Below are 54922 nucleotides of genomic sequence, written 5' to 3'. Positions count from 1 at the left end.
TCGCGAGATGATCGACAGCGCGCTGGCGGATATCGATTCCAGCAGCCGCCTCAACGTGCTGATTATCGAGGATGAGCCGCTCATCGCCTTCCAGATCGAGGAGATCGTGACCTCCATCGGCCATGTTGCGGTGGGCACCGCTGCGACGCACGCGCAGGCGGTAGCTTTGTTCGATCAGCACCGACCGGATCTCGTGCTGGCCGATATTCAGCTGGCGGACGGCAGTTCGGGGATCGATGCGGTCAACGAGATCCTAGGCAAGTTCTCGGTCCCGGTGATCTTCATCACCGCCTTCCCGGAACGCCTGCTCACCGGCGAACGCCCCGAGCCGACCTATCTGATCACCAAGCCGTTCAGCGACGACTTCGTTCGCGCCACCATCGGGCAGGTCGCGTTCTTCGGGTCCACAGCGCCGCTGCGTTAAGCTGCGCCATCCTTCCTGCGCAACTGGAACGATTTCGGTTTGCGCAGGGGGATGTCGAACGTGCACATGAGGCCGCTCGACAAAAAGTCGATGCGGATGGGCGTTCCCAGCTCATGGGCCAACGCGCGTTCGATCAGGTTCAGGCCAAAGCCGCGCTTGACCGGCTCCACGACCGGCGGGCCGCCGCGCTCTTCCCATGATACCGAGATCTTCTCGTCTCCCACCGACCAGTGCAGATGCACTTCGCCCTGATCGGCGGACAAGGCGCCATATCGTGTCGCGTTGGTGAGCAGCTCGTGCAGTGCCAAGCCGATGGACAGCGCATCGTTGGGCGAGATCAGCACATTGGGGCCATCGGACACAATGCGACCGCGGGCGTGGCCATGTGATCCCAACTGAGTCTCGATCAGCGCCTTGAGGTCCGTTGGCCCCCATTGCGCGCCATCCAGCAATGAGTGGCTGGCGGCCAACGCGCGCACTCGCTCCATCAGATTGTCGGCAAAGCTGTTAATGTCGGTCGCGTTTCGACGGGTCAGGGCGATGATTGACGTGACGTTGGAGAGTGAGTTCTTCACCCGGTGATTGAGTTCGCGCACGAAGGCGGCGCGTTCCGCCTCGCGCTCGGCCTGCGCATTGACGAGCGCGACGAGATCCTCGTTGCGGCGCTGCACGAGCAGAATGTAGGCGAGCAGCAACATCGAAAAGGAGACGCCGCCGACCAGTACGACCAGTGTGAGGGGGTAGAGCCAGTGCTCACCGGCCGGATAGAAGCGCACGGACCATTGCTGATCGAACAGGGAAAAGCGCTGCTCCAGCGGCCTTTCCACTCTCTCGCTATCGCCGGCGGCAAAGATGCGCTCCTGCCCATCCGGTGTCGTATCGAAAATCTCGATCCGGCCGGTTTCCAGCAGGGACGGTTTCACGGCAGCGCGAATGAATTCCTCGACCCGGATGGCGCCATAGATGAAGCCATTGACTGGCCCCTCATCATTCTGCGCGACCGGCAGCAGCACGACGATGCCGGTGTTGTGGTCGGCATTCTCGTCGACCTTCAGCTTGACCGGGTCTGTTGCGGCCATCGAGCGGGTGCGCAGAGCCCGGTCGATGGCAGCAGCGCGCCGTGCGTCGCTGTGAATATCGAAGCCGAGAACGCGACGATTTGCCAGGGAGTTAGGCTCGACGATGGTGATGATATACATCGGCTGCCTTGATTGCGCGGGGGCCGGGTTGACGGCAAAGTTCTCATATCCCGCTTCCCGCATTCTTGAGGTTAGTTCCGGCAGTTCCGCGGCGGTGGCGTGGCGCGCCCAGCCAATGGCCACGACACCCGTAAAATCGTAATCCTGGCGGAGGCGGGTGATGAAGTCGCGGAAGAACTCGGGGCTGACCCCGTCTGCGCTGAGAAAGAGCGCGCTGGTGGCCTGGAAATAGGCGGAACTTGCGGCTGCCTGCCGCTGCAGAGCGGCCACGATCTCCCCGGCCTGCATGACAGCGGCCGCTCGCCGCGTCCGCTCGGACGCGACTTCGACGGACCAGGCGCTGGCCCCGACAAGCGTAAGCGAAAACAGGAAGACCCCGATCGGCGTTGCCCGGGGATACTCTCTTAACCAGCTATCGAAGCGTCGCTTGGCACGTTTGCCAATATCCCAATTCACCATGAACCCAAATTACCAAAGAGGTGCCAAAGCGCCGTGATCCGTTAGATCGGAACTCTTTCCCCTTGGGATCGTTCCCCCACTCGTACGCCCCCAGCGGAGATCAGTGATGGCGAATAGCGCCCTGAATGCAAAGCCGAAAGATGCGGCCTTCAACACCGGGATCGATCGGCAGAATGTCGATGCGATTGCCGACAAGCTTGCCGATGCTCTGGCTGACAGTTTCTCGCTGTATCTCAAGACGCTGGGTGTACACTGGAACATCGTCGGGCCGAGCTTCTTTGGCCTGCACAAGCTGACCGAAGCCCAATATGAGGATCTGGCGTTGGCCATCGACGCGCTGGCGGAGCGCATTCGGGCACTCGGCCACATCGCCCCTGCAGCCTTTGGCGACTATGCCGAGCGCAGCGTGGTGGAGAGCAGCAAGACGGTCCAGTCCTCTGCCGAAATGATCGATGCGCTGATCAACGATAATGAAGCGGTCGCCCGGCGTCTTCGTGAGGCCGTCGCGGTCGCCGAAGAAGGCGACGATGTCTTTAGTGCAGACATGTTGACAGCTCGCATCGGAAAGCATGAGGAAAATGTCTGGATGTTGCGCGCTGTCGCGGCGTGAGCTGCGCGCCGGAACGCACATCAGTCACTTTACGAGGGGGCGGGAATTGGATTTCAGAGGTTTTGGGAACGGTTGTGCAGTCACATCTCAACAATTCTATATTCTGCGAGGCAAGTAGGGGCATGTCCAGCACGCCTGAAAAGCCCGGAAAGAACTCCGTGCAGCGCAGTGGTCGCGCAAAACCTGTTTGGGCCGAAGGCTTGAGGCGGATGTACGATGAAGTCGTCGACGAGCAATTGCCGGACGACTTCGTGGCGCTCCTCAAGAAGCTGGATAAAAGCGGTGACAGCCAGTAACATCCCGAAAAATTATGATTTTCGTACGGAGATGACCGGCGTACTTCCGCACCTTCGCGCTTTCGCGAGAGGCCTGTGCGGTCGCCCGGACTATGCCGACGACCTCGTTCAGGAAACGATGCTCAAGGCTTGGGCCGCGCGGGATTCCTTCCAGCCCGGCACGAGCATGCGCAGCTGGACGTTCGTCATTCTGCGCAACGTCTATCTGAGCGAAGCGCGACGCAACCGGTTCCGCGGCGATTATGATCCCGACCTTGCCGAAAAGCTGCTGAGCCAGCCCGCCGGGCAGGAAGACGGCCTTCACATGGGCGATCTGCGGGCCGCGATGATGCGCCTGTCGCCCGAACGTCGCGAGGCTTTGCTGCTCGTCGGGGCCGGTGGCTTCAGCTATGAGGAAGCCGCGGACATCGCCCAATGTGCGGTCGGCACGATGAAAAGCCGCGTCGCGCGCGCGCGCCGGAGCCTGGAAGATATGCTCGGCGACGAGGGTGAGAAGAGCGGGCGCTCGAAGAGCCGTGCAGTCTCTCATACTGAGATGCTGGCGGATCTCGACAAGGTCGCCAGCCTTTAATCTCGAAACAAGCGTAAAGACCCGCACTTGGTTCGGTCCATCGCAACGCTATGGATCGCCTCGGGCGGGTGCGCATAATTAACCTGTCAATCCTTGCTAACAGGCTCGCCCTTGTCGCCACGCCCCCACGCCGTTCTTCTGGTCGAAGATAATCCGATCATCGCGATGAATACCGAAGCCCTGCTCGAAGACCTGGGCATCACGGATGTGCGGGTGGCCGCCAACCTCGCCGAGGCGCTGGCATTCGTGAACGAGGTCGCGTTCGATTTCGGGCTGCTCGATCTCAAACTTGGGGATGAGGAAGACAGCCTTCCCGTCGCGGCCCGTCTCGCGGACAAGGGTGTCCCGTTCGCCTTCGCCACCGGCGCGGGAGACGCGATGGACGGGGCGGAGCATCGGAACGCGGTCGCCATTCTCAAGAAGCCCTATCGCCTCGAAGACTTGCGGCGCGTGATCGAGGCGCAATTGGGCCTGTAACTTGTGTAAAGTTACGGCCGCAGGATGGGCCCATGTCGCACTCTGTGCTCGATTCAAGATGACGGCCTTTGTCAACTATCCGTTCAGCAAGAACGGAACGAATTCCTCAGACAATTGTTTTGCCTTCAACATCACTGAGGGAGACGGAATATGGGCCTTATCATTCTTCTTATTGTCGGTGGCATTGTTGGTTGGCTTGCCAGTCTGATCATGCGCACCGATGCCCAGCAAGGCATTTTGCTGAATATCGTGGTGGGTATTGTCGGTGCGGTTCTCGCCGGCTTCCTGCTTTCCCCGATCCTCGGCGCCGCCCCGATCACGTCGGGCGCGATCAATCTGACCTCGATCATCGTTTCGCTGCTTGGCGCCATTGTGCTGCTCGCGATCGTCAATCTGGTCCGTCGCGGTTCGGTACGGTAAGTAGACCGACATAAACGCCAAAAGGCGCCGGGTCTTTGATGATCCGGCGCCTTTTTCGTTGCCTGTTATGCTGCGGAAAGGGCGCTCTTGCGGGCTCGGCTCGCAGCCTTGCGGTTCGCCGCCTGCAGATTGGCGAGAAAGTCGGGAAGCGCCACCGGGCGACCGATATGATAGCCCTGGATGATGTCGCATTCCATGGCGGCCAGTGCCTGCAGGACATTCTCGTCCTCCACGCCCTCGGCAACCACCTGCATGTCGAGCTCATGGGCCAGCTTGATGGTGGAATTGATCAACACAGCATCGCTGCGGCTGGTGAGGATTTGCCGCACGAAGCTCTGGTCGATCTTGAGTTCGGACGCCGGCAAGCGCTTGAGATAGGATAGCGTTGATTGGCCGGTGCCATAATCATCGATGGAGATATGCACGCCCATCGCCCGGAGCGACTCCAGTTCGGCGATGCCCTGTTCGTCCGCCATGCTGGCCGATTCTGTAATCTCCAGCGTAAGATTTTCGGCAGGCATTCCGTAGGTATCCAGCAGCAGGCGAAGCGGCGCCTCCAGCTTGTTCTTGCCGACCATGCGCATCGAGAGATTGACCGCGACCGAGAGATTGAGCGGCGCGAAGTCGGCAATGGCGCGTTCGAGCACATAGAGCGTCAGCCGCTCGATCCGCCCCGCATCCTCGATGGCGCGGACGAACCGGTCCGGCCGGATGAAGCCGCGCTCGGGGTGAATCCAGCGGATCAGCGCTTCGGCGCTGGTGATGCGATTGCCGTGCAGGTCCAGCTTGGGCTGATAGGCCACCCACACATCGCCGCGGCGCAATGCCTGCTCGAACTCGTTGAGGATGGAGAGCTTCCAGAACAGCTCATCCTCCTCGGTCTCGTAGCGCTCCCACAGGATGCCGCGATTGGTAGCATTCGTCGCCGCGAGGACTGCCTTGGGAATGGCTTCCGACACGCTCATGTCCGGCTTGTCGCAAAAGCCTGCGTGCAAAGTGATGTCGACGGTGAGCTGTTCGACCTGAACCCCCGGCGCGAACAGCGCTTCCAGACCCTCGAGACTGTCGACCACCTGAGGCACATCCTCCCGGCTCCGCCAGGCAAAGCTGTGATTGTCGATCTGGTAAATTCGCTCGTGGCCTGCGGCGAGGATGAGGCGGTCGCGGATTTTGGCGAGCAGCGTGCCCTGCGCCGCGAGGCCAAGCAGCGCCGTCGTTTCCACGTAATTGCGCAGGCTGACAACGATCGTCACGCCTTCTTCGCCCTCGTTGAGCACCATCGCGGCCAGATTGGGGAGGCCCGCTTCGGCCGATTTGGTGCTGCGATCGAGCAGGGCCTGCGCGACGCTGAGGAGCGACTGGGCGACCAGCGCCGCGACCAGCGTGAGGATCGCCGGGCCGACATCCGGCCGCCAGAGCGTCAGATGTTCCGTGTAAATCTGCGCGGGCACCAGCCCGATGGTTCCAGCCAGATAGAGCGGGTAGCGAAAGCGCGGCTTGAGCAGAAAGGAGAGGCCGATCAGCGCCAGCGCGAGCACCATCGCCGGCCACGGCCCCACCTCGACCGGCAGTCCGGCGATCAGCGTTTCCGCTGCGGCGGCAAAGACATAAAGGCTGGAGAGCTTCTCATGATAGGGGACGTTAAACTGGTCGCCGAAGCCGAAGGCATCGATACCGACCAGGACCTTCTTGCCCCTAAAAAAGTCCTTGGGGAATTTGCCGGCCAGCACGTCCGAATAGGAGATATGGTCGATCTGGTTCCACCAATAGGACCAGTCGATGGGGAAGGAGCCTTCACCCGGATAGTTGGTGCCGGCAAGCGCCTGGGAAATATCGCGCAATTCCGTACCCAGGACCGGGGCATTGAGCACCAATCGCCGATAATATTGGTCGGGATCGCTATGCAGCCATACGTTGACGGGCGTGACGTAGGGCAGCAACGCCTCCGTCGGCAGCGCCTCGTAGGTTGCCCGCCCATTGGAGCGATTTTCCAGTAGCGCGGCCAGATAGACATCGGCCTTCGAGGCTGCGAGCGCCTTGATGAGCCGGTCGTCCTGCGCCGGGTCCGCCGCCGGTTGATCGAAAATGATGTTGGAGACGATGCGCTCGGCGCCGGCTCGGTTCAGGGCATCGATCAGCTCGCCATGGCGCCCGCGCGGCCAGGGCCACGTACCCAGCGCCTTGATGCTGGGCGTGTCGATCTTAACGATAACCAGCTCGCCGCTGGGCTTCTTGGGGAAGTGCTGGTAGCGCTCGGTGCGGGTCAAATTGTCCAGCGACGTGCCGGCGCCACTCATCATCACGATCATGCCGATGAGGCATGCCGCGGCGAGGATGAGGCTGCGAGCCGACCGGGTCAGTCTCGCAAGGAGGCGCAATCGCAACATTGGTCCACACTCGGGCGGTTCAGTCGCCAGTGGACGTCAATGTCAGGAAACTATGAACAAGTTGTTCACAAGAGATGGAAAGGCTTGTGCGAGGGGCAGGCAGGGAGGTGCGGCGGCGGTCTTCGATAGCTTGGGCCGACTGTTCGTCGCGACGCGCTAGCGCACCGTCTGCGGTATGAAACTGGCGTTATGCTTGCTCTAGCTTGTCGTCGACCGCGAATGACTATCGCTCGTGACCACCCCGTTCTCCACCCTGATGACCCTGTCGGCGGCGGCAATCGTCTCCGGCCGATGCGCGATAATGAGCCGGGTGATGCCCAACGCAGCCACGGCGCGATTAACCATGGCCTCATGCTCCAGGTCGAGATGGGCGGTGCCTTCATCCAGTAGCAGCACCGCCGGCTGACGATAGAGCGCGCGGGCGAGCAGGATGCGCTGCTTCTGACCGCCGGACAGGGTTGAGCCCATATCCCCGACCAGCGTCTCGGTCCGCATCGGCATCGCCTCGATGTCCTCCAGAATGGCGGCGGCTTTGAGGCAATCCCGCAGGCGATCCGGGTCGATCTCCCCAAATGCCGCCACATTATCGGCAATGGACCCGGCATAGAGCACGTCGTCCTGCAGCACTGCGGCGACATGCTGGCGAAAGGCGCGGCGGCCGAACTGCGGCAGTGGCTGGCCGTCGATCAGCACCTGCCCCTTGGTCGGATCGATCAGGCCAAGGATGGTCTTGGCGAGCGTGGTCTTGCCGCTGCCGGAAGCGCCGGTGATCGCGACATGATCGCCCGGCTCGATGACGAGATCGACGCCCCGCAGCACCGGCGGATCGTGCGGGCCATAGGAGAAATGCACATCGCGCAGTTCTATCCGGCCGGAGAAGCCGGCATGGTTGAGCGGTTCGGCAAAGCCTGCGTCCTCATCGCTCTGCACAATGTCCGCGAGCTGATCGAGGTGGAGTTCGAGCAGGCGAAGCTTGACGCCTTCATCCAGCAGGGACTGGCCAGCCTGCACAAATTGCGTGCGAAAGGCGAGATAGGCGAACAGGGTGCCAAGCGTGAGGGCGCCATTCATATTGGCGCGTGCGGCGACGAAAATGACGATCACCAGCTCCAGCGCGGGGATCATCGTCTTGGCAGTCTCGTGCCAGGCCTTGACGCGCTCGTGCTGGTAGCGCGCGCCGAGCGCTTCGGTCAGTCGGTTCTGCCAGTAGCTGTGGCGCATCGCTTCGCGGCCGGCGAGGCGCAGCGTCACCATGCCGCGCAATGTCTCGATGAGCGTGCCCTGTTCACGGGCGAGGGCCTTCACATATTCCGCCTCACGCTGCTTCTCGCGTGCGAGCAAGGCCAGCCGAACGCCGGAATAAAGGACGAGCCCGACCAGCGTGATCGGCGCAAGGTTGGGCGCGATCAGGAACATCATCACCATGGTGAGGACCGAGAGCGTGCCATCGATCAGCGCGAGCGGTGCGCTCTCAATGAGGAAGCGCTGGATCGGCAGCACCGATTGCACGCGGGTGAGGATGTCTCCCACCTTGCGTTTCTCGAACCAGGCGATGGGCAGGCGGAAGAGGTGGCGGACGATGTTGGAGGTGATGCCGAAGGACAGCAGGGCGCCTGACGACAGCAGCACATATTTCCGCAGCAGCGCCGCGCCGGCACCGATGAGCGCGAGCGCGCCAAATCCCAGCGCCAGCGTGAGCAGCAGGCCGCCGTCCTGCGCCGGCAGAACCTCGTCGACGGCGGTGCGCAGATAGAAAGGGCTGGCGAGAATGAAGACCTGCATGACGATGGAGAGGATGACTGTCTGCGCAAAGGTGCGGCGCGCGCCCGTCATGCCGCTCCACAGATCGCGAAAGCGCAAGCGCCGCCTGGCCCGGACGGACTGGAAGTCCTGCGAGGGGCGCAGTTCCAGCGCGACACCGCTGAAATGGCGTCCCAGCTCGTCGAACTTGTACCAACGCGCGATGCCCATCGGGTCGACGACATAGGCACGGCCCGGCTCGACGCGTTCGAGCACGACAAAGTGGTTCAGATCCCAATGGAGGATGGCGGGCAGATGCAGAAGATGCAGTCCGGCCAGATCGAGTTTTAGCGGGCGCGGCAGCAGCTGCATGTCATCCGCAGTCTGCATCAATTGGCGCAGGGTCATGCCCCGCGCGCTCACGCCAAAGCGCTGGCGCAGGGCATTGAGATCAAGCTCATGCCCGTGCCAGTTGGCGACCATTGCCAGCGAGGCGAGGCCGCATTCCGCCGCTTCGGTCTGCAGGATCGGGCGAATGCGCCGCCGGCCCGTGAGTTTGGCAATCAGCGCGTTCATCTAGGGCTCGCTGCGCGGAAGGACCGGCGCGAACAGCCAGCGCCACAGGCGGACCCGTTCGATGAGGATGGTCGCGGTGACAGGCTGCCCGTCAATCGCCCTGACCCTGACGTTGCCCGGCTCTGCGCCTGGCGCTGTCAGATGGATCTCGACCGGCACCGTTGTTTCGCCGGGGTCCATGCGCGTCGCGATTGCCATGATCGTGCCGGTCAGCGTCGTCGCGTCGGCAGCGCTGCCGCCAGCGAGCGAGACCCGGGCTTGTTGGCCTTGATGAACATCCTTGATCTGGGCGATCGGCACGGTGACGCGGGCCGTCCACTCCGGCGAGGGGCGCGCTGCGGGTTGGGAAGGGGAGGGCGACTGCATGTCTGACATGTGCAGGCTTCCCTCGGCCTTGATGGTCCGGCTGAAGCTGCCGAACGCGAGACAGGCTACACCGGCACAGACCAGACCAAGCAACAGCCAGCCGATGGCCTGCCAGCGCAGTGGAGGGACGAGGAAAATGTCCCCATGAAGCCGGTTGTGATGATCGAGTGCTTGTCGCCTGAAGAGTGGCATCCGGTCCCCCTGAGCGGCTTTCTAGGATGCTCTGCTGTCCCGAGGCGATGAAAAAATGCCGTGTCAGGTCATGGCAAATAAAAACCGGGCGGACGATCGCTTATTCGCGCGCGCCCCCCCGGCCATAGGATCAATCTGATCGTGGTGACCAGAAGCGACTGACAAATCAGCCGCGAATGCCACCGCTCGATTCGTGGCTCGGACCACCGCCCGCAACCAGATCGACTTCCTGCTCGCTGAGTTCTTCAACGATCACTTCGTTTACCATCGACGACTCCTGTATTTGGTCGGATCACCCGACCTCGACGACAATAAACTATGGTTAACAAGACGTAAACCAAGTTTACCTTTTTGCACTTAAGGAGCCGCGTGCGTGGAAATTCCACTAAAAATCACAGAAATTTAGATACTTAACGGAATTTTGACTGGCCTCGCTAATCGTTGGGCGTCTCAGGGTGAAACAGAGACGGCCCTGGCGGCCGATTTCATGATTCGTTCTATCGCCTTGGCCTATGCAGGGCGCCGCCGGGCGCTATGTTGTGGCTGCAAGAGGAGAGAGGCCGGATGACCCAAGCAACGCTGGACGAGCGCTTACAAAGCTTCGCAGACGAAGCTCAGCGTGGTGCCCAGGTCATCGCGCGCCTCCGCCAAGCCTTGGGCGCTGATATCGTAAAGGATGGGACGGACGGCGATTTCGCGCGCCATGTCTCTGATTTCACGAATGTCATGCCGGCGGACATTCCGCTCCCCGGCATCGCCTATCCGCGCACGACCGAGCAGGTCTCGCAGATCATGGCGATCTGCAATGAGGAGCACTGGCCGGTCGTGCCACAGGGCGGCTTGACCAGCCTGTGCGCCGGCGGCCTCGCGGATCGCCCCTGCCTGTTGCTGTCGCTGGAACGAATGCGCGGCATCGAGGAATTGGACGAGGCTGGCCGCACGATGACCGTGCTCGCGGGAACGGTGCTGGAGACCGTTCAACGCGCCGCCGATGAGGCCGGCTTTCTGTTTCCGCTCGATCTTGGCGGACGCGGAACGGCGCAGGTCGGCGGCAATGCCGCGACCAATGCCGGCGGCAACCGCGTGCTGCGCTATGGCATGATGCGCGATCTCATTCTGGGTGTGGAAGCGGTGCTGCCGGATGGCACGATCGTCTCGTCGCTCAATGTAATGATCAAAAACAATGCCGGTTACGATCTCAAGCATCTCTTCATCGGCAGCGAGGGTACGCTCGGTGTCATCACCCGGCTGGTGCTGCGGATGTTCCCCAAGCCGCGCAGCGCCTGCACCGCCGTGGTGGCGGTCGAGGATTATGCGGCCACGCTGGAGTTGCTCAAACAATGCAATTCGGCATTCGCGAGCACCTTGTCCGCCTTTGAGGTGATGTGGCCGGATTTCTACCAGATCGGCACGACGGCGCTCGGTCGCCAGCCGCCCTTGCCGCACGGTTACAGCGTCTATGCGCTAGTCGAAGTGCTTGGGACCGACCCGGAACGCGACGCCGAGCGCTTCGAGGAAGTGCTGGGCGGCATGATCGAATCCGGCCTCGTCAAGGATGCGGTGATTGCCCAGTCGGACAAGCAGCGGCAGGACATCTGGGCAGTGCGCGATTGCCCGGGCGAGTGGCACAAGGGCGTGCACTGGCCGCAAGTGGCCTTCGATGTGAGTCTGCCGACGCGCAAGATCGGCGATTTCATCCCTTATGTACGCGACTTGCTGCTGGAGCGGTGGCCGGATTGCGTGACGGTCTTCTTCGGCCACCTCGCTGATTCCAACCTCCACCTCTCTGCGCGCGTCCCGCGCGACCCGATGCCCGAGCATGAGATGGAGGCGCTGGTTTACAAGGCGGTCGCCGAATGGGGCGGCTCGATCACCGCCGAGCATGGCATCGGCAGCATCAAGCGCGAATTTCTCCACCACTGCCGTACACCAGAGGAACTGGCGCTGATGCGCACGCTCAAGCGCGCGATGGACCCGAACAATATTCTCAACCCGGGCAAGGTGATCTGAAGCGCTGGCTCGGCTTTGCAATTCCTTAAAGGGAGAAGCCCAGTCTATAGGCCCGTTGAGGGCCGGCGCGAGTCGCGGCTGATCATCCATTATCCAGTCGAGAAGGACCGCAGCCGATGGTAAGCCCAACCCCCGCCGGTCGTGCTCTGCTCGATGCGTTCGATGCCATCCGGATCATCAATCTTCCTCACCGGGCCGACCGGCGCCGCGAGATGGCCGCGCAGTTCAAGCGTCTGGGGCTAGACCTCGATCATCCGAAAATCGCGTTCTTCACGGCGAAGCGCTTTTCGGATGCCGCAGGGTTTCCGACGCCGGGAACGCGAGGGTGCTTCGATAGCCATATGAGCGTGCTGCGGGAGGCGGCGGAGGCGGGGCATCGATCCGTCCTGGTGCTGGAGGATGACTTCGATTTCCATGACCGGATAGATACGGTTCTGCCGGCCGCTCTGGCCAAGCTGGGCGAGGTGGAATGGGACATCTTTTTCGGCAGCCTTCTGCCGGGGCAATATGAAGCGACCGAGCGCCCGCTTGAGCTGATCCCACCCGGCAAAGGGCTTGCCGGCTGCCATTTCTACGCCGTGCGCGGCGATACGATCGGCTTTGCCGCGCACTATTTAGCCGCGATGCTGAAGCGCCCCGCAGGCGGGCGGCATCCGGATGGCGAGCCAATGCATTATGATGGGGCGCTGTCTGTCCTGCGCAACCGCCATCCGGAACTGCGCAGCTATGTCGCCAATCCTGACCTTGGGCACCAGCGCCTCTCGCGCACGGACATCCACGATGTTCGCTTTTATGACCGCTTGCCGGTCTTGCGCACCTTTGCATCCTTGCTGCGCCGGGCGATCCGCCTGAGCGGGCGGACCCGGCAAATGGGGCGCAAGTCCGTTTAAACCGCAGGGGTAGGGCGATCCTCCCTGCAACACGCCTGATAGATGGCCTTGGCGAGCTGGTGCTCGCCAAACGGTTTGCTCAGGCGATGGATCTGTCCTTCGGGCAAAACCAGCCCCTCGCCATACCCGCTTGCGATGATGATCGGCATGTCGCTCTGCACGGCGGTGATGGCCGCGGCGAGGTCCGTCCCGGTCATGCCGGGCATGGCCTGATCGGTGATGACCAAGTCGAAGCCGCCATCCTTGAATTTTGAAAGGGCATGAGCGCCGTTGACTGCGCTGACGACCTCGTGCCCCAGATCCTCCAGCAGCGCGACCGTGTTCATCAACACCAGTGCATCGTCATCCACCGCTAGGACACGACATTTGGCTTGCGGCGGCAGCGGCGGTTCCTTCGCAGCGGGCGTGGTTGCCTGTGACTGCTCGGCGGCCTGCGGCAGCCAAAATTGCGCAGATGTTCCCTTGCCCGGCGCGCTGGTGAGCGTGAACGCGCCGCCGATCTGGCGCGCAAAGCCATGGATCATGGGGAGGCCAAGGCCCGTGCCCTTGCCAACGCCCTTCGTCGTGAAAAAGGGTTCGGTCGCGCGCCTGAGCGTCTCGGCATCCATGCCGATGCCGCTGTCCACCACAGTCAGAACCACATAATGCCCCGCTTCCAGATCGGCGATCTCATTGCTCCGCACGGTCTGGCGGTTTGCCTTGATGATGATCGCGCCGCCATCCGGCATGGCATCGCGCGCATTCACGGCCAGGTTGAGGATCGCCATTTCGAGTTGATTGGCGTCGGCTTTCACCGCCTGCAGTCCGAGTGGAATGATCATGCTGACGGGCCATTCCGGCCCGATGGTGCGCTGGACGAGTTCGGTCATGCCGCGCAGCAATTCGGGAATATGCACGCGACCGATGGACAGCTCCTGCCGCCGCGCGAAGGCGAGCATGCGCTGGGTCAGCGTCGCGCCCCGATCGACGGCCTGCATGGCATTGTCGAGCAGGCGTTGCGTCTCGGCCTGTTCCGGGATCCGTCGGCGCAGCAGGATGAGGCTGCTGTTGATCGCCATCAGCAAATTGTTGAAGTCATGCGCCACGCCGCCGGTGAGCTGGCCGAGCGCTTCCATCTTCTGAGCCTGGCCTAGCGCCTCGCGCGCTTCGTCCAGCGCGCGCTGGGCTGCCTCCCGCTCCGTAACGTCGCGGGTGATCTTGGCGAAGCCTACCAGCGCGCCGGTCTCATCGCGCAGCGCCTCGATGACGACGCTCGCGCGGAAGCGCTCGCCGCCCTTGCGGACGCGCCAGCCCTCCGCCGTGAACCGACCTTCCGAACGCGCGGTCTCCAGGGCACGTTGCGGCTCGCCGGCTGTGCGATCTTCTTCTTGATAGAATTGCGAGAAATGCTGCCCGAGCACCTCGTCCTTGCGATACCCCTTGATCCGCTCCGCACCGGCATTCCAGCTGGAAACCATGCCCTCAGGGTCCAGCATGTAGATGGCGTAATCGGTGACGGACTGGACGAGCAGGGCGAACTGTTCTTCGCTTTTACGCAGCGCCTGCTCTGCGAGTTTGCGTTCGGTGAGGTCACGAGTGATCCCGGCATAACCGATCAGCGCGCCGTGTGCGTCCCGAACCGGATCGATGACGACATGCGCCCAGAAGCGCGAGCCATCCTTGCGCAGTCGCCAGCCCTCGGATTCGTGCTTGCCCTGTGTCGCGGCGATCTCCAGCGCGCGCTCGGGCATGCCCTTTTCCACATCTTCGGCTGTGTAGAAGCGCGAAAAATGCACGCCGATAATGTCTTCCGGCCGGAAGCCCTTGAGCTTTTGCGCGCCTGCGTTCCAGTTCGTGATATGGCCCGTGCGATCCAGCATGCACATGGCATAATCGGTGATGCTTTCGACCAACTGCCGATAGCTCTCCAACGATGCTGCCCTGAGGTCTTCGGATGCCTGCACGTCTCGAACCCGCCGTCTGTTCCCAGTTATGCGCCACAACGCGCGAGGATCGACCCCTGTTCCTTCATTTCTTGGCGCAAGTCGAGCGTGGGGCGCGCAAGACAATTGCATCCGGCGGTTCCGCAAGGCAGAGGGGAGCCGCGCCGCCGCACGCATTTGGTCTGATCATTGCCATCCGGCCTCATGCGAGTGCGCGACACTGGTCTTGAGAGAGAGAACTGGAGGAACGCCATGGAGTTTAGCCGCAACAATCCGATGACGGGCGAGGTCGCATCCTCGGCGACCGCGATGAAGGCCGCCGATATCGCGCCGATCGCCGCCAAGGCTGCGGAAGGGTTCCAGAACTGGTCGGTCATGGGGCCGAATGCGCGCCGCGCTGTGCTGATGAAAGCCGCCACCGCGCTGGAATCCAAGAAGGACGCGTTCGTCGAAGCGATGATGGGCGAGATCGGTGCGACGGCGGGCTGGGCGATGTTCAACCTCGGCCTGGCTGCCAGCATGATCCGTGAGGCTGCCGCGCTCACCACCCAGATCAATGGCGAGGTCATTCCCTCGGACAAGCCCGGCTGCCTCTCCATGGCGCTGCGCGAGCCCGTTGGCGTCATCCTCGGTATCGCGCCCTGGAACGCGCCGATCATCCTCGGCGTGCGCGCCATCGCCGTGCCGCTCGCCTGTGGTAACAGCGTCATTCTCAAGGCGTCCGAATCCTGCCCGCGCACCCATGCACTGATCATCGAGGCGTTTGCCGAGGCCGGCTTCCCCGAGGGCGTGGTGAACGTCGTCACCAACGCACCGGAAGACGCGGCCGATGTCGTGGGCGCTCTGATCGACGCGCCGCAGGTTCGCCGCATCAATTTCACCGGCTCCACCGCCGTCGGCAAGATCATCGCCAAGCGCGCTGCCGAGCATTTGAAGCCCGTTCTGCTCGAGCTGGGCGGCAAGGCACCGCTGGTCATTCTGGAGGATGCCGATCTCGATGAAGCGGTGAAGGCCGCGGCCTTCGGCGCGTTCATGAATCAGGGGCAGATCTGCATGTCGACCGAGCGGATCATCGTGGTCGATGCTGTTGCCGACGCCTTCGCCGCCAAGTTCAAGGAGAAGGTCGCCTCCATGCCCGTGGGCGATCCGCGTCAGGGCAACACCCCGCTCGGCGCGGTGGTGGACGCCAAGACCGTGGCGCACTGCCAGAGCCTGATCGAGGATGCGCTGGCCAAGGGCGCGACCCAGCTCACCGGCGGCGAGACGACGCACAATGTGCTGATGCCTGCCCATGTCATCGACAAGGTGACGCAGGACATGAAGCTGTTCCGCGATGAGAGCTTCGGGCCGGTCGTCGGCATCATTCGCGCCCGCGACACCGAGCATGCGGTCGAATTGGCCAATGACACCGAATATGGCCTCTCGGCGTCGGTGTTCACAAAGGATATCGCCAAGGGCCTCGGCATCGCGCGGCGCATTCAGTCCGGCATCTGCCACGTCAACGGTCCGACCGTGCATGACGAAGCGCAAATGCCCTTCGGCGGCGTCAAGGGTTCGGGCTATGGCCGCTTCGGCGGCAAGGCTGGCATCGACAGCTTCACCGAGCTGCGCTGGGTGACGGTGGAAACCCAGCCGGGCCATTTCCCGATCTGATCGGGGTGCGACCGTAGAGCTACGGAGCCCGCGCCTTCCGAAGGGGAGAGCGCGGGCTTCCTTCGTTTGGGGCGCGCTGTTCGTCCATTCTTCACTCCCGTTCGTGTCGAGCGAAGTCGAGACACGGCAGGCTCAGGTCCTGAGTGCCTCGACTTCGCTCGACACGAAAGGCGCGCTTGGTGCTGCGGAACGTCGCGCCGGTCCTGCTTCCTTCAGTGCTGCTGCGCAGGCAGGAGCCTAGGGCCCAGCCGCAGTGCCCTTGCGCCTTGGGTTCCTGCCTCCGCAGGAACACGGCAGGGGTGCGCGACAAGGCAAAGCCAGTGCTCGTGAGAAGGCAGGAGCCCAGGGCCCAGCCGCCCGACCAGCGTCCTACTTCCGACCGCCCCGACCCCGCAGCAGCCGGCGCACGATTGCTCCTCCACATTGCCACTGCGCCCCCACGACGGTACAGCGCTCCCTCGGGCAGATGAAGCGCCGGCGCGGGTCGGCTGGGTTAGGCCCGCACGGAAAGGGCAATATTCTCGATGACGCACGACCATGTTTTGATCGCCGGTGGCGGCATTGGCGGCCTCGTCCTGGCGCTCACGCTTCATCAGATCGGTGTGCCTTGCACAGTGTTCGAGAGCGTGCGCGAGTTGAAGCCGCTCGGCGTGGGCATCAACATCCAGCCCAATGCCATTCGCGAACTAGAAGACCTCGGCATAAGCGAGGCGGATCTGGACCAGGTCGGCATTCCGGCGCGGGAATGGGCGCTGGTCGGGCTGAATGGCCGCGAGATTTATTCCGAGCCGCGCGGCAAGGTGGCCGGCTATGACTGGCATCAATATGCCGTTCACCGGGGCGCCTTCCACCTGATGCTCTGCCGCAAGGTGGTCGAGCGGCTCGGCCCGGAGGCTTTGAAGCTCGGCCATAAGGTGACCGGCTATCGCAAGCGCGCGGAGGGTGGCGTCACCGCGCTGGTCGATCTCGCCGGCGGCGGCAAGGTCGAGGTCGATGGCACCCTGCTGTTCGGAGCCGATGGCATCCATTCCAGCGTCCGCGCGCAGATGCACCCGGATCAGCCGCCGATCCACTGGGGCGGCACGATCATGTGGCGCGGCACCGCGCGCGGCGTGCCGATCCGCACTGGTTCCTCCTTTGTGGGCCTGGGCACCAGCCGCCACCGCGTGGTGATCTACCCGATCTCCCATCCCGACGAGGAGGGGCTGGCCGATATCAACTGGATCGCCGAGAAGACCTACGATACCGATCATGACTGGCGCAAATCCGGCTGGTTCCGCCCGGTCGAACTCGCCGAGTTCGCGCATGAGTTCGACGGGTTCGTCTATGACTGGCTGAACCTGCCGGAGCTGCTGGCCAAGTCGGATGTCGCCTATGAAAATCCGATGATCGACCGCGATCCGCTGCCGACCTGGGTCGATGGTCCGGTCGCGCTGATGGGCGATGCCGCGCATCCCATGTATCCGACCGGCTCAAACGGCGCATCGCAGGCCATCGTCGACGCGCGGGTGATCGGCCGCGAACTGCTGGCGCATGGCGTGACGCCGGCCGCGCTGCGCGCCTTTGACGAGAAGCTCTGCGGTCCCATCGGGCAGGTCGCCATGCGCAATCGCGGCTCCGGTCCCTTCGGGCTGCTGGAACTGGTCGAGGAGCGTTGCGGCGGTGCGTTTGAGGACATCGAGGATGTGCTGCCCGCCGCCGAGCGCTCTGCCTTCATGCTGGCCTATCAGCAGGCGGCCGGCTTTGCGCGCGATACGCTCAACGCCGCGCCGCCCACCATCGAGCCGGGCGCGCTGGTCGCAAAGGTCGCAGCATGACGCTGCCCGCGCCGGGCCTCTCGCACATCTGCGATTTCGAGATCCGGCTCGATCCTCCGCATGAGATGGGCATTACACCGGCTGGTACGCGGCGGATCATCCCGGTGGTCGGCGGCACGGTGACAGGGCCGTTGCTCAATGGCACGCTGCTGAACGTCGGCGCAGACTGGCAAACCGTGCAAGCCGGCGGCGTGGCGCAGCTCGATGCCCGCTATGCGATGGAAACGCACGACGGCGCGGTCATCGAGATCGTGGGCCTCGGCATCCGCCATGCCTCGCCCGATGTCGCGGCCCGCATCGCGTCCGGCGAACAGGTGCCGCCGTCCGACTATTACATGCGCTCTTTCATTCGACTGGAAACCGGCCATGCGGGGTACGACTGGGTAAACCGCGCCCTGTTTGTCGCCACGGGCGGCAAGGTCGGCCCGACGGTTCGGCTTTCGGTTTATCGGATCGATTGAGCGCCGTCGGGATCGACGCCGTTCATAAGAGCGATCAGGTGACTGGCATGGGCCGTTCCGGCCGCCTGCACTGCGGTTTCGAGCTGCCGATAGGCTTCCAGGACCGCCCGGCCGTGATCGGTGAGGCGCGATCCGCCCCCGCTGGCGCCGCCCTTGGCGGTTTCGATTAGCGGGGCGCCCCATCCCGTGTTGAGAATATCGACCATGTCGCGGGTGCGGCGATAGCTGGTTCCGATCGCCCGGCCTGCCGCCGCGATTGACCCTGTTCGCGCAATCTCCGCGAGGAGCTGCGCCTTGCCCGGCCCGATGGCGATCACACCATCAGCGATCACCTGCGCCTTGATCTTCAGCGTCGTTCCGCCGTCCTCACTCACGCCTTGCCGACCTCCTCCGCGCGCCTCTTGCGCATGCAGGACACTTGACACAGCGCCCCACAGACGTCGATGTGTGCAATGTCATACATCGATCGAAGGGCGGACCTCTCATGACTCATCTGCTGCGCCGTTGCGCCGTGCTGCTCGGCCTGCTGGCGCTGGTCGCGTGCGGCAAGTCCGAGCCGGCGCCGCAGATCGCTGCCGCCGCCGACCTCCGTCTGGCCCTCACCGATGCGGCGGCCGCGTTCGAGAAAGAGACCGGTGAGAAGGTGGTGCTCAACTTCGGCGCCTCGGGAAATCTCACGCGGCAATTACAGCAGGGCGCACCGTTCGAGCTCTTCCTCTCCGCCGATGAAAGCTATGTGACGCAGCTCGCCAAGGCCGGCAAAACCCGCGGCGAAGGTCGGCTCTATGCCATTGGGCGCCTGGCGCTGATCGCGCCCAAGGGCTCGCCGCTCAGGCTCGATTCCCAGCTTGCGGGTCTGCGTGAGGGGCTGGCGCGCGGGGACATCAGCCGCTTTGCCATCGCCAATCCCGAACATGCGCCTTATGGTCGCCGTGCGCAGGAGGCGCTGGATCATGCCGGCCTGTGGAAGCCGCTTCAGGATAAGCTCGTGCTGGGGGAAAATGTGTCGCAGGCGCTGCAGTTCGCCACGGAAGGCGGGGCGCAGGGCGGCATCGTCGCGCATTCGCTGGTGCTCGATCCTGCTGTGAAGGGCAGGGCGGCCTATGTGCTGATCCCCGCCAACTGGCACACACCGCTGCGCCAGCGCATGGTGCTGATGAAGACGGCGGGGCCAGTGGCCGAGCGCTTCTATGCTTATCTGGCCCAGCCTGCTGCCAAGGCGATCTTCGCCAAATACGGCTTCACCCTGCCGGCCGGAGCACTTTGACCGGCGATGGACTGGCAAGCGCTCAATCTCTCGCTCCTGCTCGGCGCGCTCACCGTCGCGATCCTGCTGCCGCTGGCGCTGGTGCTCGGGCGCTGGCTGGCGCTGGCGCGCTTTCGCGGGCGAGCCGTGATCGAGGCGCTGGTGACGCTGCCGCTGGTCCTGCCACCCACGGTGATTGGCTTTTACCTGCTCTCCGCCCTGGGGCCGCAAAGCTGGATCGGGCGGGTATGGAGTGCGCTATTCGGTAGCGGGCTGGCCTTCAGCTTCGAGGCGATCCTGCTTGCATCGGTGCTGGTCAATCTCCCCTTTGCCGTTCAGCCGGTGCAGCGGGCCTTCGAGAGCATCGACGCCGATCTGCGCGATGCCGCGGCGACCTGCGGCCATTCGCTCTGGCGCAGCATTTGGCGGATCGAACTGCCTCTGGCCTGGCCGGGCATTCTCACCGGGGCCGTGCTGACCTTCGCTCATACGCTGGGCGAATTCGGCGTGGTGCTGATGGTCGGCGGATCAATCCCCGGCAAGACGCGCACGCTGGCGCTCTCGCTCTATGATCGCGTGCAGGCGTTCGACATGGGCTCGGCCAATGAGATGGCGCTGCTGCTGATGGCGGTCTCGCTGGTGGCGGTCAGCCTTGTCTTCCTGCTGGGCCAGAGGGGGCGCCGACATGGCTGAGGCGAGCGGCGAGGGCGTGACCCTGCATCTGCGCCATCATGCGCCCATCGCGCTGGACGTGGCACTCACTCTGGCGCGTGGACGGACCTTGGCGCTCGTCGGTCCTTCGGGCGCGGGGAAAACCTCTATCCTGCGCGCGATTGCGGGGTTGCTGACGCCTGCTACCGGGCGGATCAGCGTCAACGGCCAATGCTGGCTGGATACGCACGCCGGCGTGCAGGTGCGCGCGCGGGACCGGCATGTCGGCTTCGTGTTCCAATCCTACGCTCTGTTCCCGCACATGAGCGCGCGGCAGAATGTGATGGAAGCGTTGCTGGATATCCCCGCGACGCAGCGGCAGGGGCGGGCGGATGCGCTGCTGGCGCAGGTCCATCTCGAAGGGCTTGAGGACCGGCGCCCCCGTGAACTCTCCGGCGGACAGCAACAGCGCGTCGCGCTGGCGCGGGCGCTCGCGCGCGATCCGCAGGTGCTGCTGCTCGATGAGCCATTCTCTGCCGTGGACCACCCGACCCGCCGGGCGCTGCATCGCCTGCTGGTCGAATTGCGCGCCCGCTCGGACATCCCCATCATTCTCGTCTCCCATGATGTGCGCGATGCCGCCGATGCGGCTGACGAGATTGCGCTGGTGCTGGATGGCCGGATCGTGGAGCAGGGCGATCCGCGCGCCCTCATGAACGATGCCGGGAGCCGCTTGTCGCGCTGGCTGGCGGGCTAAGCCTCGCTCGCAACCTCCGAGAAGCCCGCCACCAGAGCGTCCAGCCCCGGCTCGAAGCTCCCCTCGAAATCGAGCATATTGTCGAGGAAGCTATGCATCGGCCCGTTCGCCTCGAAGGCGGACCAACCCAGCACGAAGGAGATGACCGAGGCCTGACGGGCCAAGGCGTCCTGCTGATGCAGCCCCAGCGCCACCAGCGGAGCGGCGATGCGCTGGGCATGGACAAGGGGATCGGCCTCCGCCGGCGGGCGAGACACTGCACAGAGCAGCGCGCCATCGCGATGGGCAAGGAAGCTGCGCCGCAGTGCCCGCCCGAACCGCCGCAGCCAGTCGCGCCAATCCTCGGCGTGAGTAACGTCCGCATAAGCCCGGCCATGAATGCGGCGGGCCATCAGACCCAGCAACTCGGCCTTGTCCTTGACGTGCCAATAGATCGCCGGGGCTTGCACATTGAGGCGCGCGGCCAGCTTGCGCATGCTCAGCGCGTCCAGCCCGTCCGCCTCCAGTTGCGCAAATGCCGCCTGCAGCAAGCGCTCGATATCCAGCGGGACAGAGATGGGGGAAGCCATAGAGGATCATTGACTCCTTAACACCGTTAAGTCAATTTGCGTGCAGTGGTTTAAACTGGAGAGGCGCCTGTCATGGCCTATGTTCGCAATGCCTGGTATGTCGCGGGATGGTCGCATGAACTGGAGGCGGAGAAGCCTTTCGCTATCTCGATCCTCGGCGAGCGGATCGTCATCTGGCGCACCGCGTCCGGCGCGCTCCACGCATTGGAAGATCGCTGCGTCCACCGCCTCGCGCCGCTTTCGCTGGGCCGCTGCGAAGGCGAGCGGCTGCGCTGCATGTATCATGGCCTGCTGTTCGATGCAGGCGGGCAGGTCGTCGAGATTCCCGGCCAGGCGCAGATCCCGCCGCAGGCCCGCGTGCGCCGCTATGCCGTGGTGGATCGCCATAGCTGGCTCTGGGTCTGGATGGGCGATGTTGACGCGGCCGATGAGCGCCTGATCCCGCCGGCCGTGGGGCTGGACCATCCCGATTACCTCCTCGGCCACGGCCATCTCGATTATGCGGCGGAAGCGCGGCTCATCAACGACAATCTGCTCGATTTCAGCCATTTGACCTTCGTCCATGCCGAGAGCTTCGGTTCCGGGCCGCAATTTGCCGAGACGCCGGCCCGGATCACGCCGCTGGAGCGGGGAATCCGCTATGAGCGCTGGACGGAGAACGCCATCGGATCGGCCTCGCGCCGCAGCCCAGAACCGATGGACAGCTTCATGAGCTATGATTTCCTCATTCCTGGCATCCTGCTGATGACCGGCGGTGTCTTCCCGCTCGGTACCGCCAAGGCTTGCGACTATGGCCAGCCGGATCTCTCTCAGGCGGTGAGCGGCGTCACCTTCACCAGCCAGGCGGTGACGCCGATGCGCGACAAGAGCGCGCGCTACTTCTTCTCCTGGGGGCCGCATCGCAGCCATGGGGATGAGGCGCTGCGCGATGTTCTGATGCGCATGGCCGATCAGGCCTTCGCCGAGGACAAGGTGATGATCGAGGCCCAGCAGCGCGTGATCGATGATACGGAAGAGGTGCAGGTGATGCCCACCGTGCACGATCGCGGCGTGACCCTGTTCAATCGTCTGGTCGAGAAGCTGGCGCGACAGGAGAGCGGGGCGGAGCGGGCGGCCGCCTGACCGGGACGTCTCACACGTTCTCACGCCGTTTCTCCAGGCCTGGTGCCCGTCCGGTCATCCGTTTGTAGAAGCGCGAAAAATAAGATGGGTCGTCAAAACCAAGCTCCGCTGCCACCTCGTAGCAGCCGGCATTGGTGAAGCGCAGCAACCGCCGCGCCTCGAACAGCAGCCGGCGGTTGATGATCTGCAGCGGCGTCATGCCGAAGCTGGCCTGCGTCTGGCGCGAGAGCGTGCGGACCGTGCAATGCAGCCGCTGCGCATAATGCTCGATCGGTCGATGCTCGCGATAAGTCGCCTCGACCATAACGCGAAACCGCTCGGCCAGGGTGGACCGCGCGGCATCTAGCGGCGCACCGGCAGCAAGGGTCGTGCGTAGCCAGGCTTCGGCAAGCGCATGATGCAGCCGCTGGCCATTGGATGCGAACCGGTCCTGCTCGGCCTCGACCAGCGCGGTGCCCAGCGCCTCCAGACGCGCGGTCAGCGCTGCGTCCGGTCGCAGGATCGCCGGCGTCCGGAGATGTTGCCCCAGCGCATCCTGCCGCGTGAGACTGTCCACAAAATCCTGTGAGGCCGTCACGACAAATCCCTCGACATCGGGCGAGAAGCCGAAGCCATGCACAATTCCGTTGGGCGCGCAGACCAGCAAAGGACCGGCCTCCCGCCGATCCTCCCCCGCAAGATGCAGTCGTACTTCGCCCCGCGCCACAAACAGCATCTGGGTGAGCGCTGCATGGGTGTGGGGTGCGATTTCCCAGTCATAGCGCCGGCTGCGCACAGCAATCGTCTCGGCGTGGAAAAAGTCCTCGCGCCGTGGCGCCTTGTCCTCGCCATAGAGATCGTAAGCTGGGACGATCGCTTCGCGGGAATGGCGTGCGGGATGGGGGAGGGCAGTCATGTCCGGAAAATACCAGAGCTTGTCGCAACTGTCCCTTCCCAAATGCGCGCGGTCATGCGGATATGCGGCCAAGAGTCTGCGAGGAGGATGGAATGACACAGGTGTGCATCATTGGTGCTGGGCCGGCGGGTCTGCTGCTAGGGCATCTGCTGCGGGCTGAGGGCATCGATTGTATCGTGCTGGAGCGCCAGACGCCCGATTATGTGCTCGGCCGCATCCGTGCCGGCGTGCTGGAGCGCGTCACCGTCGAGCTGATGGAACGCCTTGGCCTTGATGCGCGGCTCAAGGCCGAGGGTCTTGTGCACGATGGCTTCAACCTAGCCGATGGCGAGCGGCTGATTCGCATCGATATCGCCAAGCTCACCGGCGGCCATGTCGTCGTCTATGGCCAGACCGAACTGACCAAGGACCTCATGGATGCCTGTGATGAGCGGGGGCTTGAGGTCGTCTATGGCGCTGCCGATGTCGCCCTGCACGAGATCGAGAGCGACACGCCTTATGTCACCTACAGCAAGGATGGGCGCGAACACCGCGTGGATGCGCGCATCATCGTCGGTTGCGATGGCTATCATGGCCCCAGCCGTCAGGCGATCCCGGCCAGCGCGGGCCAGTCCTATGAGCGGGAATATCCCTTCGGGTGGCTCGGTATCCTCGCCGATGTGCCGCCCTGCAATCACGAGTTGATCTACGCCAATCACGAGCGTGGCTTCGCGCTGGCCTCCATGCGCAGCGAGACGCGCAGCCGCTATTATGTCGACGTGCCGCTGACCGAGAAGATCGAGGACTGGCCGGATGAGCGCGTGTGGGACGAGCTGGCGATCCGCCTCGGGCCGGATGCCGCGGCGCACATCACCCGGGGCCCGGCGTTGGAGAAGTCCATCGCGCCACTGCGCTCCTTCGTCTTCGCGCCGATGCGCCATGGCAGCCTGCTGCTCTGCGGCGACAGCGCCCATATTGTGCCGCCCACCGGCGCCAAGGGCCTCAACCTTGCCGCCAGCGACGTGCATTATGCCGCCTCAGCGCTCAGCGCCTTATTCAAGCGCAACGATGCCGATGCCGTCGCCGGCTATTCGGACAAGGCCCTGGCCCGCGTCTGGAAGGCCGAGCGGTTCAGCTGGTCGCTGACGCGCCTCATGCACCGCTTCCCCGAAGATGGCCCGTTCGAGCGCGCCATGCAGGTCGCCGAACTGGATTATATCGCCGGCAGCGTCGCCGCGCAGACCAGCATCGCGGAGAATTATGTGGGGTTGCCGGTGTAATCGGTAACGGCGTCATCCGTGGGGGAACCACGTGGCCGCATCCGCGCACGCTCCGCCGCAATCATATTGTCGACTTAAACGTTAGACATTATACCGTGAGACGATCGGGACGTAGACCGAGCCGACTGATCTGCCCTGAGAACAGGAGTTTTGATCATGGATCATGTCACATCCCCATCGTCGACCCCGCTGGTCCTCACCGTGCCGGGATTGGACGGCAGCGGCCCCGCCCATTGGCAGAGCATTTGGGAGCGTGAGAGCGAGGATTGCGTCCGCGCCGATCTCGGCAATTGGGCGCGCCCCAACCGCACCCATTGGGTGAGCAAGCTCAATCTGGCGATCCGCAGCGCGGGTCGGCCGGTCATTCTGGCGGCGCACAGTCTTGGATGCCATGCGGTGGCCGCCTGGGCTGCGATGGAACGACCGGACTTTGGCTATCCGGTTGTTGGCGCGCTGCTCGTTGCGCCGCCCGAGTTGGACCTGGCACCGCTGGATGAGCGGCTGGAGCCGTTCGCTCCGGCCTCGCGCGCGCCATTGCCTTTCCCCTCGATTTTGGTGGCGAGCCGTGATGATCCCTACATCCAATACCATCGGGCAAGGCGTCTCGCCCAGTTCTGGGGAAGCCGCTTTGCCGATGCCGGCGCGGTGGGTCATATCAACGCGGCGTCTGGCCTCGGCAGCTGGGGGTTCGGGCGTTTTCTTCTCGCCCGGCTCCACGGGGCAGGGCGCAAGGATACGCACGGTACGGCCGCTTCGGTCTGGCCGATGGAAGGCGCAAGCGTCGATCTCTCGGCCTGATCCTGCTCGAAGACCTCGCTCGGGGCTAAAGCTCCACGCAGCCGCCATCCACATAGAGGTCGATGCCGGTGATGAAGCTGGCTTCATCAGAGGCGAGGAACAGCACCGGGCGCGCAATCTCCTCTGGCGTGCCCATACGCTTCATCGGGATGGCGTCGGTCATCATCGCGCGCATGCCCGCCACGGCCTCGGGTGGCAGGCCGGACCGGTTGATGATCGGCGTTTCGGTGGGGCCCGGGCTGACCATGTTGACGCGAATGCCCCGTCCGATCAGCTCAGCAGCGAGCGTACGCGCCACCGCGCGCAGCCCTGCCTTCGCAGCCGCATACATGGTATTGCCAGGCACTGCTGCGACCGACCCGATCGAGCCGGTGATGACGATGGCGCCGCCCGGTGTCTGCCCCATCAGCGGTAGGGCTTTCTGAACGGCAAAGAAGCAACCGCGCAGATTGACGTTGTGCACCTCGTCCCACTGCGCCGGCGTCACCTCTTCCACGGGAGCGAAGGCACCGATTCCGGCATTCACGAACAATATGTCGATCCGCCCATGCGCCGCGCGGATGGCATCCAGCACGGCATCGTTGCTGCCGATCTGCGCGATATCCGCCTGGAAGCCCTGTGCGCCGGGAATCGCCGCAACGGTCTCATCGATGGTCGCCTGCGACCGCCCGGTGAGGAACACATGTGCACCCTCGGCAGCAAATCCTTGCGCAGCAGCACGCCCGATCCCGCTGTTGCCGCCAATGACGAGCACCACCTTGTCCTGAAACCGCATCGCTCTCTCCCGTTGATTTTGTCCGGAGCCTAAACGGATGAGGGCGAAAGGCAAATGAGGGATTTGAGGCTATTCCTCAGCGAGCACTGACCGCCCTCATTCGACGACTTTCAGCACCCGCATGCCTTTGGTCCGGCTGGTGAGGTGATATTGGCGGCAGAGGGCGCAGCGATAGGGGCGGAGCGTAATCGCTGCGCGGAGCGCCACCGCGCGGGCGTCCGCTTCGGTCGCATAGCGCTGCTTTTTCGCGCAAATCCCGGCTCTTGTTCGCATTCGTCCCTCGTTCCGGGTGGCTTGCAGGCTGATGGCTACCCGACGCAATTGCCAGCGCCCAACTTCCCATGCAGTTTGGCGCGGATGAGCGAGAATCACCAGCCTGCCGCCGCCAGCCTTCCCGTCAGCCAGCGCGCGCCCGAGACGCTGCCCTGGTGGCAGGGCGCGACGATCTACCAGATCTATCCCCGCAGCTTCGCCGATTCCAATGATGACGGCGTCGGTGATTTACCGGGGATCACCGCGCATCTGGATCATGTCGCCAGCCTGGGCGTGGACGCGATCTGGCTCTCGCCCTTCTTCACCTCGCCGATGCGGGATTTCGGGTATGACGTTGCCGATTATTGCGATGTCGACCCGATCTTCGGCACGCTCGCCGATTTTGACGCGCTGCTGGCCCGCGCGCATGAATTGGGGCTGCGGGTGATCATCGATCAGGTTTTTGCTCATACCTCCGATCGGCACCCCTGGTTCCAGGCCAGCCGATCCGATCGGCAGGGCGACCATGCCGGGTGGTACGTCTGGGCGGACCCTAAGGCGGACGGCTCGCCGCCTTCCAACTGGCAGAGCGTGTTTGGCGGGCCAGCCTGGACCTGGGATGCCCGGCGGCGGCAATATTATTTCCACAATTTCCTGCGCGAGCAGCCGCAGCTCAACGGGCATCATCCGCAGGTCCAGCAGGCCTTGCTCGATGTTTCGCGCTTTTGGCTGGACCGGGGCGTCGATGGCTTCCGGCTCGATGCGCTCAACTTCCTGATGCACGATCCGCGCCTGCGCCCCAATCCGCCGCACCCGAACCAGGCCGGGCAGCGCACGCGGCCGTTCGATTATCAGGAGCGCCGCTACAATCAGGGGCACCGCCATATTCCGCGCTTCATCGAGCGGGTCCGCGCGCTGATGGACAGCTATGATGACCGGTTCACGGTTGCCGAGATCGGTGGGGACGAGGCCCTGCGCGAGATGAAGCTCTACACCAGCGGCGAGAACCGGCTGAACACCAGCTACGGCTTCGATTTTCTCTATGCCGACGCGCTGACCCCGCGCGTGGTGGCGGATGCGATCGGCCAGTGGCCGGACCGCGCCGGCATGGGCTGGCCGAGCTGGGCATTCGAGAACCATGATGCGCCCCGCGCCGTCACCCGCTGGCTGCCGGACGAGGTGGGCGCCGAGACGCGGGCGCGGTTCGCGGCGATGAAGCTGCTGCTGCTCACCTGCCTGCGCGGCAACATCTTCCTCTATCAGGGTGAAGAACTGGGACTGACGCAGGTGGATGTGCCGTTCGAGGATTTGCAGGATCCCGAGGCCATCGCCAACTGGCCGCTGACCCTCAGCCGCGACGGCGCCCGAACGCCGATGCCGTGGAAGGGTGACGCGCCTCATGCCGGCTTTTCAAGCGTGAAGCCATGGCTGCCGGTGGGGGCCGACCATCCGGCCTTAGCTGTCGACAAGCAGGAGGCAGAGGAGGGATCGTTGCTGCACCTCACCCGCGCGCTGTTCGCCTTTCGCAAGGGGCAGCCCGCTTTGCGTTGGGGCGCCATCCGCTTTCTGCAGGTCGATGAGCAGGTGCTGCTGTTCGAGCGGCGCTTTGGCGAGCAGCGCCGGCTTTGCCTGTTCAATCTGGGGGCTGAGCCTGCGCCTTGGCCCAAGCGGCTCGGTCGGGCGGCGCCATTGATGCAGGTCGGCGGCGCAGGACAGGGCGATCTGCCGGGCTATTCGGCCTGCGTTCTGGAGCCCTGATCGCCTGCGCTTCGGTTGGTCAGGGGGAGATCGCTTGTCCGTCAGCCGGGGCAATCCGGTATCGCTGCAGCACGAAAACGGCCGGGAAGGCCGGGCTGACGGACAAGGCCATCGCTCTCATGCATGAATTAGCTTAACCGGAGCCTAACGGGAACTTTCGCGATCAAAAAATGTGCGAGAAGGCACGGTGACCCGCAGCAGAAGAGACGGCGGCGTGCCTTCAATCCTTGCGGGAGACCATGCCGGTGTGATCCGGCATCGCCAGCGCTGCTGCCACGCCCGGGCGGGCCTTCATCCGCGCCATCCACGCCATGGCCTGCGGCGTGCGTGTTTCGTTCCACAGATCGGGGTGGCTGCGCGGCATGGAGATGGCCATGGCGAAGACGGCGATGTCGGCCAGCGTGACCATGCCCCCGACCAGCCAGTCATGACCTGCCAAAGCCTTCTCCACCCGGTCGGTCACGTCCTCCAGATTGGCGCGCCAGCCCTCAAGTTCCCGCTCGGAAAAGCCGCCATTGGCCGCCAGCTCCCATTTGTCGCGCTTTTCCTTGAGCGGGATGCGCTTGAGCCGCGCCTCGAACTCGCCCTCGGGCAGCGCCTTGGCCATGCCGGGGATCACCCGATGCCAGGCGAGGAAGGAGAGGGACGGGCGGAACACCTCATCGACATATTTGGTCCAGATGCGCATCTGCCCCTGCAGATAGGGATCGGCCGGCTTGAGCGGCGGGCCATCGAAGGCGTCGTCGATATATTCGTTGATGACCGTCGATTCCGTCAGCACCCGGCCGTCGTGCACAAGCGTCGGCACCTGTCCGGCGGGGTTGATCGCGACATAGGCCGGCGCATGCTGCTCGAACTTCATCAGGTTGATGTAATGGCTGGTGAAGGGCACGCCTTTCTCATGAATGGCCTGCAAGACCTTCAGGCTGTTGGAAGCCGGCTCGCCATGATAGAGGTCCACGGTCATTGGTTGTAAATCCCCATAATAAGAGTGGTAGCCATGAGGCGAGGAGAGGCATGAAGACAGTAGCAGGCACGATGGCCTTCATCACCGGCGGTGCGAGCGGCATCGGCCTTGGCATGGCGCGCGCGCTGGCGGCGCAGGGCGCCAGGATCGCGGTGTGCGATGTGCGCGCCGATCATCTGGCGCAGGCGGCGCAGGTCGCGGCGGACGAGGGCTGGGCGGATCGCTTCCGCGCGCTCCAACTCGATGTGCGAGACCGCGACGCCTTCGCCGCTGCGCTGGACGAGGCCGAGGCCGCGCTCGGCCCGCTGCAGATCCTCATCAACAATGCCGGCATCGGCATCCAGGGCCCGGTCGATGAAGCGACCTATGCGGATTGGGATTGGGCCATTGGCGTCAATCTGATGGGCGTGGTCAACGGCCTCGTTTCGGGCCTGCCACGCATAAAGGGGCATGGGCTGGGCGGGCATGTCGTCAACACCGCCTCGCAGGGTGCGATCATGCAGGCGCGCGCCACGCGCGGCGTCTACGCGCCGACCAAGGCGGCGGTCATTTCCATGACCGAGCATCTCAAGCTGGAGCTGGATGCCAAGGGCAGCAGCATGGGGGGCAGCAGCATGGGAGGCGGCGCGATCGGCGCCACGGTGGTGTGCCCCGGCCCAGTGCGAACCAATATCGAGGAGACCGAGCAGCACCGCCCGGCGGAGTTTCAGGTGGATACACCCTTCCGCCACCGGGACGAAACGCCGCCCCCCGGCGCCCTGCCGCCAACGGCGCCGGGTTTCTGGCTCGACCCGTTGACCGTCGGGCAGATGACCGTGGACGCGATCCTCACCGGCAAGCTCTATGTCATCACCCACCCGGCCTTCATCGGCTCGGTGAAGGCCCGTCATGCCGGCATCGAGGCGGCGATGGCGGAGGATTATCTGCCGCGCTGAACCCCCGGCGCGCGCCGGGACGCCAAGCAGGTCGTTACCGGGCATGGCGCCAGTCAGCGCGCGGTTGAGAACCGCACAGGCGCTCAGTGAACCGCCTCGGACTGACGCCGGCGGAACTCATAGGTGTCGCCTTCCTCGCCGCTCTCGTTGAGCGTCGCGCGGCGCATGTCGCGGCGATACTGGTCCGTCTCCAGCGGCGTCGCGGCGTGCAGGGCGTAGCGATTGTCCCAGATCACGATGTCGCCTTCGGTCCACTGGTGGCGGTGGATATATTTGGGCTGAGTCACATGAGCGTACAGCTCTTCCACAAAGGCGTGGCCCTCATCGTCGCTCATGCCGACCACGCCCACGCAATGCCCGCCGACGAACAGTGCCTTGCGCCCCAGCGGCGCCTCACGCACCAGCGGATGATGCACCGGCGGCATCGGCATCGCGGCCTTCATTTCCTCGGTGACCTCAAGCCCGGCATATTGGCGGCCGCGCCAGAAATCGTGGATGCCGGTCATGCCATCCACCTTTTCCTTCATCGCCTGCGGCAGATCGTCATAAGCCGCGCGCAGATCGAGGAACAGCGTGTCGCCGCCGACCTCCGAAGGAGGACACTCAACGCCGCGCAGCATCGACCATTTGGAGGGCAGGGGGTTGAACGAGCTGTCCGCATGAAAGCGCTCGGCACCCTTGGCGATGTTTGCATTGGCCGGGGTCAGCGGCTTGATATTGCCATCAGGATCGAGATTGCCGGCCGAGAACAGTTCCGGCGCGATCCGGCCCGCCGGGCGCTTGCCGTAATTGGGCGGATATTCCAGCGGCCCGAACAGCCGGGCGAAGCGGATATGCTCCTCATCCGTGATCGGCCCCTGCCGCACGACGCAGACGATGTGCTTGTCCATCGCATCCTGCACCGCCTGGCGCAGATCCTCGGTCGGCTCGGCCTTGAGGTCCGCCCCGACGATCTCGCCGAAGAACAGGGGATGAAGCTGATTGACGGTGATCATGGGCGTCCTCTCTCGTCTCTCCCGCCTGTGCTTGCTTGAGTCTGCGGCGGTTATCGGCGCGGAGTGTGAGCCGGTTACAGGATCGAGTCAATATGGTTGGATTTTGCAATCATTGGGGTGCTTGGTTCTTACGGTCCGCATCGGTAGTCGACGAGGAGTAGCTATCTCGCGAGGTGTAGATGTTAACCCCCCACCTCGTTCAATGGTGAGTCAGGCATCGGCTGGCCTTAGTCGGACTGGTTTCTAGGGGACGGATTTCCTGGTTCAGAAGCCTTGAGCAGATTATCCCATTGAAGTTTCTTCTCCGGCGCCAAAAATTCGACCCAAGATGCCTCCGTGGCCTGAAGTAAAACATTAAGATCATTTACGATCTTTTCCAAATCATTTGGTGAGGCTTTTTGATGCTTTGGCGGTTTGCTAGAGCGAGGCGATTTGATCTTTGCGTGGAGAACATCAGTTCGGCTGTGAACTACAAATTCGGCGTGGATAAGTTCATTGCGCCGGTCAGCTAAGGTTTTGGTTTTCTCAATCACCCAGTCCAACACACCTCGTTGGCGGTCAGTAAGACCTGCAGTTTCACGAGCTAGCGCCAATAAATCCCTTCGTGCGTGATGTGTCGGTTGACGGTCCCAAATGGCCTCGCCGTATGAATGAGACCGAGGCGCTAAAATTTCCAGAAAAAGCCTGCGCAATGCTCCCTCTTGCCGGTTCCACATGATCGCAATAACTCCAAGGAGTTCTGCTTCTTGAGGGAATAAGTCGCGAACCTCATGCCCATAATCCAAGCCGCCAAGGGGCCAGTAGAAGTCCTTCAAAGGAGGCTTGCGAGGCATTTTCCACCCATTAGCGACTGTAACATGGTGTGCTGCGCAGGATGCAGTACGCTTACAAAGCCACATAAAAAGACGGACGAGTCGAGTCATAAGTCGGTGCGCAAGCGCACAGCGCAATTTGAAGGTGCAGTGGCTCAGACAAAGTCAACCTCTCCGCTCATCCATCACCGCTTTCCCCTTGCACCCACGCCCGCAATCCTTAGCATCCGCGCCATCGAATCCGGCGGCGTGCAGGTCGTCAGCATCCGGGCAGTCCGCTCCCCAGAAGGCGGCGACGCCGGGCTATGAATTGAAGGAGAGAGAGCGTGGCAGGACATAATCCCGAAGGCGTGTTCGTGAAGGAGCCCGGCAAGGTCTGGATCAACGGGCAATGGCGCGCGCCTAACAGCGGGCGGTTCATCGAGCTGGTTTCGCCGAACACCGAGCAGGTGGTCGGCGCCGTGGCGGAAGCCGATGAGGCGGACATGGACGCTGCCGTTGCCGCCGCCCGCGCTGCCTTCGACCACGGTCCGTGGCCGCGCATGAGCGTTGCTGAGCGCAACGAGATCATGAAGAAGATCACTGCGCATCTGCAGAGCCGCGCGAGCGAGTTGGCCAAGGCCTGGACCGCGCAGATGGGTGGCCTCGCGAGCTTCGCGCCCGGCATGGTCGCCGGCGCAACCATGCAGTTCGATCAGACTCGCGAGGTGGGTGCCAACTTCCAGTATGTCCAGCAGCGCGAGACGCAGGCCGCTGCCGCTGCCTATCTCGTCTATGAGCCGGTCGGCGTGGTCGCATCCATCGCGCCGTGGAACGGGCCTTATGGCATCATGGCCTCCAAGGTCGCCAATGCGCTCATCACGGGCTGCACGGTCATCATGAAGCCCTCGCCGGAGACGCCGCTGGAGGCCTATATCATTGCCGAGGCGTGCGAGGCGGCGGGCGTGCCGGCGGGCGTCGTCAATCTCGTCTGCGGTCATCGCGAGGCGAGCGATCATCTCGTCTGCAATCCCGGCGTGGACAAGGTGAGCTTCACCGGTTCCACCGTCGCGGGCAAGCGCATCGCCAGCGTGTGCGGCGAGCGGATCGCGCGCTGCACGTTGGAGCTGGGCGGTAAGTCCGCTGCCATCGTGCGCGACGATTTCTCCGCCGAGGAGACGGCCAAGCTGATGACGCAGACGATCAGCCTGCTCTCCGGGCAGGTCTGCGCGATGCTCAGCCGGCTGATCGTCCCGCGCGGCCGGCAGGACGAGATTGCCGATGCCATTGCGACGGAAATGCAGAAGGTGAAGATCGGCTATTCGGACGATCCGACGACGCAGCTCGGCCCGCTCGCGATGAAACGTCAGCTCGAGCGCGTGGAAAGCTATATTGAGGAAGGCAAGAAGACGGCCGATCTGGTGACCGGTGGCAACCGCCCCAAGCATCTCAACCAGGGCTATTTCATCGAGCCAACGCTCTTCAAGAATGTCGATAACAAGTCGAGGATCGCCCAGGAGGAAATCTTCGGCCCGGTCCTCAGCATCATCCCGGTGGATAATGAGGAGGAGGCCATCGCCGTCGCCAATGACAGCAATTACGGCCTCTCGGGCTCAGTGCTGACCAAGGATGCGCAGGCCGCGTTCGACGTCGCCCGGCGCATCCGCACCGGCGGTATCGGCCAGAACGGGCTGAAGGTCGATTGGGGCCTGCCTTTCGGTGGCTACAAGCAGTCCGGCATCGGCCGCGAAGGCGGCGTGGACGGGCTGATGGCCTATCTGGAGATCAAGGCCATGTACATGGACGCGCCGGTCAACGCGGCGTGAGCCAAAAGGGGATGAGCCGCGCGGCGCTATATGACGCGCTGGAGGCCTATCTCGCGGCGCTGGGGCGCAAAGACCCCGGCGCCGTGAACTGGGCGCCCGACCCGTTCATCACCGAGAATAATGTCCGCCTGAAGCCCGACGATGGCTTGTGGGGCACCATCGAGCGGCTGGGCGACTATCGCCTGATGTTCGCCGATGAACAGACGCGACAGGTCGGTTATTTCGGCACGGCGGTCGAGCCGCTGGACGAGAGCGCGTATACCGTGCGCCTCGGGCTGGACGAGGCGGGCCGGGTGGCGGAGGCCGAGACCATCGTGGTGCGGCAGGTGGACAGCTCGCCGGTGTTCGAGAACCAGCGCTTCTACGACAAGCCGATCCTCAATGCCGCCGTCGAGGCGCCCGTCTCCCGCGCGGAAATGATCGCCTTGTCAGATGGTTATTTCGAGACCTTGCAGCGCAATGACGGGACGATCCGCACGAAATTCCACCCCGATTGCAACCGCGTCGAAAATGGCGTGCAGACCACCAACAATCCCGAGTTCGCCAAGCTGGTGCCGGTTGCCGGCCTGCCGTGCGAGGCGCAGTTCCGCACCGGCAATTACCGCTATGACGATCGCCTGCGCGGCCGCCGCTTTCCGCTGGTGGACGAGGAGCGGGGGCTGGTGCTGGCCTATGGCTTCATCGATCATTGCGGGCGGCTGGATCATTACACGCTGACCGACGGCACGCAGGTCCGCTCGCACATCCGCCGGCCGCATAGCTATTATCTCGCCGAGCTGTTCAAGATCGATCACGGCATGATCTGCCAGATCGAAGCGAATTTCATCACCGTGCCCTATCATATGCCCAGCCCGTGGGATGCTCGCCCGGACGCGGGCGCCCGCGCCGCCTGATCGTCCAAGGAGCCGCCATGTCCTTCTCGACCCTCGACCAGCCCGTGCTTGAGTTCGCCTTCGAGTGCCGCCTCATGTTCACGCGGGTCTTCGGCGTGCCCAATGTCCATAATGGCGGCTTCCGCTCGGCGGTGCTCGTGGATGAAGGGCATTTCGAGGGGCCGCGGCTGCGGGGGCGGGCCGTGCCCAATTCCGGCGGCGATTACGCCCATTTCCGCGATGACGATACCGCCGTGTTCGATGCCCGCTATCTGCTTGAAACCGACGATGGCGAGATCATCTACATGCAGAACAAGGGCTATCTCTGGGGTCGCAAGCCGGACTCCATGGCAAGGCTGCGCGCCTGGGCCTTCGAGGGCGGCGAGCCGGTCGCGCATGAGGATTATTATCTGCGCGCGCAGCCGACCTTCGAGACGAGCAAGGGCAAATATGACTGGATGACCCGCCATGTCTTCGTGGGCGTGGGCGAGCGCAAGCCGGATGGCAATCTGGTGCGCTATTATGCGCTGACCTGATCCGCGCGCGGTGCGCTGGGCTGTTGCCGAGGCGATTGCGTGCGACAGATGACACATTAGCTGCTAGGGCGACGCCATTAGCGCGAACCCTGCTCGCAAGCTGTCGCGATAACTGAGAGACCGTCGTGCTCCCGCTTGCCGTGTCGGGAGACGCTCATGGAAGATTTCAATCGCCTTTTGCACGATCAGCAGCGCGCGCTGATCGATGCCCAGTTCGCCGGCTGCAGCCAGCGCCATCATGCTGCGCGGGAAGCGGCATGCTCTGTGTCCGCCCGCATCAAGGCGCATCCCTATCCCTACCGTCTGCGCTCGGCCACGGCGATGCGCGCGGTGTTCGCGCAGCAGGGGAGCCTCGCCGCATGAGCCGCGTCGTCATCCTCGCCGCCCCGGAAGCGGATGTGCTGGCTTATTGTGCCAAGGCTGGCATCGGCCTTTCGGTAGTCGAGCCACTGCCCAGCGGCCAGACGCGCGCGGTTCTCAACAATGTCATCGATGCCGACAAGGTGCGCAAGGGCATGAAGGCGATGGTCGTCAGCGGCCCGGTCGCGCGCTCGCCGCTCTATGTGAGCCGCACGCAGTCGCCCTATCGCTAAAGCCGGTTGCCGCGCCGGTCAGCCGGGCGGCGGCGCCAGCGCGCAGGCGACGTCCACAATCAGCCCGTCGCGCAGGGTGTAGAAGATGAACTGCCGCATCTCCTGCACCTCGCCGGCCTTGATCGGGAACAACCCGCCCGCGCCATTGGCATCGAGCGTCGCCCGGTCGAGGTCGCGATAGGCCTCGATGCGCACGATGGCGTCGACGGCCGTCAGGGTGTCGCTCGATGCGAAATTGAGCACCCGCACGCTCTCATGAACATGGGCGTGGAGGAAGCTGTAGAAGCGCTTCATGTCCTCGCGGGATTGCAGCGCGACGCCGAAGAAGCGCATGTCCATCGGCTCTGCATAAAAGTCGCAGACCGCGTCATAATCCTTGGCATTGAACGCCGCGAGATACCGCTCGTAATCGGCGCGGTTCATGCCGGTTGCGCCGCTGCCTCGCCACGGGCGGCCTCAATCAGCATCGCGCGATTTTCCTCGATCATCTGGCGGACGGAGCGGGCCGGGCGGCCGGTCAACGTCTGCACGTCATCGGTGCGCAATTCCAGATAGCCTTCGCGGATCGCGCGGCCGAAGGTCACCATATCGTCGCTGTTCCAGGGAATGCCGCTCACATATTGGTCATCGACTGGGCGCCGCGGAATCCCCATGCTGTCGAAGATGGCATATTGCTGCGCGTCGTCGACGGGAATGTGCTCCACCGGGCAGCCCGTGATCTGCGTGATGAGCGCGGCAACCTCGCCAAAGGTCTGCAACTCCGGCCCGGTGATGTTGTAGACCTTGTTCTCATGGCCCGGCGTGGTCATCGCGGCGACGGCACAGTCCACGCAATCGTCGCGCCAAACCATGGCTTCGCGCCCCTCGCCGGCATTGCTGAACCATTTGCCGGTCGCCAGCACGTTCGGCCCGGCCATCAGGATCATGGCGTCGGCATAATGCGCGTCGCGCAGCGCCGTCCAGGCCATGCCGGAGGCGCGCATCGCCTGTTCCGTCTCGATATGGTCGTGGCGCACTTCCGCCGGGTTGTTCGGGTCATCGATGCCGATGAAGCTGGTGTAGAGAATGTGGCGGACGCCGGCGGTCGCTGCCGCATCGATCGCCGCCTTGTGCTGGACGACGCGAGCGCCGACCCGCGTGCCGGAAATGAGCAGCATCTTCTCCGCGCCCTGCACGGCGGCGGCCAGCGTTGCGGGCTTGTCATAATCGCCATAGCGCACGTCGCAGCCCTGTGCGGTGCGGTCCGCCAGTTTGTCCGGCGAGCGGCTGATGAGGATGAGCTGGTCTGCCAGCCCTTTCCCGATCAGCCGGTCCGTGGCGGCCCGGCCATATTGGCCTGAGGCACCGGTAATGACGATCTTGCCTGACATGCGTGTAGCCTCTCCTTATCCGGTCCTGCTTGTTGCGACCGATTCAGGCCAGTCTAGCGATCCTGCGGGGCAGGGCAACGGGTCGCCGGGCCGGGATCGAGATCGAGGCAGCGGCCATCGATCCGGTCGGCCGGCACGGTGACGCCGATCTGCGCGGCCAGCGTGGGCAGGATATCCACCGTCTCCACCGCTTGCGGCTGCTCCATGTGCATCAGGCCCTTGCGCCAGAACAGCATCGGCACCCGGCGATCATAGCCCCACGGGCTGCCGTGGGTCGAAACATAGCCGGGCGCGGGCGTCGCGATGGGCATGATGCGCGGCTTGAGCAGAAGGACGAGATCGCCCGAGCGCTCGGGGTCGTAGCTCGCCTTGGCGATCGTCGCGAGCGACCAGCTTTCCGGCGATCCGGCGGGGGCCGGCGCGGCCTCGATATCCTTGCGGGTGAAGACGGCCTCGACTTGCCGGTGAGCGGCGTAGAACGCCTTGGCCTCGGCAATGACGCGGGTACGCTGGGCGGCGGTGAGGGCGGCATTCACATAGATGTCGCCAAAGGGATTGGTGCCGAGCAGCAAGTTACCCTGCGGCACGGTGATGCCGGTGCGCGCGCTGATCGCTGCACTCACCGCGCTCGGGTACAGGGCGGGGTCCGCGCGCTCGGCGTCGGCAACGGCCTGTTCGCGCAGCCGCTCGGGGATGTCCGGCCCGCCATGGTCGGCGGTGAGCATCACCATATAATCGAGGCCGGTCGCATCCAGCCGATCCAGGAAGCTGGCGAGGGCATCGTCCAGCGCGAACATCTGGATGCACATTTCCGCGCCGCGATTGCCGTAGCTATGGCCGATATAGTCGGTGGCCGAGAGGCCGACGATCAGCAGGTCGGTGGTGTCGCCGCGCCCGAGCTGCTGCGCCTCCAGCTGCTTGACGGCGAGCGCCAGAACGGCGGCATCGGCTTCCGGCGATGTGCGGAAGGCGCGAACATCGCCACCGGCGCGGGCGAAATGCCCGTCACCGACGCTGAGCGTGTCGGTTAGGCGGACGGCGCGGTCATTGGTCTTGCAGAAGGCGGGCACGTCCATCGCCGGGCGGGGCTGGTCGAAGGTCTTGCGCACCCCGGCGTTCACCTGCTCGATCAGAGGCGTCAGCGGCATTCCTCGATAGCTGGTGAAGCCATTGCCGCCCCACCACCAGATTTGGTCGACCACCGGCCCGCCCATCATGATCGCCGAGCGATCCTTTCCGGAGACGGACACCACCTTCGCCGCCGGGTTCTGCGCCTTCATATAGCCGCCGAGTGTCGGCACGCGGAGCATCTTCACGGACGGGGCATAATCCCGCGAGCTCGTGCCGGGCACCTCGGGGTCTTCGGCGCAGTAGACCGTCTTGTCGGCACGGGCGATCTTCTGGTCGATCCAGTCATTGCCGATGATGCCGGTGCGGGCGGGGCGGCTACCGGTCAGGATGGTCGAGTGGCCCGGGCAGGTCTCCGTGGCGGCGTGGCCCTGATAGCCATTGGGAAAGACGACGCCCTGCTGCAGGCGGGCCAAGCCGCCGGTGAAGGCGCTGCGATAGGCGCCGAACAGGTCGGTCGAGAACTGATCGACGGAGATGACGACGAGCAGCTTGGGTGGGCTCTGCGGCGCCTCGGATGCGGGAGCAGCGGGCGCGGCTGGAGTCTGCGCGGGCTGGGCCAGCGCCGGGCCACTCAGGGCCAGCGTTGCGGCAAGGCACAGGCAAGCAGGGAAACGCATAGATTCTCCTTGGGGTCGGGGCGGCGCGCGCTTACAGAACGGCCAATGATCCGTTTCATGGCTTTTCCTGTGCGCCGGCTCAATGGCGTTTTGATGACCGCGTGGGTTCTACTGGCGGCGCTGCTGGTCGGGACAGGGGCTTTTGCGCAATCTGCGGCGCCATCGGCCGGCGGCGCGTTCGCGCAGCGCGGGGCGCCGAATATCACGGCCAGCCTGGTTGCCGAGACGGATAGGCCGGCTGCCGGGAGCACGGTCACGCTCGCTATCGTGATGAAACCCAAAGCCGGCTGGCATGGCTATTGGGGCAATCCGGGCGATGCCGGGCAGGGGACGCAGGTCGCGTGGGATTTGCCGGCGGGCAGCGGCCTGAAGATCGGCGATTTCCGCTATCCGGTGCCGGATCGGCTGCTGATCGCCGGGCTGATGAACCATGTCTACGAGCATGACTATGCGGTGCTGGTCGATCTTGCCGTGCCTGCGGGCCTGTCGGCTGGCACCGTCTTGCCGGTGCGCGGCACGGCGCGGTGGCTGGCCTGCACGGACGCGATCTGCGTGCCGGAGCAGGGCGAGATCGCGACTACGCTGACCATTGGCGATGGTGCTACGACGGCAGCCTCCCGCAAGATCTTCGACGGATTTCGCGCGGCCCTCCCGCGTCCGCTCGATCAGCCTGCGCGATATGCTGTGGCCGGCGGGACGCTGAGCATCGCGGTGCCCTATCCGCAGGCGGCGCCAATGGGCGCGCCATGGTTCTTTGCGACGACACAGGAGGTCGTGCGCTACGCCCAGCCGCAGGCCGTCCGCCGTGCGGGCGACTGGCTGGTGGTCGAGGTCGCGCTGGCCGAGGGCGCATCCGTCCCCGGCGCGGTGGAAGGCGTGCTTGCGGTTTCACCCGGCGTCGCGCTCGCGATTAGCGCTGCGCCCGGTGCTGTGCCCGAGGGTGGAGAGCGACTGACGGTGGCCCCGGACGGCGCCACGACGGCCGCGCCGGCCGAGAAGACCGGGCTTGGCGCGGTCCTGCTGATCCTCGGTGGCGCCTTTCTGGGCGGACTGATCCTCAATGTGATGCCGTGCGTTTTCCCGATTCTCAGCCTCAAGGCGATCAGCCTTGCCAAGGCGGGCGGGGATGAGCGGCAGGCCAGGCGCGACGCGCTGGCTTACACCGCCGGCATTCTCGTCACCTGCCTCGCGCTCGGGGCGCTGATGCTGGCGATCCGGGCCGGCGGCACGCAGGTCGGCTGGGCCTTCCAGTTGCAGGACCCGCGCGTGATCGCGGTGCTGCTGATGCTGATGGTGGCGATCGCGCTCAATCTTCTCGGCGGGTTCGAGATCGCCTCGCTTTCGGTCGGGCAGGGGCGGGCCGGGCAAGGCGGGCAGGCGGGCGCGTTCTGGACCGGCGCGCTGGCAGCCTTCGTCGCGACGCCCTGCACCGGGCCGTTCATGGGCGCCGCCATGGGCGCGGCGCTGGTGCTGCCCTGGCCGCTGGCGCTGGCGGTGTTCGCCGGGCTCGGCCTTGGTCTGGCATCGCCGTTCATCGCCATTGCCTGGGTTCCGGCACTGCGCCGACTGATGCCGCGCCCGGGCGCGTGGATGACGCGCTTCCGGCGCATCATGGCAGTGCCGATGGGGCTGACGGCGCTGGCACTGCTCTGGCTGCTCTCGCGGCAGCTTGGTGCCGGCGGTGTGCTGTTAGGCGTACTGCTGGCGGGCGGCGTGATCCTGGCCCTGCTGCTGCTGGGGCGTCGCCAGCGCGCCGGCGGTGGCGTCAACTGGGCCTTGGGTGGGCTGGTCGCCGTGCTGTTGAGCGGCGCTGCAATCGCCGCGCCTGCGCTGGTGCGCGGGGATCGTCCCGTAGCGGGCGAAGGGCTGGTGGGCGAGCCGTTCAGCGAGGCCCGGCTGGCCGCGCTGCGGGCGCAGAACAAGCCGGTCTTCCTCTATTTCACGGCGGACTGGTGCCTGACCTGCAAGGTCAATGAGGCCAATGCCATCGATACGCAGGCGGTGCGCGAGGCCTTCGAGGCGGGCGGGGTTGCCCCTATGGTCGGCGACTGGACCAATGCCGACCCGGCGATCAGTCGCTTCCTCGAAGCACATGGCCGCTCGGGCGTACCTCTGTACCTCTTCTATGCACCCGGCGCTGCGACGCCGCAGGTCCTCCCGCAAGTGCTGACATCCGGCAAGCTCACCGCTTTGGCGAAACGTTGACCATGGCCAAGAAGCGCCTCGATCAATTGCTCGTCGAGCGCGGCCTTGCCGAGAGCCGCACCCGCGCGCAGGCGCTCATCATGAGCGGCAATGTGCTGGTCGGCGACAAGCCTGTGGACAAGGCGGGGCAGGCGGTGCCGGAGGAGGCGGAGATCGTCCTCAAGGGGCGGGATCACCCCTGGGTCTCGCGTGGCGGCCTCAAGCTGGCGCACGCGCTGGAGGCGTTTGGCATCGATGTGACCGGGCTGGTGGCAATGGACGTAGGCAGCTCCACGGGCGGCTTTACCGACGTTCTGCTCACCCGTGGCGCAGCGCGGGTCTACGCCATCGACAGCGGCACCAACCAGCTTGCGTGGAAGCTGCGGCAAGACCCCCGCGTCATCGTCCACGAGCAGACCAGCGCGCGCATTCTGACGGCCTCCCATGTGCCCGAGCCGATGGACATCATCGTCTGCGATGCCAGCTTCATCAGTCTCGCCAAGGTGCTGGAGCGCCCGCTGACCTTTGCGGCGCCAGCCGCCCGGCTCGTCGCGCTCATCAAACCGCAGTTCGAGGCGGGGCGCGAAGAGGTCGGCAAGGGCGGCGTGGTGCGCGATCCCGAGGTTCACGCCCGCGTCTGTGCGGAAGTGGAGGCCTGGCTGGCGGCGCAAACGGGATGGCAGGTCACCGGCCTCACCACCAGCCCGATCACGGGGCCGGAAGGCAATGTGGAGTTCCTGATTGCCGGCGCACGCGTGCCAGGATGAAGCAGGCGCGATCCTCTCCCGTGCAATCGGCATGCGGGAAGGGCTGGCGCGGCGCAACGCCATCGTTAAAGTCATGTCAACGCTGTGGGGATTCGGCATGAAGTGGGAGCGCGCGTGAACCAGATTGCATCGCGAAGTCAGTTGCGGATGTCCTTCCTCCGCTGGGCGCTTGTCACCATCCCCGCCATCGAGTTTCTCGGCTTTGTGTCGGGCTATCTGTCCAACAGCGGTTATGACAATCGCTGGTTCGATGCGCTGAGCAAACCGGCATTGGTGCCGCCCGGCTGGGTGTTCGGCACGGTGTGGCCGACCCTCTATCTGCTCATGGCCCTGGCGCTGGCGATGATCCTTCACGCGCGCGGCGCGAGGGGGCGGGGGCTTGCCATCACGCTCTTCATCGTCCAGCTCTGCATCAACCTCGTCTGGTCGCCCTTGTTCTTCGGCGCGCATCAGGCGACGCTGGCTTTCTATCTGATCCTCGTCATTCTCGTGCTGGCGACGATCACCACGATCCTCTTCGGGCGGATTCGGTCTGTCGCGGCGTGGCTGATGGTGCCCTATCTTTGCTGGTTGGGCTTTGCGAGCGGGCTCGCCTTCGATATCGACCGGATGAACCCGGATGCCGAAACCCTTGTTCCGGCCGCCGTGCGTACCCAAATCTAGGCGATGGCCGCCATTAGCGGCGGCGAAGGATCAGACCCATGCAAAGTGAAAACCGCTTTTTCGACGACCTGTCCAAGATCATCAACGGCGCGGCCGGGACCGTTGCTGGGGTGGGGCGCGAGTTTGAGAGCAACGCCCGGGAGCGCGCGCGCGAGTGGATCGGCGGGCTCGATTTCGTAAGCCGCGAAGAGTTCGAGGCGGTCAAGGCCATGGCTGCGCAGGCGCGTGAGCAGGTCGAAGCACTCGAGGCGCGGCTGGCTGCGCTGGAGGGCGGTGCGTCCAAGGCCGGCAAGCCGTCGGACAAGGCCGCAAGCTGAGTTTTCGACCGGCTATCCCGCATTTATCCACAACTTATTCACAGCAACATATCGCATTCCGGACAGGTTGGGCGCGGCTTCGCCGCCGCCTGCCTTTCCGGTTGCGCTGTGTCGTGCTACGAAGGGCTGTCCAGCAGGGGCAGGACGGCGCAGGCCGTTACAGGAAGTGGACTGACGGTTTTTGAGTATGATCGACCGGGATGAATTTACAGGCGGCGAGCAGGAAGCCGAGCCGATCGACATGCTGGCGGCCTATTTCGAGGCGCATGACTGGCCCTTCGAGCATGTCGGCGAGGACGAGCTGGTCGCTCGCCATCGTGGCAGCTGGACCGAATATGAGGTCCGGGCGATCTGGCGTGACGATGACATGGTGCTGCAGCTTCTCGTGCTGCCGGACATTCGCGTCGCCGATGATAAGCGTCTGGCGATCTGCGAAACCATCGCCCTTATCAACGAGCAGCTTTGGCTGGGCCATTTCGAGCTGTGGTCGGCGAGTAGCACGCTGCTGTTCCGTCATGGCGCCTTGCTCGGCCCCAGCGGATCGCTGACGCTCGATCAGGCGCAGTTGCTGGTGGAAAGCGCAATCGACGAGTGCGAGCGCTTCTACCCCGTCTTCCAGTTCGTGCTGTGGGGCGGCAAGAATCCCGCTGAAGCCATGGCCGCCAGCCTGATCGAGACGCATGGCGAAGCCTGAGGCTGGCCCGATGTGGCCTTCGCACCTTCTTCTGCTGGGTTGCGGCAACATGGCCGGGGCCATGCTGCTGCGCTGGCTCGACGAGGGCCTGCCCGCGGAGCGCGTGACGGTCGTGCGCCCCAGCGGCAAGGCGGTTGCGCCGGGCGTGCGGGTTCTGACCGCGCTCGATGGGCCGGTGGAGGGTGACACGCTGGTGATGCTCGGCTGCAAGCCGCAGCAGCTGGCGGACGTCGCCGGGGCAACGGCACCGCTTCTTGGGCCTGAGACGGCACTGCTTTCGATCCTCGCCGGCGTGCCGATCGCGCGCATTCGGGGTGCTTTCCCGGCCGTCCAGTCGATTGTCCGGTGCATGCCCAATCTGCCCGTTCGGGTCGGCAAGGGTGTCAGTATTCTCAAGGTGGAAGACGCGGCTGACGGACGGGCGCGCGATCTGGTCGGTGCCATGTGCAGTCGCCTTGGTCTGGTCGAATGGCTGGACGATGAGCAACTGTTCGATGCCGCGACAGCGCTCGCAGGCTGCGGCCCGGCCTTCGTCTATCGCTTCATCGATGCGTTGGCTGACGCCGGCGCCGAACTCGGCCTCGCGCCGGATGCGGCCGCGCGCATGGCGCTCAAGACCGTGGAAGGCGCCGCGTTGAGCGCAGCGGCGGCGGATCGCCCGCCCGCCGATCTGGCGGATGCGGTGGCAAGCAAGGGCGGCATGACCCGCGAAGGGCTGGACGTGCTGGATCGGTCTGACGGCCTCGCTCCGCTCGTCATGGAGACGCTGAAGGCTGCGCGGGACCGGGGTGCAGTTCTCGCTGCCTTGTCCACCAAGGCCAGCTGAACCGTCAGCGCGCGATTTGCAGGGCGGCGACCAGTCGCTGCGTTTCAGGATCGAGCAGGCTTTCCAGCACCCGCCAGAAGCCGGTGACGGAGGATTGCCCCGCTGCCGAATAGGCCGCTGCAAACCGCTCGCGCACGGCATCGAACAACGCCTGCTCGATGGCCTGCCCGCCAGGCGTCAGTTTCAGCAGCTTCTGACGGCGGTCGCGGTCGCCTTTGTTGACGACGAGCAACTCGCGCTCGATCAGCTCATCGAGCACGCGCCCCAGCGACTGCTTGGTCACGCCCAGCAGCGCGATGAGCGCCGACACACTGAGATTGGGCCGCCGCGCGATGAAGTAGAGCGCCCGTTGATGCGCGCGGCCGAGCCGATGCTCATCCAGAATTGGGTCCATGGCCTGTGCGAACGCCATATGACCAAATTGCAGCAGCTCGATCCCGCGACGGATTTCCTCCTCGCGCAGGAACAGGGGGGAGGCTGCGGGACTGGATGGGGCGTTGCTCATGCGCCGTTTCATAAGGCCTGTGGGCAGGCGATGGAACTTCGTTCCGCACCCCGTTCGCTCCTTTAACAGGCAGGGCGCGCAAGGGGAGGATGTTCACCGAAAGAGATCGCCAAACCACCGTTTCTCCCGCTTGGCATTTGCGCCCGGCCCTGTATATGGGCCGCTCGCAGCGCGCGATGCTGGGGCGTAGCCAAGCGGTAAGGCAGCGGTTTTTGGTACCGCCATGCGGAGGTTCGAATCCTCCCGCCCCAGCCATATTTTCCAGATCAGTTCATATGTGAAGCGCCAATGCGGCAAGCGAACGCCGCGCCGGCGTCATTGCGCGGCGCAAGCGCTCCGTCGGAAGCTCAGCCCTGCAGCGCGGCCATGGCCAGCGCGATGGCGCCCAGCGGGCCGGCTTCGTCGCCGAGGCCTGCGAGGCACAAACGTTGCTCGACCGTCTCCTGCGTCAGGAAGGGCAGATAGCCGCCCAGATCTCGCAGCAATGTGGTGCGCACGGCTGGCAGGAGCGCAGCGCGGCTGGTGGCGACGGTGCCGCCCAGCAGGATGCGCTCCGCAGCCGTGGTGAGGAACAATGTGGCGGCTAGTTGCGCGAGGTCTGACGCCACGAAATTCCAGCGCGGATCGTCATCGGCGACATGCTCGGGATTCGTGCCGAAGCGGGCGGCGAGGGCGGGGCCGCTCACCAGTCCTTCGATGCAATCGCCATGGAAGGGGCAGGCCCCGGCAAAGCTGTCGCCTGCCGCGCGCCGCACATGGATGTGGCCGATTTCCGGGTGCATGGCGCCGTGCACCGGCTTGCCGTCAACGAGCAGGCCGCCGCCGAGCCCGGTGCCGATGGTGATGTACCAAAAGCAATCGAGATCGCGGCCGCCGCCCCAGCGATGCTCAGCCAAGGCCGCGCCGTTGACATCCGTGTCGATGGCCATCGGGCAATCGATGCGGCGCGTCAGTCCGCCGGCAATGTCGGCGCCCGCCCAGCCAGGCTTGGGAGTGGGCAGCATATGGCCGAAATTATCGGATTTGCGGGACAGAGCGATGGGGCCGAAAGATGCGATGCCGATCGCCGCGATTGGCGCATCCGCGTGCCAAGCGCGCAATTGTGCGTTGGCGGCGGCCAGCGTCTCGTCCGGCTGGGTGGTCGGAATGCGAACCCGCTCGACGATGCGATCACCTTGAGCGAGCAGGACGAAGGTCTTCGTCCCACCCAGCTCGACCCCGGCAAGGCGCGCGCTCGACATGGCTCAGTCGATAATCCGCGTCGTCTCGCCATCCAAGGCGAGGCGAAGGAACGGCGCGAAGGTGCCGGCAAAGCGCTTGGCGCCTTCGGCAGCCTCGCCACGGCCCCAATCGTCCGCGAAGGCCGTGACGGAGAGATCGGGCAGCACCAGCCAGCTATAAGCCTGACGCGGTGCTTCCGGCGGGTTGGCGATGACGAGGCCGGAACCGTTCAAGGGTTTCCACCCGTGCGTGATCTGCCCGGACACCATGCCGTACAGGCCGGTCGGCGCGCGGGGGGCTTCCGGGTTGAACACATGGGTCTGTGTGGACCAGAACAGATAGTAAAGTCCATTGGCCAGCACGATGTGCGGCCGCTCCAGCTCATTGTTGAGGCCATCGGCGCTGATGATCGGCGCGGTCACCTCCCACTGGCCGAGGGCGTCGGGCTTGGCGCGCGCCGCGCCGATCACGCCATTATAGGCAGATTGCGAGGTGGCCAGCGATCCGGTGAACAGCAGCCAATGCTCGCCGGTCACCGGATCGAGCAGATAGCCGGGATCGCGAAAGGCCTTGATGGTGCCGAGGCCGCCACCGGCCGACAGCGGATCGGCATAAAAGCGCGGGTCGCGCGGGAAGGATTCGCGCAGATTGCGGCAATTCTCGACGGACCAGCCGCCATCCTTGCCGACCAGATCGGCCTCGACCTCGAACAGGCGTTGCTCGAAGCTGAGTTCGCTCTCACCGCGAAAGCCGGCGGCGGTGAAATAGAGCGTCAACCGGCGCCCGTCATTCTCCAGATAGGCCGAGCCGGACCATTCCCGGCTGCCGGGCGAAAAGCCGTCCGGCATCACCGGGCCATAATGCCGCCAATCCTCGCCCCGTCGCTCGAATAAATGGATGCGGGCGTGGCCGTGACGCTCATCAGGGTCGGCAAACCAGGGGGAGGCCAGCGCCATCCAAAGATCGGCCGGCGCCGGCGAACCGTCGCGCTGCAGGATGGGCCAGGCGTCCCACACGCACACATCGTCACTGATACGCGCCACATCGGCCTCGCCGATGAGCGGCGCCACGCAGGATGGGGTCAGTTTGAGGTGATTAAGCTGTTCGACCGTCCAGCGGGTCGTGCTGATATCGTTCATGGAGAGCCAGTTAGGTCAGAGAAAGGTGAGGGCGCGAGTGCGCAGGAGGCCGGGGCAGGCGATGTCCGGAAAGGAGGCGTTCGCAACTGTGTTGCAAGGCCATGGGCTCCTCGCGCCATGCTGCAAATATGCGCGCGATTGCGCCTGAATTTCGATCATTGTCCCCGTTCCTCAAGTCCTCGCAACCAATACGCCATTGGCAATCGATTACAACCATTTTGGAACAGGGCTGTCGCAGCGGAAAATCGGTCCGTCAGGTGGAGCCGCGCACCACCAGAGCCGGGTTGAGAATGATCGAGCCGGTCTGCCGGCCCTCAATGCGCTTGAGCAGGCAATCGACCATCTGCGTGGCGCCGCTGGCAATATCCTGATGGATCGTGGTCAGCGGCGGCACGATGCTTTGCGCAATCGGGAGGTCATCGAAGCCGACGATTCGCACATCGTCGGGGATCGACATGCCCCGGCTGATGACGGTCTGGACGGCGGCGAGGGCAATCATGTCCGAGGCCGCGAAAATGCCGTCAGGCAGTTGATCGACCTGATCGAGATAGGCGTTGATGTCCGGCGCACTGAGCTCCGGCGCGAGGTGGGTCGGCACTTCGGTCAGCATCACGTCCGCAGCGTGATCCTGCTGCACCGCGCGTGCGCCCTGCAAGCGCTGGGCGATCTCGATGGCGCGGGGATTGCCGAGGAACGCCACGCGCTTGCACCCGCGTTCGATCAAATGGCGCATCGCCATCTGGCCGCCGAGGAAATTGTCGGTGCCGACCGAGCAATGGCTTTGGCCCTGGGTGAATGCGCCCCAGGCGACCATCGGCAGATAATGGCCGGCGGCGGCGTTGAGCACGGCGGACTGGTCGGACTGGCCAATGATGATGAGGCCATCCACTCGCGCGGTCTTGATGATGCCCTCCAGCCAGTCGTCCCGGTCCGGGATGACACGCGAGAGCATAAGGTCAAAGCCGCGCTCGGTGAGTTCATCGGCCAGGAAACCGATGATCGTCATGAAGAAGGGGTCGGAGATATGCTGGGCGCGCTCATGGCCGAGCGGGATGACCACGCCGATCGCCCCGGTCTTGCGCGTCCGCAGGTTGCGGGCCAGTGGGCTCGGCTGAAAACCATGCTGTTGCGCCAGCTTGCGGATGCGCTCGGCAGTCTCGGAATTGACCACGGCCTTGCCGGCCAGCGCGCGGGAGACGGTCGCGGCGGAGACACCGGCGAGCTCTGCCAGATCGTAGATTGTCCGAACCTGCTTGGGTTTCAACGCTCCTGTGTCCTCTCGCATCCAAAGGCCAAACAAATGGCATCTCTAGGGCGCAGGCGGGTTTTGCCAAAGCATTTTTCCGGCGCGGGCCGCAGCGTCCGTGCCGGGAGGGCCCGTCAGGCGGTCGGGCCGGTGTCGCCGATGATGACTTCCTTGCGGTAATCGGCGCTGTTGCGCTCGGCGAGACGGCTCGCAAACGGCTGCTTGCGCCAGTTCCAGATGCACTGGATGGCAAGGCCGGTCGCCATCAGCGCACCGAGCGCGATGCTGTAGCGCGCGTCACCCAGCCCGTCGCCGATCAGCGCCATCGCAAGCGGGGCGATGACTGCGCTGAGGCAGGTGAAGAACAGCAGCAGCCCTGCAACCGAGCCGTGCCGCGCTTTCTCGAAGCAGCTGATGCCGGTCGAGTTGATCGTGGGGTAAAGCACGGACATGAACAGGCCGGTGGCTGGCAGGGCGTAGATGGCGACGCCCCGATCCCCCAGCACGGCGATCCAGAACAGGATCGTCATTGCGACGGTGCACACGGCGAGCACAGCGGTCCAGTCATAACGGGCCAGCAGCCACACGCCGAGGAAACGCCCGGCAGCCCGCAGCACGAAGAAGATCGAGACGGCATAGACCGCGAGCCACGCGTTCGAGCCCTCGTAACTGGCGAGGAATGTCGGCGTCCACACGTAGATGGCGGCTTCCGCGCCGACATACAGCATCAGGGCGGTGGCGAAGAACATGGCGGTGGGATCGGTCATCATCCGGGCAGCATCGCGCGGATCGGCAGGCTTTTCATCGGCCCGCACCGGGGTCGGGAAGCGCGCGCCGAATGCGCCCAGCACGAGCAGGGCGCAGATGCCGGCGGCGAGGAAGTAGACCCACTTCCAGCTCAACCCTTCCTGCAGCGACCAGGCGACGACGGCCGGGCCGACAATCGCGCCGGCGCCGAAGAAGCCTTCGACCAGATTCATGATCGTCGAATGCTCGCGCGTCGAGCGGGAGATGTCGCCGATCAGCGCGAGCGCGCCGGCCTTGAAGATGCCGATGCCGATGCCGGATATGAACAGCAAGGCGACGAAAAACAGGAAGTCGTGTCCGGCTGCGAAGGCGATTGAACTGAGGCCAAAGAGCGTCAGGCCGATCAGGATCGTCGCCTTACGGCCGATGCGGTCTGCCAGAAAGCCGAGCGAAATGGCCGAAATAGCGATGCCGGACATCGTCGCATATTGGAACGATCCGGCAGCCGTCATGCCCAGATTGAACTCGCGGATAATCTGCGGAATTACTGTACCGACCGAATCGGTGGTCATCGCGAACATCGCGAACATCAGGAAGACCAGCCATTTCAGCAGGGCCGATGCGTTGCTCGGCTGGATGTGGGGGCGTTCCGTCACTTCGCGATCCTCTCGGCCTTATTGTTCCATCGCAGCGTCGGTCGAACCAGGCTGCGTGCAGATTATCATTCCGCAGCAACGCGCGGCGAATGAGGGCATGCTGTAATCGATTGCTTTCGCAATGTCGATTGGCTCAATATCGGCAGATTGAGGGGGCGGCCGCCACTAGCCGGACGGCTTGCAATGCAATCGATTACCGCTAGTGTCTGCGGCGATGTGAACATAAGCCGGCTCAGCAGGCGACGATGATGGGACAGGACTGATGGCAAAGGAAGACGGCGCACTGGATCGCAGGGGCTTTCTGGCGGCAGCGGGCATCGCGGCCGCTGTGGTCGGCGTAGCAAGCGCGCCGATGGCCGCTGCCCAGCCGCCGGTTGGGATGCCGCCTCGCGTCATTCCGCCTTCCTGGACTGCCGCGCCGACCATCGACCTGTGGACGGGCGCGCCGCCCGAGAACGGCTTTTCTGCACGTCCTCTGCCGATGGACAAGGCGCCGCCGGTCTTCATGCACAATGTCGACAAGCCCTATCTGCGCGTCTTCCGCCCGGCCAAGTCCAATGGCCGTGCGGTGCTGGTCATTCCCGGCGGTGCCTACATCTTCATTTCCATCGACAACGAAGGGGCGGAGGTCGGGCAGGCGCTTGCAGCGCAGGGCTATACCGTCTTCGTCCTCGTCCACCGGCTGCCGGGGGAGGGCTGGACCAACCGGTCCGACGTGCCGCTGCAGGATGCGCAGCGCGCCATGCGGCTCATCAAGTCGATGGCCGGGACCTATGGCATCGATCCTAATCAGGTGTCGGTGCTCGGCTTCTCGGCCGGCGGGCATCTGGCGGCGACCCTGGTCACCGATTTCGCGCAGCCGGTTTACGCCCCGCGCGATGCCATCGACCGGCTCGACGCGAGGCCGCGCACTGCCGGGCTGATCTATCCGGTCATCAGCATGCGCATGCCGGATACCCACGCGGATTCGCGCAAATATCTGCTGGGTGAGAAGCCCGATCCCGCACTGGTCGCCCGGCGCTCGCCGGCCGCCCATGTCGGGTCGCAGACGCCGCCCACGTTCTTGATGCACGCGCTCGACGATCCGGCGGTGCCGCCGTCGAACAGTCTGGAGATGCTGCAGGCGCTGCGTGTCGCGGGGCGGCCGGTGGAGGCGCATTTCTTCGAGGAAGGCGGCCACGGTTTCGGGCTGGGCTGGCCGCAACTGCCGGTCCGCCAGTGGCTGGGGCTTTTCGTGGCCTTTCTGGATCGGCACGCCCGGCCGGAGGGCTGAGGAAGGCTCGCAGCTGGCCCCTCTTCTTCAGAGGAGGGGACCGGGGCTGGCGGGCTAAAAGACTGCGATGAGGCGCGCAATAAAACGCGTCCGGACACCACCATTCTCCCGCCAGACCTTGGCGGTGCGTACGGCTTTTGATATCGCTGTTGGCATGGCGATAAGCGACATCATCGATGCCAGTTCGACCGCAGCGGTGATCAGCAATCCCCGGCTGCCCGATAATCCCATCATCGCCTGCAATGAGGCGTTTCTGCGTCTTACCGGCTATAGCCGCGCGGAAATTCTCGGGCGGAATTGCCGCTTCCTGCACGGGGCCGAAACGGAAGCCGCATCGAGCGAATTGCTGCGCTCGGCTATCCGGCAGAAGAAGCCGGCCATTGTGGAGATCACCAATTATCGCAAGGATGGCTCGCCGTTCCGAAACGCGGTGATGATCGCGCCGATGTTCGATAGCGATGGCGGGCTTGAGTATTTTCTGGGGTCTCAGGTCGAGGTTGCGGCCGTGGCATCCGCCGGGCCGGACAGCCGCAAGGGCATGGCCACCGCGCGCGTCTCAGCCCTCACAGAACGGCAAAGACGAATCCTGGTGCTGATGTCGGCGGGCAAGCTCAACAAGCAGATCGCATTCGACTTGGGGCTGAGTGAGCGGACCGTGAAAATGCACCGCGCCGCGCTGTTTCAGGCGCTGGGCGTCCGAACCGGGGCGGATGCCATCCGGCTGGCTGTCGAAGCCGGTTACTGATCTCGCGATCAGCCCCGGCTTCAAGAAAATTCAGCCAAAGCCCGCGGTCAGGCGCCCGCTTGGAAGACGCCGCAGGCAATGCGCCCGCCGCTATCGCCAGACGGATCGGTGCGCTGGTCGTCCGTGCCTTCATGCACGACGATGGCCGAGCCATCGGTATCCATCAAGCCGGCCATCGTGGCGCCCTTGAGCGTGTATTCGAGCGTACCCCGGCCATCCTCGCCAATGTCGATGTTCGGCATGTCGCCGGCATGCTGACCCTGCGGGTTCTCAAGACCATGTTTGGTGCTGGCAGGATTCCAGTGGCCACCCGCCGTGGTGAAGTCGGGCGCATCGCACTTGCCGGTCATATGCACATGGACGCCCTTGCTCCCCGAGGGGAGGCCCTGCAGGGCGAGCATGATCTGCAAGCCGCCATCCATGGCGCGGATGGTCGCGGTGCCGGCCGGCGCGCCCTGCGCCGTCTGCAGGGTCGCGGTGGCGCTTTCGCCGGCCGCCATGTTGCCCGTGGCACTGCCCATCATGGCATTGTCGGCAACATTATTGGCAGGCACGGCGTTGTTCTGCGTGTGATCGGGGCTGCTACAGGCTGCCAAACCCAGCGTGGCGATTGCGGCCACGGCGTAAATCCTTGCAGTCACGGCATTACTCCCATTGCTTACGGATATAGAGCGAACACGAGAGGGAAGCGGATCGTTCCCGAAAAGATTGGCAGCGTCCCCGGCAACCTCGCTCAATGCGCCTTGTTGGCGGCCCGATCGGCGTCGCGCCGGCGCTTCTTTTCGAGCAATATGCGGCTGGCATCATTCACCGCCAGATTATCTGCCATCACCGCGCCGCGATGGCCGATCGGGCGATCCGGCCCGATGGTGGAATCGACCATTGTCTGTCGCTCCATCTCGCTGTTGACCTCTGCGCCGATCAACACTGCATAAGCCGAGAGGAACAGCCACATGAGGAAGATGACGACGGCGGCAAGGGAGCCATAGGTCGCGTTATAATTGGTCAGATTGGCGACGTAGAAGCCGAAGCCCAGCGTGATTCCTACCCACAGCAGGGTGGAGAGCACCGACCCCACCGAGAGCCAGCGCCATTTCGCGGCTCTGCGGTCCGGCGCATAGCGATAGAACACGGCGAAGGTGAGGCTGATGAGCACGCCCGCGAAAATCCAGGTCGCCAACTGGATGATCAACGCCGAGCCGCTGCCGATGTAATCGGAGAGCACGCGCCCGGCATAAGTGAACAGCGAGATCGCCAAGGTGCCGATCACGCCCACCGCGACCATGCCGACGGTGATGCCGGCGGCCACGCCGGTGGTGCGGAAGAAATTGCGCGTCTCATGCTCTTCATAGATGATGTTCAGGGCCGCGATCATCGCCGTCGCCGAGCGCATGGCACCATAGATCGAAAAGGCGAGGGCCAGCACCAGACCGAAGCCCTGCGCTGCCTTGCTGGTCGTCACGATAGCGAGAAGCTGCTCTTCCAGGATGGTGAGCACCTCCGGTGGCACGAAGCCGCGCAGCAGATTGACATTGCTCGCGACGATCTGCGGATCGCCAATGAGGCCGTACAGCAGAACGATCGAGGCGATCAGCGGCACGAAAGCCAGGAAGGAGAAGAAAGCGACCCCGGCGGCGAGCAGGCTGAGATTATGGAAGCCAATCATCACGTAGATGCGCTTGAAGATCGCCCACCACGCTTTGGGTGGCAGAGAGAGCGGCGAATCGCCCTTCGCGCCGGGGATTTCTTCGGCAAGCACTTCGAGTTCCTGGGCAGAGATCGAGCGGTCCTCCTTATCTTGGTCGGTGTCGGTCTGGCTGGTCATGGTTGGGCCGTGGCGTTGTAGGCCACATCATTTTCATCGATGGGGAGGGCGAGGCGGCCGGCCGCGGCAGAGGCATTGAGTTGCTCGTCGAGCTGCGCCTGCATATTGGCCGCCATGCCCTCGATCCGGTTGGATTCGGTAGCGTAGCGCTCATCGAAGCTCGGCTCGTTGCTGCACCCCGCCAGCCCGAGCGCTGCCAGCATCGACAGGATCGTTACCGCGCGCATCAATAATCCTTCCGGTAGCGCAGGTTCACGCCGGACCCGCCGAAGTTGCTGACCGAACTCAACACTGAGAGCGCTTTCGAGAGGCTGATTTCCAGCTGCGTTGCGGTATGGCCGCGCGCATCGGTGATGATCTCCACATAGACATCATTGCTGATGTACTGCCCCACGGCGAGCGAAGTGCCCCGGCCGGTCTCCTCATCGGCACCCAGCAGACGCAGCCGGTCAATGCCGCCGGCCGATTGCAGCACGCCGAGCGGATTGAGGCCGCCCGAGCCGCCACGCAGCGAGTTGAGCGAGGCGGCCAGCTGCACGGCCTGGATGGCGCTCAGCTCGCCCACCGAATTGCCGAACAGGATGCGCGCCATCAGTTCGTCCTGCGGCAGGCTGGGCGTGGAGGTGAACGCGATCTGCGGATCCTGAGCATTGCCGGTGATCGTGATGGTGATCGTCACGTCCTCGACCTCGCCGCTCGCGACGATGCGCAGCTGCGGGTTGGTCATCTCGGGTCCGCTGAAGGTGATCCGGCCCTGCTGAAGCTCGAACGAGCGCCCGGCAAAGCCCAGCGTGCCGCGCACGAGGTTGACGCCGCCGGTGATCTGCGGCGCTGCGCTGGTGCCGGCGACGCGCAAATCCGCCGCCCATTCGGACTCGAGGCCCATGCCGCTCACATAGATCTGGTTATCCGCCTGCACGCGCAGGTCC

At 64.4% G+C, this 54922-nt stretch carries 57 protein-coding genes and 1 tRNA gene (2 of these 58 running past the window's edge); 33 read left to right on the top strand and 25 right to left on the bottom strand.

Annotated features, from left to right (window positions below; genetic code table 11):
• A protein-coding gene (locus tag M2339_RS08490; protein ID WP_264574992.1) for a response regulator crosses the window boundary here: on the top strand, nucleotides 1–424 show its 3' portion. Its footprint begins 371 nt before the window's first position; the window shows 424 of its 795 coding nt (coding positions 372–795); its start codon lies beyond the left edge, outside the window; it ends in the stop codon at nucleotides 422–424.
• On the opposite strand, the gene M2339_RS08485 is transcribed toward M2339_RS08490, so the two are convergent.
• Nucleotides 421–2082, bottom strand: a complete 1662-nt coding sequence (locus M2339_RS08485) for a CHASE domain-containing protein (RefSeq protein WP_264586910.1) — start codon at nucleotides 2080–2082, stop codon at nucleotides 421–423. The genes M2339_RS08490 and M2339_RS08485 overlap by 4 nt on opposite strands.
• A 106-nt stretch (nucleotides 2083–2188) precedes the next feature.
• On the opposite strand from M2339_RS08485, the gene M2339_RS08480 reads away from it, so the two are divergent.
• The 5 genes from M2339_RS08480 (at nucleotide 2189) to M2339_RS08460 (ending at nucleotide 4456) form a co-directional block, all read left to right on the top strand.
• Nucleotides 2189–2692 carry a Dps family protein gene (locus tag M2339_RS08480; protein ID WP_264586911.1) on the top strand — a complete coding sequence of 168 codons (504 nt, stop codon included), beginning with the start codon at nucleotides 2189–2191 and terminating at the stop codon, nucleotides 2690–2692.
• Nucleotides 2693–2814: 122 nt separating this feature from the next.
• On the top strand, nucleotides 2815–2988 hold the full coding sequence (locus M2339_RS08475) for a NepR family anti-sigma factor (RefSeq protein ID WP_264569909.1): 174 nt from the start codon (nucleotides 2815–2817) through the stop codon (nucleotides 2986–2988).
• A gap of 31 nt (nucleotides 2989–3019) precedes the next feature.
• Nucleotides 3020–3559, top strand: a complete 540-nt coding sequence (locus M2339_RS08470) for a sigma-70 family RNA polymerase sigma factor (RefSeq protein ID WP_264588332.1) — start codon at nucleotides 3020–3022, stop codon at nucleotides 3557–3559.
• A 111-nt stretch (nucleotides 3560–3670) separates the two neighbouring features.
• Complete coding sequence (locus tag M2339_RS08465) at nucleotides 3671–4036, top strand: response regulator (protein ID WP_264586912.1); 366 nt, start codon at nucleotides 3671–3673, stop codon at nucleotides 4034–4036.
• Nucleotides 4037–4186: 150 nt separating this feature from the next.
• Nucleotides 4187–4456: a GlsB/YeaQ/YmgE family stress response membrane protein gene (locus M2339_RS08460; protein WP_264574847.1), complete on the top strand. Its 270-nt coding sequence runs from the start codon at nucleotides 4187–4189 to the stop codon at nucleotides 4454–4456.
• A 65-nt stretch (nucleotides 4457–4521) separates the two neighbouring features.
• Here the strand turns inward: M2339_RS08460 and M2339_RS08455 are convergent, their stop codons facing one another.
• The 3 genes from M2339_RS08455 to M2339_RS08445 all read right to left on the bottom strand — a co-directional run bounded on the left by M2339_RS08455 (nucleotide 4522) and on the right by M2339_RS08445 (nucleotide 9717).
• Nucleotides 4522–6765, bottom strand: a complete 2244-nt coding sequence (locus M2339_RS08455) for an EAL domain-containing protein (protein ID WP_264586913.1) — start codon at nucleotides 6763–6765, stop codon at nucleotides 4522–4524.
• A gap of 276 nt (nucleotides 6766–7041) precedes the next feature.
• Complete coding sequence (locus M2339_RS08450; protein WP_264586914.1) at nucleotides 7042–9159, bottom strand: peptidase domain-containing ABC transporter; 2118 nt, start codon at nucleotides 9157–9159, stop codon at nucleotides 7042–7044.
• A complete protein-coding gene (locus tag M2339_RS08445) occupies nucleotides 9160–9717 on the bottom strand; it encodes an HlyD family efflux transporter periplasmic adaptor subunit (protein ID WP_181559227.1) in 558 nt (185 codons plus the stop codon). It lies immediately after the preceding gene.
• A gap of 564 nt (nucleotides 9718–10281) precedes the next feature.
• Between M2339_RS08445 and M2339_RS08440 the strand changes: the two genes are divergently transcribed.
• Nucleotides 10282–11727, top strand: a complete 1446-nt coding sequence (locus tag M2339_RS08440; RefSeq protein ID WP_264606295.1) for an FAD-binding oxidoreductase — start codon at nucleotides 10282–10284, stop codon at nucleotides 11725–11727.
• Nucleotides 11728–11843: 116 nt separating this feature from the next.
• Nucleotides 11844–12617 (top strand): glycosyltransferase family 25 protein, encoded by a 774-nt coding sequence (locus M2339_RS08435; protein ID WP_264586916.1) that lies wholly within the window; start codon nucleotides 11844–11846, stop codon nucleotides 12615–12617.
• Here the strand turns inward: M2339_RS08435 and M2339_RS08430 are convergent.
• Nucleotides 12614–14560: a PAS domain-containing sensor histidine kinase gene (locus M2339_RS08430; protein WP_264606294.1), complete on the bottom strand. Its 1947-nt coding sequence runs from the start codon at nucleotides 14558–14560 to the stop codon at nucleotides 12614–12616. The genes M2339_RS08435 and M2339_RS08430 overlap by 4 nt on opposite strands.
• Nucleotides 14561–14791: 231 nt before the next feature.
• Between M2339_RS08430 and M2339_RS08425 the strand changes: the two genes are divergently transcribed.
• The 3 genes from M2339_RS08425 (at nucleotide 14792) to M2339_RS08415 (ending at nucleotide 18470) form a co-directional block, all read left to right on the top strand.
• Complete coding sequence (locus M2339_RS08425; RefSeq protein ID WP_264586918.1) at nucleotides 14792–16192, top strand: aldehyde dehydrogenase; 1401 nt, start codon at nucleotides 14792–14794, stop codon at nucleotides 16190–16192.
• Nucleotides 16193–16716: 524 nt separating this feature from the next.
• Nucleotides 16717–18009: a flavin-dependent oxidoreductase gene (locus tag M2339_RS08420; protein ID WP_264576123.1), complete on the top strand. Its 1293-nt coding sequence runs from the start codon at nucleotides 16717–16719 to the stop codon at nucleotides 18007–18009.
• Entirely contained in the window at nucleotides 18006–18470 is a 465-nt protein-coding gene (locus M2339_RS08415) for a DUF3237 domain-containing protein (protein WP_264586919.1), read from the top strand. The genes M2339_RS08420 and M2339_RS08415 overlap by 4 nt, the downstream gene beginning before the upstream one ends.
• On the opposite strand, the gene M2339_RS08410 is transcribed toward M2339_RS08415, so the two are convergent.
• Entirely contained in the window at nucleotides 18455–18844 is a 390-nt protein-coding gene (locus M2339_RS08410; RefSeq protein WP_264576121.1) for a winged helix-turn-helix domain-containing protein, read from the bottom strand. The two genes, M2339_RS08415 and M2339_RS08410, sit on opposite strands and share 16 nt — an antisense overlap.
• A 110-nt stretch (nucleotides 18845–18954) precedes the next feature.
• Here M2339_RS08410 and modA point away from each other — a divergent pair, with 110 nt between their 5' ends.
• From modA to M2339_RS08395, 3 genes are read left to right on the top strand one after another with little or no spacing between them, the layout of a single operon-like run.
• Nucleotides 18955–19737 carry a molybdate ABC transporter substrate-binding protein gene (modA, locus tag M2339_RS08405; protein ID WP_264586920.1) on the top strand — a complete coding sequence of 261 codons (783 nt, stop codon included), beginning with the start codon at nucleotides 18955–18957 and terminating at the stop codon, nucleotides 19735–19737.
• A 6-nt stretch (nucleotides 19738–19743) separates the two neighbouring features.
• A complete protein-coding gene (gene modB, locus M2339_RS08400; protein WP_264586921.1) occupies nucleotides 19744–20409 on the top strand; it encodes a molybdate ABC transporter permease subunit in 666 nt (221 codons plus the stop codon).
• On the top strand, nucleotides 20402–21124 hold the full coding sequence (locus M2339_RS08395) for an ABC transporter ATP-binding protein (protein WP_264586922.1): 723 nt from the start codon (nucleotides 20402–20404) through the stop codon (nucleotides 21122–21124). The genes modB and M2339_RS08395 overlap by 8 nt, the downstream gene beginning before the upstream one ends.
• On the opposite strand, the gene M2339_RS08390 is transcribed toward M2339_RS08395, so the two are convergent.
• Nucleotides 21121–21693, bottom strand: a complete 573-nt coding sequence (locus M2339_RS08390) for a TetR/AcrR family transcriptional regulator C-terminal domain-containing protein (RefSeq protein WP_181559237.1) — start codon at nucleotides 21691–21693, stop codon at nucleotides 21121–21123. The genes M2339_RS08395 and M2339_RS08390 overlap by 4 nt on opposite strands.
• A gap of 72 nt (nucleotides 21694–21765) precedes the next feature.
• Between M2339_RS08390 and M2339_RS08385 the strand changes: the two genes are divergently transcribed.
• On the top strand, nucleotides 21766–22815 hold the full coding sequence (locus M2339_RS08385; RefSeq protein ID WP_264586923.1) for an aromatic ring-hydroxylating dioxygenase subunit alpha: 1050 nt from the start codon (nucleotides 21766–21768) through the stop codon (nucleotides 22813–22815).
• Nucleotides 22816–22825: 10 nt separating this feature from the next.
• On the opposite strand, the gene M2339_RS08380 is transcribed toward M2339_RS08385, so the two are convergent.
• On the bottom strand, nucleotides 22826–23710 hold the full coding sequence (locus M2339_RS08380) for a helix-turn-helix domain-containing protein (RefSeq protein WP_264586924.1): 885 nt from the start codon (nucleotides 23708–23710) through the stop codon (nucleotides 22826–22828).
• A gap of 92 nt (nucleotides 23711–23802) precedes the next feature.
• Between M2339_RS08380 and pobA the strand changes: the two genes are divergently transcribed.
• Together pobA and M2339_RS08370 are read left to right on the top strand one after the other, a co-directional pair.
• Nucleotides 23803–24969, top strand: coding sequence for a 4-hydroxybenzoate 3-monooxygenase (gene pobA / locus M2339_RS08375; protein ID WP_264586925.1), 1167 nt, complete (start codon nucleotides 23803–23805; stop codon nucleotides 24967–24969).
• A gap of 156 nt (nucleotides 24970–25125) precedes the next feature.
• Complete coding sequence (locus tag M2339_RS08370) at nucleotides 25126–25767, top strand: RBBP9/YdeN family alpha/beta hydrolase (protein WP_264586926.1); 642 nt, start codon at nucleotides 25126–25128, stop codon at nucleotides 25765–25767.
• A gap of 25 nt (nucleotides 25768–25792) precedes the next feature.
• Here the strand turns inward: M2339_RS08370 and M2339_RS08365 are convergent, their stop codons facing one another.
• A complete protein-coding gene (locus M2339_RS08365; protein WP_264586927.1) occupies nucleotides 25793–26542 on the bottom strand; it encodes an SDR family NAD(P)-dependent oxidoreductase in 750 nt (249 codons plus the stop codon).
• Between the two features lie 96 nt (nucleotides 26543–26638).
• Complete coding sequence (locus tag M2339_RS08360) at nucleotides 26639–26815, bottom strand: hypothetical protein (RefSeq protein ID WP_264572468.1); 177 nt, start codon at nucleotides 26813–26815, stop codon at nucleotides 26639–26641.
• Nucleotides 26816–26899: 84 nt separating this feature from the next.
• On the opposite strand from M2339_RS08360, the gene M2339_RS08355 reads away from it, so the two are divergent.
• Nucleotides 26900–28552: an alpha-amylase family glycosyl hydrolase gene (locus M2339_RS08355; RefSeq protein WP_264586928.1), complete on the top strand. Its 1653-nt coding sequence runs from the start codon at nucleotides 26900–26902 to the stop codon at nucleotides 28550–28552.
• Between the two features lie 220 nt (nucleotides 28553–28772).
• Here the strand turns inward: M2339_RS08355 and M2339_RS08350 are convergent, their stop codons facing one another.
• The gene (locus M2339_RS08350; RefSeq protein WP_264586929.1) at nucleotides 28773–29519 is read right to left on the bottom strand and encodes a glutathione S-transferase family protein; all 747 of its coding nucleotides are present in this window, start codon (nucleotides 29517–29519) and stop codon (nucleotides 28773–28775) included.
• Nucleotides 29520–29569: 50 nt separating this feature from the next.
• Here M2339_RS08350 and M2339_RS08345 point away from each other — a divergent pair, with 50 nt between their 5' ends.
• Nucleotides 29570–30454 carry an SDR family NAD(P)-dependent oxidoreductase gene (locus M2339_RS08345; RefSeq protein ID WP_264586930.1) on the top strand — a complete coding sequence of 295 codons (885 nt, stop codon included), beginning with the start codon at nucleotides 29570–29572 and terminating at the stop codon, nucleotides 30452–30454.
• An 83-nt stretch (nucleotides 30455–30537) separates the two neighbouring features.
• Here M2339_RS08345 and M2339_RS08340 read toward each other — a convergent pair whose 3' ends face one another.
• Both M2339_RS08340 and M2339_RS08335 read right to left on the bottom strand, forming a co-directional pair.
• Entirely contained in the window at nucleotides 30538–31449 is a 912-nt protein-coding gene (locus M2339_RS08340) for a TauD/TfdA dioxygenase family protein (RefSeq protein WP_264586931.1), read from the bottom strand.
• A 227-nt stretch (nucleotides 31450–31676) separates the two neighbouring features.
• Nucleotides 31677–32264 (bottom strand): hypothetical protein, encoded by a 588-nt coding sequence (locus tag M2339_RS08335; protein WP_264606293.1) that lies wholly within the window; start codon nucleotides 32262–32264, stop codon nucleotides 31677–31679.
• Between the two features lie 323 nt (nucleotides 32265–32587).
• On the opposite strand from M2339_RS08335, the gene M2339_RS08330 reads away from it, so the two are divergent.
• The 5 genes from M2339_RS08330 to M2339_RS08310 all read left to right on the top strand — a co-directional run bounded on the left by M2339_RS08330 (nucleotide 32588) and on the right by M2339_RS08310 (nucleotide 36067).
• Nucleotides 32588–34066 carry an aldehyde dehydrogenase gene (locus tag M2339_RS08330; RefSeq protein ID WP_264586933.1) on the top strand — a complete coding sequence of 493 codons (1479 nt, stop codon included), beginning with the start codon at nucleotides 32588–32590 and terminating at the stop codon, nucleotides 34064–34066.
• An 11-nt stretch (nucleotides 34067–34077) separates the two neighbouring features.
• On the top strand, nucleotides 34078–34959 hold the full coding sequence (locus tag M2339_RS08325; protein ID WP_264586934.1) for a hypothetical protein: 882 nt from the start codon (nucleotides 34078–34080) through the stop codon (nucleotides 34957–34959).
• Between the two features lie 17 nt (nucleotides 34960–34976).
• A complete protein-coding gene (locus M2339_RS08320; protein WP_181559250.1) occupies nucleotides 34977–35474 on the top strand; it encodes a DUF3237 domain-containing protein in 498 nt (165 codons plus the stop codon).
• Nucleotides 35475–35630: 156 nt separating this feature from the next.
• Nucleotides 35631–35837 (top strand): hypothetical protein, encoded by a 207-nt coding sequence (locus M2339_RS08315; RefSeq protein ID WP_264572475.1) that lies wholly within the window; start codon nucleotides 35631–35633, stop codon nucleotides 35835–35837.
• Complete coding sequence (locus tag M2339_RS08310) at nucleotides 35834–36067, top strand: hypothetical protein (RefSeq protein WP_181559252.1); 234 nt, start codon at nucleotides 35834–35836, stop codon at nucleotides 36065–36067. Before M2339_RS08315 ends, M2339_RS08310 begins: the two co-directional genes overlap by 4 nt.
• An 18-nt stretch (nucleotides 36068–36085) precedes the next feature.
• On the opposite strand, the gene M2339_RS08305 is transcribed toward M2339_RS08310, so the two are convergent.
• The 3 genes from M2339_RS08305 to M2339_RS08295 are packed head-to-tail and all read right to left on the bottom strand — an operon-like array spanning nucleotide 36086 to nucleotide 39185.
• On the bottom strand, nucleotides 36086–36490 hold the full coding sequence (locus tag M2339_RS08305; RefSeq protein ID WP_264572476.1) for a nuclear transport factor 2 family protein: 405 nt from the start codon (nucleotides 36488–36490) through the stop codon (nucleotides 36086–36088).
• Nucleotides 36487–37437: an SDR family oxidoreductase gene (locus M2339_RS08300; RefSeq protein WP_264586935.1), complete on the bottom strand. Its 951-nt coding sequence runs from the start codon at nucleotides 37435–37437 to the stop codon at nucleotides 36487–36489. Before M2339_RS08300 ends, M2339_RS08305 begins: the two co-directional genes overlap by 4 nt.
• A gap of 53 nt (nucleotides 37438–37490) precedes the next feature.
• Nucleotides 37491–39185, bottom strand: coding sequence for an alkaline phosphatase family protein (locus M2339_RS08295; protein WP_264586936.1), 1695 nt, complete (start codon nucleotides 39183–39185; stop codon nucleotides 37491–37493).
• Nucleotides 39186–39278: 93 nt separating this feature from the next.
• Between M2339_RS08295 and M2339_RS08290 the strand changes: the two genes are divergently transcribed.
• From M2339_RS08290 to M2339_RS08265, 6 genes are all read left to right on the top strand, one after another.
• On the top strand, nucleotides 39279–41390 hold the full coding sequence (locus tag M2339_RS08290) for a protein-disulfide reductase DsbD family protein (protein WP_264606292.1): 2112 nt from the start codon (nucleotides 39279–39281) through the stop codon (nucleotides 41388–41390).
• 2 nt (nucleotides 41391–41392) lie between these two features.
• Complete coding sequence (locus M2339_RS08285) at nucleotides 41393–42136, top strand: TlyA family RNA methyltransferase (RefSeq protein WP_264586938.1); 744 nt, start codon at nucleotides 41393–41395, stop codon at nucleotides 42134–42136.
• 114 nt (nucleotides 42137–42250) lie between these two features.
• On the top strand, nucleotides 42251–42799 hold the full coding sequence (locus M2339_RS08280; RefSeq protein WP_264569944.1) for a TspO/MBR family protein: 549 nt from the start codon (nucleotides 42251–42253) through the stop codon (nucleotides 42797–42799).
• A gap of 38 nt (nucleotides 42800–42837) precedes the next feature.
• A complete protein-coding gene (locus M2339_RS08275; protein ID WP_264569945.1) occupies nucleotides 42838–43116 on the top strand; it encodes an accessory factor UbiK family protein in 279 nt (92 codons plus the stop codon).
• A gap of 187 nt (nucleotides 43117–43303) precedes the next feature.
• The gene (locus tag M2339_RS08270; protein WP_181559260.1) at nucleotides 43304–43810 is read left to right on the top strand and encodes a YbjN domain-containing protein; all 507 of its coding nucleotides are present in this window, start codon (nucleotides 43304–43306) and stop codon (nucleotides 43808–43810) included.
• Nucleotides 43797–44636, top strand: a complete 840-nt coding sequence (locus tag M2339_RS08265; protein ID WP_264588594.1) for a pyrroline-5-carboxylate reductase family protein — start codon at nucleotides 43797–43799, stop codon at nucleotides 44634–44636. Before M2339_RS08270 ends, M2339_RS08265 begins: the two co-directional genes overlap by 14 nt.
• Nucleotides 44637–44640: 4 nt before the next feature.
• Here the strand turns inward: M2339_RS08265 and M2339_RS08260 are convergent, their stop codons facing one another.
• Entirely contained in the window at nucleotides 44641–45141 is a 501-nt protein-coding gene (locus M2339_RS08260; RefSeq protein ID WP_264569947.1) for a MarR family winged helix-turn-helix transcriptional regulator, read from the bottom strand.
• A 180-nt stretch (nucleotides 45142–45321) separates the two neighbouring features.
• Between M2339_RS08260 and M2339_RS08255 the strand changes: the two genes are divergently transcribed.
• A tRNA-Gln gene (locus tag M2339_RS08255) sits at nucleotides 45322–45396 on the top strand.
• Between the two features lie 92 nt (nucleotides 45397–45488).
• Here M2339_RS08255 and M2339_RS08250 read toward each other — a convergent pair.
• The 4 genes from M2339_RS08250 to M2339_RS08235 form a co-directional block, all read right to left on the bottom strand.
• Nucleotides 45489–46382: an ROK family protein gene (locus tag M2339_RS08250; protein WP_264586939.1), complete on the bottom strand. Its 894-nt coding sequence runs from the start codon at nucleotides 46380–46382 to the stop codon at nucleotides 45489–45491.
• Between the two features lie 3 nt (nucleotides 46383–46385).
• On the bottom strand, nucleotides 46386–47501 hold the full coding sequence (locus tag M2339_RS08245) for a glycoside hydrolase family 68 protein (protein ID WP_264586940.1): 1116 nt from the start codon (nucleotides 47499–47501) through the stop codon (nucleotides 46386–46388).
• Nucleotides 47502–47754: 253 nt separating this feature from the next.
• A complete protein-coding gene (locus tag M2339_RS08240; RefSeq protein WP_264576094.1) occupies nucleotides 47755–48765 on the bottom strand; it encodes a LacI family DNA-binding transcriptional regulator in 1011 nt (336 codons plus the stop codon).
• A gap of 116 nt (nucleotides 48766–48881) precedes the next feature.
• The gene (locus M2339_RS08235) at nucleotides 48882–50150 is read right to left on the bottom strand and encodes an MFS transporter (protein WP_264586941.1); all 1269 of its coding nucleotides are present in this window, start codon (nucleotides 50148–50150) and stop codon (nucleotides 48882–48884) included.
• Between the two features lie 262 nt (nucleotides 50151–50412).
• Here M2339_RS08235 and M2339_RS08230 point away from each other — a divergent pair, with 262 nt between their 5' ends.
• Entirely contained in the window at nucleotides 50413–51423 is a 1011-nt protein-coding gene (locus M2339_RS08230; protein WP_264586942.1) for an alpha/beta hydrolase, read from the top strand.
• A gap of 154 nt (nucleotides 51424–51577) precedes the next feature.
• On the top strand, nucleotides 51578–52168 hold the full coding sequence (locus M2339_RS08225; RefSeq protein ID WP_264586943.1) for a PAS domain-containing protein: 591 nt from the start codon (nucleotides 51578–51580) through the stop codon (nucleotides 52166–52168).
• Between the two features lie 47 nt (nucleotides 52169–52215).
• Here M2339_RS08225 and M2339_RS08220 read toward each other — a convergent pair whose 3' ends face one another.
• The 4 genes from M2339_RS08220 to M2339_RS08205 all read right to left on the bottom strand — a co-directional run.
• A complete protein-coding gene (locus tag M2339_RS08220; protein ID WP_264586944.1) occupies nucleotides 52216–52809 on the bottom strand; it encodes a superoxide dismutase family protein in 594 nt (197 codons plus the stop codon).
• A 92-nt stretch (nucleotides 52810–52901) separates the two neighbouring features.
• Nucleotides 52902–53993, bottom strand: a complete 1092-nt coding sequence (locus M2339_RS08215; RefSeq protein ID WP_264586945.1) for a YihY/virulence factor BrkB family protein — start codon at nucleotides 53991–53993, stop codon at nucleotides 52902–52904.
• Nucleotides 53990–54220, bottom strand: a complete 231-nt coding sequence (locus M2339_RS08210; RefSeq protein ID WP_264586946.1) for a hypothetical protein — start codon at nucleotides 54218–54220, stop codon at nucleotides 53990–53992. Before M2339_RS08210 ends, M2339_RS08215 begins: the two co-directional genes overlap by 4 nt.
• On the bottom strand, nucleotides 54220–54922 hold the 3' portion of the coding sequence (locus M2339_RS08205; RefSeq protein WP_264586947.1) for a translocation/assembly module TamB domain-containing protein. 3560 nt of this gene lie beyond the right edge of the window; the window shows 703 of its 4263 coding nt (coding positions 3561–4263); its start codon lies off the right edge, out of view — the gene reads right to left on this strand; it ends in the stop codon at nucleotides 54220–54222. Before M2339_RS08205 ends, M2339_RS08210 begins: the two co-directional genes overlap by 1 nt.

The organism is Sphingobium sp. B2D3C, assembly GCF_025961835.1.
In the GTDB taxonomy this organism is placed as follows: Bacteria; Pseudomonadota; Alphaproteobacteria; order Sphingomonadales; family Sphingomonadaceae; genus Sphingobium.
The sequence above is the reverse complement of the archived record's forward strand: the minus strand, read 5'-3'. Positions and strand labels throughout refer to the sequence as shown.

What these genes read in the sequence shown, in the direction of transcription:
- M2339_RS08485 (WP_264586910.1), bottom strand. Translation starts at nt 2,082, where the DNA reads ATGGTGAATTGGGATATTGGCAAACGTGCCAAGCGACGCTTCGATAGC.
- M2339_RS08480 (WP_264586911.1), top strand. Translation starts at nt 2,189, where the DNA reads ATGGCGAATAGCGCCCTGAATGCAAAGCCGAAAGATGCGGCCTTCAAC.
- M2339_RS08475 (WP_264569909.1), top strand. Translation starts at nt 2,815, where the DNA reads ATGTCCAGCACGCCTGAAAAGCCCGGAAAGAACTCCGTGCAGCGCAGT.
- M2339_RS08470 (WP_264588332.1), top strand. Translation starts at nt 3,020, where the DNA reads ATGACCGGCGTACTTCCGCACCTTCGCGCTTTCGCGAGAGGCCTGTGC.
- M2339_RS08460 (WP_264574847.1), top strand. Translation starts at nt 4,187, where the DNA reads ATGGGCCTTATCATTCTTCTTATTGTCGGTGGCATTGTTGGTTGGCTT.
- M2339_RS08455 (WP_264586913.1), bottom strand. Translation starts at nt 6,765, where the DNA reads ATGATCGTGATGATGAGTGGCGCCGGCACGTCGCTGGACAATTTGACC.
- M2339_RS08450 (WP_264586914.1), bottom strand. Translation starts at nt 9,159, where the DNA reads ATGAACGCGCTGATTGCCAAACTCACGGGCCGGCGGCGCATTCGCCCG.
- M2339_RS08445 (WP_181559227.1), bottom strand. Translation starts at nt 9,717, where the DNA reads ATGCCACTCTTCAGGCGACAAGCACTCGATCATCACAACCGGCTTCAT.
- M2339_RS08440 (WP_264606295.1), top strand. Translation starts at nt 10,282, where the DNA reads ATGACCCAAGCAACGCTGGACGAGCGCTTACAAAGCTTCGCAGACGAA.
- M2339_RS08435 (WP_264586916.1), top strand. Translation starts at nt 11,844, where the DNA reads ATGGTAAGCCCAACCCCCGCCGGTCGTGCTCTGCTCGATGCGTTCGAT.
- M2339_RS08425 (WP_264586918.1), top strand. Translation starts at nt 14,792, where the DNA reads ATGGAGTTTAGCCGCAACAATCCGATGACGGGCGAGGTCGCATCCTCG.
- M2339_RS08420 (WP_264576123.1), top strand. Translation starts at nt 16,717, where the DNA reads ATGACGCACGACCATGTTTTGATCGCCGGTGGCGGCATTGGCGGCCTC.
- M2339_RS08415 (WP_264586919.1), top strand. Translation starts at nt 18,006, where the DNA reads ATGACGCTGCCCGCGCCGGGCCTCTCGCACATCTGCGATTTCGAGATC.
- modA (WP_264586920.1), top strand. Translation starts at nt 18,955, where the DNA reads ATGACTCATCTGCTGCGCCGTTGCGCCGTGCTGCTCGGCCTGCTGGCG.
- modB (WP_264586921.1), top strand. Translation starts at nt 19,744, where the DNA reads ATGGACTGGCAAGCGCTCAATCTCTCGCTCCTGCTCGGCGCGCTCACC.
- M2339_RS08395 (WP_264586922.1), top strand. Translation starts at nt 20,402, where the DNA reads ATGGCTGAGGCGAGCGGCGAGGGCGTGACCCTGCATCTGCGCCATCAT.
- M2339_RS08390 (WP_181559237.1), bottom strand. Translation starts at nt 21,693, where the DNA reads ATGGCTTCCCCCATCTCTGTCCCGCTGGATATCGAGCGCTTGCTGCAG.
- M2339_RS08385 (WP_264586923.1), top strand. Translation starts at nt 21,766, where the DNA reads ATGGCCTATGTTCGCAATGCCTGGTATGTCGCGGGATGGTCGCATGAA.
- M2339_RS08380 (WP_264586924.1), bottom strand. Translation starts at nt 23,710, where the DNA reads ATGACTGCCCTCCCCCATCCCGCACGCCATTCCCGCGAAGCGATCGTC.
- pobA (WP_264586925.1), top strand. Translation starts at nt 23,803, where the DNA reads ATGACACAGGTGTGCATCATTGGTGCTGGGCCGGCGGGTCTGCTGCTA.
- M2339_RS08370 (WP_264586926.1), top strand. Translation starts at nt 25,126, where the DNA reads ATGGATCATGTCACATCCCCATCGTCGACCCCGCTGGTCCTCACCGTG.
- M2339_RS08365 (WP_264586927.1), bottom strand. Translation starts at nt 26,542, where the DNA reads ATGCGGTTTCAGGACAAGGTGGTGCTCGTCATTGGCGGCAACAGCGGG.
- M2339_RS08360 (WP_264572468.1), bottom strand. Translation starts at nt 26,815, where the DNA reads ATGCGAACAAGAGCCGGGATTTGCGCGAAAAAGCAGCGCTATGCGACC.
- M2339_RS08355 (WP_264586928.1), top strand. Translation starts at nt 26,900, where the DNA reads ATGAGCGAGAATCACCAGCCTGCCGCCGCCAGCCTTCCCGTCAGCCAG.
- M2339_RS08350 (WP_264586929.1), bottom strand. Translation starts at nt 29,519, where the DNA reads ATGACCGTGGACCTCTATCATGGCGAGCCGGCTTCCAACAGCCTGAAG.
- M2339_RS08345 (WP_264586930.1), top strand. Translation starts at nt 29,570, where the DNA reads ATGAAGACAGTAGCAGGCACGATGGCCTTCATCACCGGCGGTGCGAGC.
- M2339_RS08340 (WP_264586931.1), bottom strand. Translation starts at nt 31,449, where the DNA reads ATGATCACCGTCAATCAGCTTCATCCCCTGTTCTTCGGCGAGATCGTC.
- M2339_RS08325 (WP_264586934.1), top strand. Translation starts at nt 34,078, where the DNA reads ATGAGCCGCGCGGCGCTATATGACGCGCTGGAGGCCTATCTCGCGGCG.
- M2339_RS08320 (WP_181559250.1), top strand. Translation starts at nt 34,977, where the DNA reads ATGTCCTTCTCGACCCTCGACCAGCCCGTGCTTGAGTTCGCCTTCGAG.
- M2339_RS08315 (WP_264572475.1), top strand. Translation starts at nt 35,631, where the DNA reads ATGGAAGATTTCAATCGCCTTTTGCACGATCAGCAGCGCGCGCTGATC.
- M2339_RS08310 (WP_181559252.1), top strand. Translation starts at nt 35,834, where the DNA reads ATGAGCCGCGTCGTCATCCTCGCCGCCCCGGAAGCGGATGTGCTGGCT.
- M2339_RS08305 (WP_264572476.1), bottom strand. Translation starts at nt 36,490, where the DNA reads ATGAACCGCGCCGATTACGAGCGGTATCTCGCGGCGTTCAATGCCAAG.
- M2339_RS08300 (WP_264586935.1), bottom strand. Translation starts at nt 37,437, where the DNA reads ATGTCAGGCAAGATCGTCATTACCGGTGCCTCAGGCCAATATGGCCGG.
- M2339_RS08295 (WP_264586936.1), bottom strand. Translation starts at nt 39,185, where the DNA reads ATGCGTTTCCCTGCTTGCCTGTGCCTTGCCGCAACGCTGGCCCTGAGT.
- M2339_RS08290 (WP_264606292.1), top strand. Translation starts at nt 39,279, where the DNA reads ATGACCGCGTGGGTTCTACTGGCGGCGCTGCTGGTCGGGACAGGGGCT.
- M2339_RS08285 (WP_264586938.1), top strand. Translation starts at nt 41,393, where the DNA reads ATGGCCAAGAAGCGCCTCGATCAATTGCTCGTCGAGCGCGGCCTTGCC.
- M2339_RS08275 (WP_264569945.1), top strand. Translation starts at nt 42,838, where the DNA reads ATGCAAAGTGAAAACCGCTTTTTCGACGACCTGTCCAAGATCATCAAC.
- M2339_RS08270 (WP_181559260.1), top strand. Translation starts at nt 43,304, where the DNA reads ATGATCGACCGGGATGAATTTACAGGCGGCGAGCAGGAAGCCGAGCCG.
- M2339_RS08265 (WP_264588594.1), top strand. Translation starts at nt 43,797, where the DNA reads ATGGCGAAGCCTGAGGCTGGCCCGATGTGGCCTTCGCACCTTCTTCTG.
- M2339_RS08260 (WP_264569947.1), bottom strand. Translation starts at nt 45,141, where the DNA reads ATGAGCAACGCCCCATCCAGTCCCGCAGCCTCCCCCCTGTTCCTGCGC.
- M2339_RS08250 (WP_264586939.1), bottom strand. Translation starts at nt 46,382, where the DNA reads ATGTCGAGCGCGCGCCTTGCCGGGGTCGAGCTGGGTGGGACGAAGACC.
- M2339_RS08245 (WP_264586940.1), bottom strand. Translation starts at nt 47,501, where the DNA reads ATGAACGATATCAGCACGACCCGCTGGACGGTCGAACAGCTTAATCAC.
- M2339_RS08230 (WP_264586942.1), top strand. Translation starts at nt 50,413, where the DNA reads ATGGCAAAGGAAGACGGCGCACTGGATCGCAGGGGCTTTCTGGCGGCA.
- M2339_RS08225 (WP_264586943.1), top strand. Translation starts at nt 51,578, where the DNA reads ATGGCGATAAGCGACATCATCGATGCCAGTTCGACCGCAGCGGTGATC.
- M2339_RS08215 (WP_264586945.1), bottom strand. Translation starts at nt 53,993, where the DNA reads ATGACCAGCCAGACCGACACCGACCAAGATAAGGAGGACCGCTCGATC.
- M2339_RS08210 (WP_264586946.1), bottom strand. Translation starts at nt 54,220, where the DNA reads ATGCGCGCGGTAACGATCCTGTCGATGCTGGCAGCGCTCGGGCTGGCG.